General features: G+C 72.1%; 44 protein-coding genes and 1 tRNA gene (1 of these 45 running past the window's edge). 14 read left to right on the forward strand and 31 right to left on the reverse strand.

The genetic code is table 11. The annotated features are described in order from the left end of the window. Positions 1–130: 130 nt before the first annotated feature. Both ABT118_RS15260 and ABT118_RS15265 read right to left on the reverse strand, forming a co-directional pair. On the reverse strand, positions 131–1,945 hold the full coding sequence (locus tag ABT118_RS15260) for a bifunctional metallophosphatase/5'-nucleotidase (protein WP_350668615.1): 1,815 nt from the start codon (positions 1,943–1,945) through the stop codon (positions 131–133). 153 nt (positions 1,946–2,098) lie between these two features. Further along, complete coding sequence (locus tag ABT118_RS15265; RefSeq protein ID WP_350669202.1) at positions 2,099–2,707, reverse strand: response regulator transcription factor; 609 nt, start codon at positions 2,705–2,707, stop codon at positions 2,099–2,101. Positions 2,708–2,998: 291 nt separating this feature from the next. Between ABT118_RS15265 and ABT118_RS15270 the strand changes: the two genes are divergently transcribed. After that, positions 2,999–5,782: a helix-turn-helix transcriptional regulator gene (locus tag ABT118_RS15270; RefSeq protein WP_350668617.1), complete on the forward strand. Its 2,784-nt coding sequence runs from the start codon at positions 2,999–3,001 to the stop codon at positions 5,780–5,782. A gap of 67 nt (positions 5,783–5,849) precedes the next feature. Here ABT118_RS15270 and ABT118_RS15275 read toward each other — a convergent pair whose 3' ends face one another. From ABT118_RS15275 to ABT118_RS15285, 3 genes are read right to left on the reverse strand one after another with little or no spacing between them, the layout of a single operon-like run. Then, positions 5,850–6,290, reverse strand: a complete 441-nt coding sequence (locus ABT118_RS15275; RefSeq protein WP_350668619.1) for a hypothetical protein — start codon at positions 6,288–6,290, stop codon at positions 5,850–5,852. Beyond that, positions 6,277–7,896, reverse strand: coding sequence for an extracellular solute-binding protein (locus tag ABT118_RS15280; protein WP_502884555.1), 1,620 nt, complete (start codon positions 7,894–7,896; stop codon positions 6,277–6,279). Before ABT118_RS15280 ends, ABT118_RS15275 begins: the two co-directional genes overlap by 14 nt. 1 nt (position 7,897) lies before the next feature. After that, a complete protein-coding gene (locus tag ABT118_RS15285) occupies positions 7,898–8,983 on the reverse strand; it encodes a substrate-binding domain-containing protein (RefSeq protein ID WP_350668625.1) in 1,086 nt (361 codons plus the stop codon). 248 nt (positions 8,984–9,231) lie between these two features. Between ABT118_RS15285 and pyk the strand changes: the two genes are divergently transcribed. Then, positions 9,232–10,662 (forward strand): pyruvate kinase, encoded by a 1,431-nt coding sequence (gene pyk / locus ABT118_RS15290; RefSeq protein ID WP_350668629.1) that lies wholly within the window; start codon positions 9,232–9,234, stop codon positions 10,660–10,662. Positions 10,663–10,793: 131 nt separating this feature from the next. Here the strand turns inward: pyk and ABT118_RS15295 are convergent. Further along, positions 10,794–10,866 (reverse strand) — tRNA-Leu (locus tag ABT118_RS15295). 98 nt (positions 10,867–10,964) lie between these two features. Here ABT118_RS15295 and ABT118_RS15300 point away from each other — a divergent pair. Continuing rightward, positions 10,965–11,624: an ANTAR domain-containing response regulator gene (locus ABT118_RS15300; RefSeq protein WP_350668632.1), complete on the forward strand. Its 660-nt coding sequence runs from the start codon at positions 10,965–10,967 to the stop codon at positions 11,622–11,624. A 43-nt stretch (positions 11,625–11,667) separates the two neighbouring features. Here ABT118_RS15300 and ABT118_RS15305 read toward each other — a convergent pair whose 3' ends face one another. The 8 genes from ABT118_RS15305 to ABT118_RS15340 all read right to left on the reverse strand — a co-directional run bounded on the left by ABT118_RS15305 (position 11,668) and on the right by ABT118_RS15340 (position 20,163). Next, the gene (locus tag ABT118_RS15305; RefSeq protein WP_350668634.1) at positions 11,668–12,879 is read right to left on the reverse strand and encodes a L,D-transpeptidase; all 1,212 of its coding nucleotides are present in this window, start codon (positions 12,877–12,879) and stop codon (positions 11,668–11,670) included. 219 nt (positions 12,880–13,098) lie between these two features. After that, complete coding sequence (locus ABT118_RS15310) at positions 13,099–13,815, reverse strand: ABC transporter ATP-binding protein (RefSeq protein ID WP_350668636.1); 717 nt, start codon at positions 13,813–13,815, stop codon at positions 13,099–13,101. After that, positions 13,812–14,630: an ABC transporter ATP-binding protein gene (locus tag ABT118_RS15315; protein WP_350668641.1), complete on the reverse strand. Its 819-nt coding sequence runs from the start codon at positions 14,628–14,630 to the stop codon at positions 13,812–13,814. The genes ABT118_RS15310 and ABT118_RS15315 overlap by 4 nt, the downstream gene beginning before the upstream one ends. 8 nt (positions 14,631–14,638) lie before the next feature. Next, positions 14,639–16,390, reverse strand: a complete 1,752-nt coding sequence (locus ABT118_RS15320) for a branched-chain amino acid ABC transporter permease (RefSeq protein WP_350668645.1) — start codon at positions 16,388–16,390, stop codon at positions 14,639–14,641. A 5-nt stretch (positions 16,391–16,395) separates the two neighbouring features. Further along, positions 16,396–17,325: a branched-chain amino acid ABC transporter permease gene (locus ABT118_RS15325; RefSeq protein ID WP_350668647.1), complete on the reverse strand. Its 930-nt coding sequence runs from the start codon at positions 17,323–17,325 to the stop codon at positions 16,396–16,398. A 132-nt stretch (positions 17,326–17,457) separates the two neighbouring features. Then, positions 17,458–18,684, reverse strand: a complete 1,227-nt coding sequence (locus tag ABT118_RS15330; protein ID WP_350668650.1) for a branched-chain amino acid ABC transporter substrate-binding protein — start codon at positions 18,682–18,684, stop codon at positions 17,458–17,460. A 288-nt stretch (positions 18,685–18,972) separates the two neighbouring features. Beyond that, a complete protein-coding gene (locus tag ABT118_RS15335; RefSeq protein ID WP_350668651.1) occupies positions 18,973–19,638 on the reverse strand; it encodes a Tat pathway signal sequence domain protein in 666 nt (221 codons plus the stop codon). A 72-nt stretch (positions 19,639–19,710) separates the two neighbouring features. Beyond that, entirely contained in the window at positions 19,711–20,163 is a 453-nt protein-coding gene (locus ABT118_RS15340) for a PaaI family thioesterase (RefSeq protein ID WP_350668658.1), read from the reverse strand. Positions 20,164–20,378: 215 nt separating this feature from the next. On the opposite strand from ABT118_RS15340, the gene polA reads away from it, so the two are divergent. Further along, a complete protein-coding gene (gene polA, locus ABT118_RS15345; protein ID WP_350669204.1) occupies positions 20,379–23,057 on the forward strand; it encodes a DNA polymerase I in 2,679 nt (892 codons plus the stop codon). An 80-nt stretch (positions 23,058–23,137) separates the two neighbouring features. On the opposite strand, the gene hrpB is transcribed toward polA, so the two are convergent. Continuing rightward, positions 23,138–25,633: an ATP-dependent helicase HrpB gene (gene hrpB, locus ABT118_RS15350; RefSeq protein WP_350668660.1), complete on the reverse strand. Its 2,496-nt coding sequence runs from the start codon at positions 25,631–25,633 to the stop codon at positions 23,138–23,140. Between the two features lie 3 nt (positions 25,634–25,636). Further along, positions 25,637–26,509 (reverse strand): class I SAM-dependent methyltransferase, encoded by an 873-nt coding sequence (locus ABT118_RS15355; RefSeq protein WP_350668662.1) that lies wholly within the window; start codon positions 26,507–26,509, stop codon positions 25,637–25,639. A gap of 418 nt (positions 26,510–26,927) precedes the next feature. Here ABT118_RS15355 and rpsA point away from each other — a divergent pair, with 418 nt between their 5' ends. Beyond that, positions 26,928–28,412, forward strand: a complete 1,485-nt coding sequence (gene rpsA / locus ABT118_RS15360) for a 30S ribosomal protein S1 (RefSeq protein WP_350668663.1) — start codon at positions 26,928–26,930, stop codon at positions 28,410–28,412. Positions 28,413–28,582: 170 nt separating this feature from the next. Beyond that, positions 28,583–30,799, forward strand: coding sequence for an MMPL family transporter (locus ABT118_RS15365; protein WP_350668666.1), 2,217 nt, complete (start codon positions 28,583–28,585; stop codon positions 30,797–30,799). Here the strand turns inward: ABT118_RS15365 and ABT118_RS15370 are convergent. Then, on the reverse strand, positions 30,789–30,941 hold the full coding sequence (locus ABT118_RS15370; protein WP_350668669.1) for a hypothetical protein: 153 nt from the start codon (positions 30,939–30,941) through the stop codon (positions 30,789–30,791). The two genes, ABT118_RS15365 and ABT118_RS15370, sit on opposite strands and share 11 nt — an antisense overlap. Positions 30,942–31,027: 86 nt before the next feature. Continuing rightward, positions 31,028–31,453: a MarR family winged helix-turn-helix transcriptional regulator gene (locus ABT118_RS15375; protein WP_350668672.1), complete on the reverse strand. Its 426-nt coding sequence runs from the start codon at positions 31,451–31,453 to the stop codon at positions 31,028–31,030. Between the two features lie 62 nt (positions 31,454–31,515). Here ABT118_RS15375 and ABT118_RS15380 point away from each other — a divergent pair, with 62 nt between their 5' ends. Beyond that, on the forward strand, positions 31,516–32,160 hold the full coding sequence (locus ABT118_RS15380; protein WP_350668674.1) for an MBL fold metallo-hydrolase: 645 nt from the start codon (positions 31,516–31,518) through the stop codon (positions 32,158–32,160). A 4-nt stretch (positions 32,161–32,164) separates the two neighbouring features. Then, positions 32,165–32,758: a dephospho-CoA kinase gene (gene coaE, locus ABT118_RS15385; protein ID WP_350668677.1), complete on the forward strand. Its 594-nt coding sequence runs from the start codon at positions 32,165–32,167 to the stop codon at positions 32,756–32,758. 7 nt (positions 32,759–32,765) lie between these two features. Here coaE and ABT118_RS15390 read toward each other — a convergent pair whose 3' ends face one another. The 4 genes from ABT118_RS15390 to soxR all read right to left on the reverse strand — a co-directional run bounded on the left by ABT118_RS15390 (position 32,766) and on the right by soxR (position 36,992). Beyond that, positions 32,766–33,152, reverse strand: coding sequence for a DUF5955 family protein (locus ABT118_RS15390; protein WP_350668679.1), 387 nt, complete (start codon positions 33,150–33,152; stop codon positions 32,766–32,768). A gap of 14 nt (positions 33,153–33,166) precedes the next feature. Beyond that, positions 33,167–35,467 (reverse strand): AbeC-like domain-containing protein, encoded by a 2,301-nt coding sequence (locus tag ABT118_RS15395; RefSeq protein ID WP_350668681.1) that lies wholly within the window; start codon positions 35,465–35,467, stop codon positions 33,167–33,169. 73 nt (positions 35,468–35,540) lie between these two features. Then, entirely contained in the window at positions 35,541–36,395 is an 855-nt protein-coding gene (locus ABT118_RS15400) for an SAM-dependent methyltransferase (RefSeq protein ID WP_350668683.1), read from the reverse strand. A 108-nt stretch (positions 36,396–36,503) separates the two neighbouring features. Beyond that, a complete protein-coding gene (soxR, locus tag ABT118_RS15405; protein ID WP_350668688.1) occupies positions 36,504–36,992 on the reverse strand; it encodes a redox-sensitive transcriptional activator SoxR in 489 nt (162 codons plus the stop codon). Between the two features lie 58 nt (positions 36,993–37,050). Here soxR and ABT118_RS15410 point away from each other — a divergent pair, with 58 nt between their 5' ends. Beyond that, complete coding sequence (locus ABT118_RS15410; RefSeq protein WP_350668691.1) at positions 37,051–37,755, forward strand: thiamine pyrophosphate-binding protein; 705 nt, start codon at positions 37,051–37,053, stop codon at positions 37,753–37,755. Positions 37,756–37,773: 18 nt separating this feature from the next. Then, positions 37,774–38,670 carry a transketolase family protein gene (locus tag ABT118_RS15415; protein WP_350668695.1) on the forward strand — a complete coding sequence of 299 codons (897 nt, stop codon included), beginning with the start codon at positions 37,774–37,776 and terminating at the stop codon, positions 38,668–38,670. Positions 38,671–38,726: 56 nt separating this feature from the next. Here ABT118_RS15415 and ABT118_RS15420 read toward each other — a convergent pair whose 3' ends face one another. From ABT118_RS15420 to glgX, 7 genes are all read right to left on the reverse strand, one after another. Beyond that, positions 38,727–39,161, reverse strand: coding sequence for a hypothetical protein (locus tag ABT118_RS15420; RefSeq protein WP_350668699.1), 435 nt, complete (start codon positions 39,159–39,161; stop codon positions 38,727–38,729). Beyond that, positions 39,158–42,892 carry a DUF6531 domain-containing protein gene (locus tag ABT118_RS15425; protein WP_350668702.1) on the reverse strand — a complete coding sequence of 1,245 codons (3,735 nt, stop codon included), beginning with the start codon at positions 42,890–42,892 and terminating at the stop codon, positions 39,158–39,160. Before ABT118_RS15425 ends, ABT118_RS15420 begins: the two co-directional genes overlap by 4 nt. Further along, positions 42,889–43,614 carry a WXG100-like domain-containing protein gene (locus tag ABT118_RS15430; RefSeq protein ID WP_350668709.1) on the reverse strand — a complete coding sequence of 242 codons (726 nt, stop codon included), beginning with the start codon at positions 43,612–43,614 and terminating at the stop codon, positions 42,889–42,891. The genes ABT118_RS15425 and ABT118_RS15430 overlap by 4 nt, the downstream gene beginning before the upstream one ends. A gap of 112 nt (positions 43,615–43,726) precedes the next feature. Continuing rightward, complete coding sequence (locus ABT118_RS15435) at positions 43,727–44,275, reverse strand: DUF6939 family protein (protein ID WP_350668712.1); 549 nt, start codon at positions 44,273–44,275, stop codon at positions 43,727–43,729. 102 nt (positions 44,276–44,377) lie between these two features. Next, positions 44,378–46,117 carry a malto-oligosyltrehalose trehalohydrolase gene (treZ, locus tag ABT118_RS15440; protein ID WP_502884556.1) on the reverse strand — a complete coding sequence of 580 codons (1,740 nt, stop codon included), beginning with the start codon at positions 46,115–46,117 and terminating at the stop codon, positions 44,378–44,380. Beyond that, complete coding sequence (gene treY / locus ABT118_RS15445; protein WP_350668720.1) at positions 46,117–48,525, reverse strand: malto-oligosyltrehalose synthase; 2,409 nt, start codon at positions 48,523–48,525, stop codon at positions 46,117–46,119. Before treY ends, treZ begins: the two co-directional genes overlap by 1 nt. Before the next feature lie 94 nt (positions 48,526–48,619). Next, complete coding sequence (gene glgX / locus ABT118_RS15450; RefSeq protein ID WP_350668725.1) at positions 48,620–50,737, reverse strand: glycogen debranching protein GlgX; 2,118 nt, start codon at positions 50,735–50,737, stop codon at positions 48,620–48,622. Between the two features lie 387 nt (positions 50,738–51,124). Here glgX and ABT118_RS15455 point away from each other — a divergent pair, with 387 nt between their 5' ends. The 3 genes from ABT118_RS15455 to ABT118_RS15465 all read left to right on the forward strand — a co-directional run bounded on the left by ABT118_RS15455 (position 51,125) and on the right by ABT118_RS15465 (position 54,590). Then, complete coding sequence (locus ABT118_RS15455) at positions 51,125–52,372, forward strand: DUF5919 domain-containing protein (RefSeq protein WP_502884557.1); 1,248 nt, start codon at positions 51,125–51,127, stop codon at positions 52,370–52,372. 179 nt (positions 52,373–52,551) lie between these two features. Beyond that, positions 52,552–53,784: a Dyp-type peroxidase gene (locus ABT118_RS15460; protein ID WP_350668729.1), complete on the forward strand. Its 1,233-nt coding sequence runs from the start codon at positions 52,552–52,554 to the stop codon at positions 53,782–53,784. Positions 53,785–53,888: 104 nt separating this feature from the next. Then, positions 53,889–54,590 carry an exonuclease domain-containing protein gene (locus tag ABT118_RS15465; RefSeq protein ID WP_350668734.1) on the forward strand — a complete coding sequence of 234 codons (702 nt, stop codon included), beginning with the start codon at positions 53,889–53,891 and terminating at the stop codon, positions 54,588–54,590. 27 nt (positions 54,591–54,617) lie between these two features. On the opposite strand, the gene ABT118_RS15470 is transcribed toward ABT118_RS15465, so the two are convergent. Both ABT118_RS15470 and ABT118_RS15475 read right to left on the reverse strand, forming a co-directional pair. Further along, the gene (locus ABT118_RS15470; RefSeq protein ID WP_350668737.1) at positions 54,618–55,541 is read right to left on the reverse strand and encodes a polysaccharide deacetylase family protein; all 924 of its coding nucleotides are present in this window, start codon (positions 55,539–55,541) and stop codon (positions 54,618–54,620) included. Between the two features lie 106 nt (positions 55,542–55,647). Next, complete coding sequence (locus tag ABT118_RS15475; protein WP_350668740.1) at positions 55,648–56,529, reverse strand: phosphotransferase; 882 nt, start codon at positions 56,527–56,529, stop codon at positions 55,648–55,650. 336 nt (positions 56,530–56,865) lie between these two features. On the opposite strand from ABT118_RS15475, the gene ABT118_RS15480 reads away from it, so the two are divergent. Beyond that, positions 56,866–57,390, forward strand: partial view of an MMPL family transporter gene (locus tag ABT118_RS15480; RefSeq protein WP_350668742.1) — the 5' portion only. 1,635 nt of this gene lie beyond the right edge of the window; the window shows 525 of its 2,160 coding nt (coding positions 1–525); its start codon is at positions 56,866–56,868; the stop codon falls past the right edge of the window.

Consider the following 57,390-nt stretch of genomic DNA (forward strand, 5'->3'; position numbering starts at 1 on the left):
CGCCCCGGGGGGGGGGGGGGGGGGGGGGGGCGCGGCCGGGGGGGGGGGGGGCGCCCCCCCGGGGGGGGGGGGGGGGGCCGGGGGGGGGGGGGGGCCCCGGGGGCCCCCCCCCGCCCCGCTGCGGTAGTCGCTAGAACAGCGGGACCCCGGCCCGGACCAGCCGCCAGGTGACGCCGCCGAAGTCGGCCGGGTCGATGACGCCCTTGGCCTTCACCCAGCTGATCATCGTGTTCCGGATCTCCTCCGAGTTGGACCACGCCACCGTGGCCTTGGCCACGTGCGGGAAGTTGCCGCCGCCGTTGGCCCGGTAGTTGTTCACCGCCAGCACGAACTGCGCGGCCGGGTCGACCGGTGCGCCCTGGTGGGTGAGGCCGGTGATCCGGGAGCCGACCGGCTGGGTCAGGTCGATGTCGTAGGAGACGCCGTAGACCGAGTCGAAGTTGTAGTCCGGGGTGTTCGCCTGGTTGGTCAGGGTGGCCGGGTCGACCGGGGCGCCCACCGCCAGCTGGGCGAAGTACTTCGCCGAGTACTCCAGGTAGTCCTTGATCTGGGCACCCGTCAGGATCCGGGCCTCCAGGGTGTTCTCGTAGATGTACAGCCCGGCGGCGTCGCGCAGCTTCACGGTGCCGGCCGGGATCACCGCGGTGCGGTTGAACGGCGCGGCCTGCGCCAGCACCGGCAGCGCGGCGTACGGGGTGCCCACGAGCGCGGCCTTGACCGTGTCGGCCTGCACCCGGCCGATCAGGTCGATGATCGGGACGTCCTTGAACGGGGCCTCGGCGATCGAGAGCTCGGTCTTGCAGGTGCCGATCACCTGGTTGACGTAGGCGACGGTCTTCTTGTGCTGCTTGTCGATCAGGCGGACGATCCCGGCGTCCTCGGGGACGGTGTTGGAGTTGAGCACCCGCGAGGTCACCCCGGTCACGGTCCACTCGCCACGGGCGTACTCGGCCTCGAAGTCGAAGCAGGTCAGGCGCTGGCCCCAGGCGAACGGCTCGGAGAGCACCACGGTCTTCCCGGTCTCCCGGTTCACCACCAGGCGCTGCGGGATCTCCTTGTGGGCGTGGCCGACCAGGATCGCGTCGATCCCGGGCACCGCGGCCGCCAGCTCGCCGGAGACGTTCTCGCCCCAGGGCAGCTGGTCGCCCCAGGAGCTGGGCTCGTCCACGCCGGAGTGGCAGGCCACCACGACCACGTCGGCACCGGCGGCGCGCAGCCGGGGCACGTACTTCTTCGCCTGCTCGACGATGCCGGGGAAGACCAGCTGGCCGGCCACGTTGGCCTTGTCCCAGATCGCGATGCCCGGGTTGGTCAGGCCGAGGATGCCGACCTTGAGCGGGCGGCCGCTGCCGAGGTGCATCTCCTTGATGACGTACGGCGGGAAGGCGGGGCGCTCGTTCTTCGCGTCCAGCGCGTTGGCGCCGAGCAACGGGAAGTCCAGCTGGCGCTCGAAGGCGCGCAGCAGCGGGATGCCGTAGTTGAACTCGTGGTTGCCGAGCGCGGCGGCGTCGTAGTCCAGCGCGTTCATCACCGCGGCCATCGGGTGCACCGGGCCGCGCTTGCCGGTGATCGGCTCCACCCGGGCGTAGTAGTAGGCCAGTTGGGTGCCCTGGATGGTGTCGCCCGCGTCGATCAGCAGGGTCCGGTTGCAGCCCTTCTCGGCCCGGACCTGCTTGACCAGGGTGGCGATCTTGGCCAGGCCGACGTCGTTGTGCGCCTTGTCGTCGTACTCGGCGTCGGTGAAGTAGTCCCAGTTGAGCACCCGGCCGTGCAGGTCGGTGGTGCCCATCACGGTGAACGTCTGCTTCTTCGGGGCCTTGCCGCGCTGCTCGGCGGGAGCGGCGGCGGCCGGGGCGGCCGTCACCAGCGGCAGCCCGCCGACCAGGGCGGCACCGGCGGCGGTGACCGCCGAACGGGCGACGAAGTCACGACGGTTCAGGGGCATGGACGACTCCAACGTGGGGCGGACGGTCCGTCAGCAGGGGTGGTGACGCGCGTAGAAGTCTGCCCGCAAAACCCCTCCGCGAACAGACCCCGGCACGTTTCCAGCAGGTGAGAACCAGAAGACCCGCACATGACGCCCGCCCCCGCGGGACGCCTAGATGTAGCCCTCCCGCAGGGCGTGCGCCACCGCGTGGGCCCGGTTGCGCAGGTTCAGACGGCTCGTCAGGCCGTGCAGCACGTTCTTCACGGTGCGCTCCGAGTACGAGAGCTTCCCCGCGATCTCCCCGGTGTCCCAGCCCTCGGCCACCAGCCGCAGGATGTCCGACTCCCGCTCCGAGATCCCCGGCGGGGTGAAGCCCGGCAGCCCCTGCACACTGCGCTGCAGCCGCCCCATCTGGGTGATCAGCCGCCCGAGCAGGTCACCCGGGAGGTCGCCCTCGCCGCGCGCGGCGGCCAGCACCGCCTGCTCCAGCCGCTCCGCGGTCGCCTCCCGCCGCCGCAGGATCGCCGACACCCCGCACTCGACCGCCTCCAGCAGGTCGGCCTCGCGGATCTGGTCCACCACCAGCACCACCCGGTGCTCGTCCAGGTGCACCAGCCGCCGCAGCGTCCCGGTCACCGCCCGGTCCACCGTCTCGGCCACCAGCACCGTCACCGACCCCGGGCCCGCCTCGCCGTCCTCGGTGATCTCCAGGCCCGCGCACCGGCGGAGCTGGCTCACTGCCCCGGCGTGCGAGATCGGGTCGGTGGCGTGGATGAGCACCCGGACCACGGCCGGTGCGCGGCCTGCGGCCGGAGCCCGGAGCCCTTCGGCGACGTGCTGGACGGTCACGATGTTCCCCCTGGTGTCGATGCCCTGACAAGCGGGTGAAACGGTCCCACCGGTGCCCCACCCCCGGCCCCATGCTCACGGCGGGCCGACGCGGCCTACCATCGTGGTTCACCACGAGATCGCCCCGTGAGAGCAAGGTCACAGCGATGCGCCGGGGTCCGGGCGACCGTTTCGCCCGGCCGGCGCGTGGAACAGACGAGGGCGATCGGGAGGCGAACACAGATGATCAGCAGTGCCGCGTCGGCAGGCTCCGGCCAGGGCGGGCCGACGCCCCGACTGGTGGAACGACGGACCGTGCTGGAGCACGCGGCCGAACTGGCGGACCGCGCCCAGCAGGGCCAGGGCGGCCTGCTCCTGCTCACCGGACCCACCGGCGTCGGCCGCAGCGCCCTGCTGGACGCCCTGGCCGGCTCCCCGGCCGCCCGGCTGATGACCGTCCTGCGCGCCAACTGCGCCGCCGACGAGGCCGACCACCCCTATGCCGCCGCCCACCAGCTCACCGGCGCCGGACGGGAGTTCGGCCCGGGCCCGGACGGCGTCGCCTCCTGGGACCTGCTCCGCGAACACGCCGTCCGCCGGCCGCTGCTGCTGCTCGTCGACGACGTCCAGTACGCCGACGCCCCCTCCGCCCGCTGGCTCGGCCAGCTGGTCCGACGGCTCGACCGGCTGCCCGTCCTGCTGGTGGTGACGGAACGTCGGCAGCCCGGCCGGACCGCCCGTACGCCGGGCTTCGGCCAGGACCTCCCCGCCGCCGTCGTCCACCCGTACCGGATCGCCCCGCTCACCCGGGGCGGCGTCGCCGAACTCATCGAGTCCCGGCTCGGCGGCCCCGCCCCCGACGACCTGGTCGACGACTGCCACCGCGCCACCGGCGGCACCCCGCTGCTGCTGCACGCCCTGCTCGCGGCCCTGCTCCCGGATCTCGGCGGCACCGGCCACCCGCTGGGGGACAACCCCGGCGGCGCCTTCCAGGACGCCGTCGGCCACTGGCTGCGCACCGCCGGCGAACCCGTCGCCACTGCCGCCCGCGTCCTGGCCCAACTGGCCGACCACCCCACCGGCGGCATCGACCTCCCCACCCTGGCCGGCGACAGCACCGGGCGGGTCGCCGAGTGGCTGCGCGGACTCCGCGCCCTCGGCATGGTCCAGGACGGCAGCACCGGCCGGCTCGACGACTACGCCCACCCCTGGCTGCGCACCGCCGTCCTGGCCGGCTGGAGCCAGGAGCGGCGGGCCGAGGTGCACCGCGACCTCGCCACCCTGCTCTACGGCCGGGGCGAGTCCGAGGAACTCGTCGCCGACCACCTGCTGCGCACCGAGGTCTGCGGCACCGAATGGGCCGCCGACGTCCTGATCGGCGCCGCCAGGGCCGCCCAGCGGGCCGGGCGGACCAAGCGCGCCGTCCGACTCCTCCGCCGTGCCCTGCGCGAACCGCTCACCCGCCACCGCCGGGGCACCGTCCTGGTCGAACTCGGCTGCCAGGAAGTCACCCTGGGCCCGCCCGAGTCCGTCACCGGCACCCGGCACCTGGCCGAGGCGGTCCGGCTGCACCAGTCCGACGAGACGGTCTTCGAGGCCGCCAACGCGCTCGGCTCGGTGCTGGCGGGCCGGGGCGAGACCGCCGCCGCGCTGGAGGTGATGGAGGACCTGGCCGAACGGTTCGCCGACCGGCCCGAACTGGCCCGCGCCGTCCACGCCGCCGCCGCCCTGATCGCCTCGCACGACGGCGACAGCTGGCTCCAGGTGGTCGAGGGGCTCCGCCGGATCGAGGCCCGCACCCCCGGCGGGCTCGCCCCGGCCGCGTTCGGCATGCTGACCGAGTACGACGCCACCAACGGACGGCTCTCCGCCGCCGAAGTGGCGGTACGGATCGACCAGTTGACCACCCTGAGCCCGGACAACTTCTCCCGCAGCTTCGTCAACGCCTCGGTCGCCACGCTGGCCCAGTGGGCCGACCTGCTCCCGCTGGCCGACCGGCTGGTGGCCGGCGGCCTGGCCGCCCACCGGGGCACCCCGCTGCACCCCGCCTACCAGTGCCTGCTCAGCGTCCGGGCCGAGAGCCGGATCATGCGCGGCCAGTACGCCCTGCTGCTGGCCGAGTTGAACAGCAGCGAGGACCACCGGGGCGTCCTCGCCCTGAACAACTCGCACCTCACCTCCCAGGCCGTGATCGCCCTGCTGGAGACCGGCCGGGGCCCCGAGGCCCGCCGGCTCGCCGCCGCCGCGGTGGCGGAGACTCCGATCGGCAGCGAGGGCTCCTGGGAGTGGAACGAACTGCTCTACGCCCGGGGCCTGCTCATGCTGGCCACCGGCCACTTCGCCGAGGCCCTGGCCGACCTGCTGGAGTGCGGCCGCCGGCAGACCGAACGCAAGGTCACCAGCCCGATCGTCACCCCCTGGCGCTCGGCCGCCGCCGACTGCCGGCTCCGCCTCGGCCAGTTCGGTGCCGCCGCCGAACTCGCCACCGAGGAACTCCGGTTGGCCCGGATCTGGAACACCCCGCGCACCATCGGCCGGGCCCTGCACGTGCTCGGCGCCGCCACCGGCGGCCGCCAGGGCCTGAGCGCCGCGGTCGAGGCGGTCGAGCTGCTGCGCGCCGACGGCCTCGAAGTCGAACTGATCCCCGCCCTGCACACCCTCGGCCGACTGCTGCTCGGCAGCGGCCGCCGGGCCGCCGCCCGGGAGACCCTGCGCGAATCGGTCGCCCACGCCGAACGGATCGGCGCCGTGCGGCTGGTGGCCCTCGGCACCGACCTGCTCCGGGAGTCCGGCGCCCGCCCGGTCAAGCAGCCGCAGACCGGCGCCCAGGCCCTCACCGCCAGCGAACAGCGGGTCTGCCGGCTCGCGGCCGAAGGCCACTCCAACCCCGAGATCGCCGAGCTGCTGCACCTGGCCCTGCGCACCGTGGAGACCCATCTGACGAACAGCTTCCGCAAGTTGGGGATCCGTCGGCGCGCCGAGATCGCCGCCCGGATGGCGGAGCAGCCCGACTCCGGATCAGCCTGAGACCCGGGCGGCCCGAGACCCGAGCAGCCCAAGGCCCGAGCGGCCCGAGGCCCGGACAGCCCTGGTGTCAGAGCAGCCCCGACACCCGGTCCAGCTCGGCCTTCAGCGCCGCCGTCGGGTCCACCCCGCCGGGGGAGAGCGTCTCCCAGCAGCGCGCCCGGACGTAACTGTCCAGCGCCATCGGCAGCTCCCAGTCGACGATCCGCTCCACCCGAGCCGGATCGGCCGCCCCGAGCGCCGCCAGCAGTGGCCCCGTCCCCACCGAGGACGGCAGCCCGATCGCGGCCATCCGCTCCGCCAGCGCGGCCAACTCCGGCCCGGGCCCTGACGGTTCGCGCTTCCGGCCCGGCACCAGCAGTGCGCCGGCGCCGTACAGCCCCGCCACCACGGCCGGCCACCAGGCCCCGGTCAGCCCGGCGAAGTACAGGCCGAGACCACCGGCACCCGCCGCGCAACCGACCAGGTTGCGCGGCGACTCCAGGTACTCCAACGCCCTACTGATAGCCACGGATCTCCTCGAACGCCCCGTCCAGGGAGCTCGTACCGTCGAACAGCTTCCCGCCGGTCAGCTCCGCGATGCCCGACAGCTGCGCCTTGGCCGCGTCCCCGAACTGGATCGGGAACACCGGCACCGCCCGCTGCCGCTCCGGCAGTGCACCGAACCAGCTGCGGAACTCCCCTTCCTTCAACCCCTCGTTGCTCTCCCCATCCGTCATCAGCACGATCGAGGTGAACCGGTCGTCACCGGCGGCCGCCTGCTGACGGGCCACCAGCTCGTAGGCCTCCCGCAGGCTGCTGTACACCGCCGTCCCGCCGTCCGCCTGGAGCGCCCGGACGTCGGCCTCGATCCGCGCCAGCTCCGTCGCCGGCGAGGTCTCCGGCACCGCGTACGTCCGCTCCGACTTCACCTTGGAGGCGAACTCCACCAGCGTCACCTCCTCCCGCTCCCGGAACCGCCGTACCCCGCGCGGGTCCTGCTGGCCGGTCAGCCGCGCCATCGCCGTCTTCAACGCCTCCAGCCGGGGCCCCTTCATCGAGCCCGAGGTGTCCAGCACGTACACCGTCCGCGACGGCCGCCGCAGATCGTTCTGGTACGAGGACAGCAGGCCGTCCGCCACCGCCCGGGTGCCCGGGAAGGGCAGCTCCCGGCGCCGGTCGGTCGGCACCCCGGCCGCCGGGGCGACGTTCGGCGTCACCGGGCGGCGCAGGGTGGTCTCGGAGATCCGCTGCTGCGCCCCGGCCGTGGTCAGGTACTTGGCCAGCCGCTGGAACGAGTCCTGCGCGGGCTGCCCGGCCGAGGCCAGCAGGGAGAACGGGTAGTCCGCCGAGATCACCCCGTCCTGCGGCCGGATCACGGTCAGCCGGTCGTCGGCGGGCAGGGTCCGGTTCATCGAGAGCAGCACCGACTCGTAGTTCACCAGCGCCCCGACCCGGCTCTGGCCGGGCCGCTGGTACGCCTCCGCCAGCCAGCCGGAGGAGCCCGAGGTGAGCTTCTGGCCCTCGAAGAAGCGCTTGAGCTGCGGCGCCGCCTTGGTCACGTCCGCGTCCGTGAGTGCGGCGCCCGCGCCGGAGAAGGCCGAGGCCAGCGCGACCAGGGCGGAGAAGCCGGAGTTGGAGCGGGACGGGTCGGCCATCCCGTACGACAGCCTCCCGGCCGCCGCGGCGTCGCCGAGCTGACCCCAGGTCACCTGCGAGCCGTCGCCCCAGCCCATCTCGTTCAGCATCACCGAGCGCACCCCGACCGCGACCGGCGTGGTCATCACGGGCGTCTCGGAGAGCAGCTTGCCCTGGGCGGCGGGGTCCAGCCGCAGGTAGTGGTTGGACGGGAACCAGACCGCGTCGTACTTGCCGTCCGCCTGGCCGGAGGCGACGGTGTCGGCCCCGTCCAGCGAACCGGTCCAGGTGAACTGGACGGTGACCCCGGTGGCCTTCTTGGCCTCCGCCAGCACCGGTGCCATGTCCTGGAGTTCACTGCCGGCCAGCACGCGCAGCACGCCGTCCTTGGGCGGGTCCGGCTGCGGTGCCGGTGACGGCTCGGAGGTGCAGGCCGTCGCCGCCAGGGCCAGCACGAGCAGGGCCGGGGCCAGTCGTCGAAGCACGCTCGTCGTCCTCATCTCACTTGCCCTTCGCCGCATCGACCAGCTTGCCCAGCATCGCGACCGAGGCCACCGGTGCCTGTTTGATTCCGGCGGCGGAGAGCTCCGTCGCGAACGTCGGGTCCGAGTGCCCTGCCAGCGCCTTGCCGAACGCGGCCGGGTCCGCCTGCGGGCGGAAGCCGTGCTTGGCCTCCAGCTCCCGCAGCCGCGGGTCGTCCTTGAGCAGGTCGGCCACCTGCCGCCCGTTCGCCGTCAAGCCGACCGCGGTGTGGTCACTCGAAACGGTGGTGTCCGGGTAGAGCACGACCAGGTCGCCCGTCGAAACCCCGTGCGCCACCAGCGAGGCCACCTGGGACTCGTACACCAGCACCAGCGGGTTGCCGACCCCGGACAGGAAGTCCTTGAACGGCCCGTCGGAGCTGGTCTTCTGGTCGCCCTGCTTGTCCGTCAGCTTCTTCAGCAGCGGGCCGACCTTGGCCAGCGCGGCGTCGTCCGCCACCACCCGCTCGCCGTTCTCCAGGTACGAGACGGCGGCCAGGTGCAGCGCGCCCGAGGAGGAGGTGGTCGGGTCGGTCGTGGTCAGATAGATGTCGCCGGCCAACTCGCCCGTGGCGGCCGCTCCTTGGAGCGAGGTCCACTTGGTGTCGGTGCGGACCTTGTCCAGGTAGGGCTGCATCTGCAGCTTCCAGGGGACCGGTCCCGTGCCCTTGGTCGCCAGGTTCGCGTTGGCGAGCGCATCGGCCGCGTTCTTGTGCGCGATCACCACCAGCGGCGAGTAGAACGGAGTCACCGCCTCGGCGGTGATCCCCTTGTTCTTCTTGATGTCCTCGGCCGGCCCCCGGCTGGCCGGGAAGGCCAGGTCGAGGCCGTCCAGGTTCGCGGTGGGCATGGTCCAGGAGCCGGTGGTCTGCTGTTTGACCTCGAAGCCCTTGGCCTTGAACTCCTCGATCACCTCGGGGTCGTTGAAGAACTCGGCCTTCTCCGACCCGATCAGTACCCTGACCTGCGCGGTCGTCACACCGGGCGGATCGATCGACCGGATGACCGCATAGCCCACCCCACAGAGCAGCAGTACGGCCACCAGCACGCTGATGACTCTTCTCATCGCCAACCCTTCCCCCATGAGCGGCATTTCAGGACCTTGAGGGTCCCGCCCGGCCCGGAGCGGCGTGCGAAGTGCGGATGAACCAGGGGTGAACAGGCCTTCACGGAACCGCATCAGAACCCCAACACGCCCTCACAGCAGGCGAAGTCACGTTGTGTCATTTCGTTCACCTAATCGTTTGACAACTGCCATGGTGCAGTCGGCGGGAACGTCGATGTTACGTACCGGTAATGCCTAGGCTCGGTGCCATGCGCCGAGCAAAAATCGTCTGTACCCTCGGGCCTGCCGCCGACTCGTACGACCAGATCAAGGCACTGGTCGACGCCGGCATGGACGTCGCCCGCTTCAATCTCAGTCACGGCTCCCAGCTCGAACACGAGGAGCGCTACCGCCGGGTCCGCAAGGCCTCCGACGAGACCGGCCGCAGCGTCGGCGTGCTCGTCGACCTCCAAGGCCCGAAGATCCGACTCGACACCTTCGCCGAGGGGCCCGTACTCCTTGAACGCGGCGACGAGTTCACCATCTCGGTCGAGGACGGGGTGGTCGGTGACCGGGACATCTGCGGCACCACCTACCGCGGCCTCGCCAACGACGTCTCCCGGGGCGAACGCATCCTGGTCGACGACGGCAGGGTCTGCCTGGAGGTCACCCACGTCGACGGCCCCCGGGTGCACTGCATCGTGATCGAGGGCGGGCTGATCTCCGACCACAAGGGCCTCAACCTCCCCGGCGTCGCCGTCTCGGTGCCCGCGCTCAGCGACAAGGACGTCGCCGATCTGCGCTGGGCCCTGCGGACCGGTGCCGACGTGATCGCCCTCTCCTTCGTCCGCACCGGCAAGGACATCGAGGAGGTCCACCGGATCATGGCGGAGGAGGGCCGCTTCCTCCCGGTCATCGCCAAGATCGAGAAGCCGCAGGCGGTCGACAACCTGGAGTCCATCGTCGACGCCTTCGACGGCATCATGGTCGCCCGCGGCGACCTGGGCGTCGAAATGCCGCTGGAGCAGGTGCCGTTGGTGCAGAAGCGGGCCGTCAAGCTGGCCAAGCGGAACGCCAAGCCGGTGATCGTCGCCACCCAGATGCTGGACTCGATGATCAACGCCTCCCGCCCCACCCGGGCCGAGGCCTCCGACGTCGCCAACGCCGTCCTCGACGGCACCGACGCGGTGATGCTCTCCGGTGAGACCTCGGTCGGCAAGTACCCGGTCGAGACCGTCAAGACCATGGCCCGGATCATCACCGCCGCCGAGGACGACGTCCTCGCGGCCGGCCTCCCGCCGCTGACCGAGCGGAACAAGCCCCGCACCCAGGGCGGCGCGGTGGCCCGGGCGGCCGCCGAGATCGGCGACTTCCTCAACGCCAAGTACCTGATCGCCTTCACCCAGTCCGGCGACACCGCGCGCCGCCTGTCCCGCTACCGCTCGCCCATCCCGGTGCTCGCCTTCACCTACGAGCCCGCCGTCCGCAGCCAGCTCGCCCTCACCTGGGGCGCCGAGACCTTCCTCGGCCCGTTCGCCCCCACCACCGACGAGATGGTGGCCCAGGTCGACGCCCAGCTGCTCTCCCTCGGCCGCTGCCAGAAGGGCGACATCGTCGTCATCACGGCCGGCTCGCCCCCCGGCCTGGCCGGCTCCACCAACCTGGTCCGGGTCCACCACGTCGGCGAACTCGACAACTGACCCGGCACGGAAACGGTGCGGCACCCCGGCGGGGTGCCGCACCGTCAACAACTGCTTCAGTCCGATGAACCGGAAGGACCCGGGGGAGTGAGGACACCCTGGGAGTGATCAACCTTCGATACGAAGGAAAGTGCCCCGGGTGGGATTCGAACCCACGCTGGATGGTGTTTGAGACCACTGCCTCTACCGCTGGGCTACCGGGGCGCCCGGAGAATCAAAGGCGAGCCCCGACCCTGTGCGACCAAACATACCGTGTCTAGGTAGGCTCGTGCATGCAGCACCCCGCCGGAACGAGGAGCCCCGTGAGCACCGCCGACGAGCAGGCCCAGCCGCTTGACACCGACTTGCCCCAGATCACCCGAATTGTCATTGCCGAGGACGAGACCCTGATCCGTCTCGACCTGAAGGAGATGCTCGAGGAGGAGGGGTACACCGTCGTGGGCGAGGCCGGCGACGGCGAGACGGCGGTGAGGCTGGTCGAGGAGCTCAGGCCCGACCTGGCCATCCTCGACGTGAAGATGCCGATCCTGGACGGCCTCTCGGCCGCCGAGCGGATCCACGAGGCGCACCTGGCACCGGTCCTGATGCTGACCGCGTTCTCGCAGCGCGAGCTGGTGGACCGGGCCCGGGACGCCGGCGCGATGGCGTACATCGTGAAGCCGTTCAGCAAGAGCGACCTGGTGCCCGCGATCGAGATGGCCGTCTCCCGGTACACCGAGATGCGGACGCTGGAGGAGGAGATCGCCGACCTCACCCAGCGGCTGGAGACCCGGAAGCTGGTCGACCGCGCGAAGAGCGTGCTGCAGACCAAGTTCGGGCTGACCGAGCCCGCCGCCTTCCGCTGGATCCAGAAGACCTCGATGGACCGCCGGATGACCATGGCCGCCGTCGCGGAGGCCGTGATCGAGGAGGGCGTCGCCCAGGACCAGAAGAAGGCCGAGCCCGCCACCGACGGGGCCTGAGCCCGGTCCGTGGGACGGCCCCGGCCGTCCCACGGACTGTCGGCTACCAGGAGCCCCAGGGGAGGTTCCAGCCGCTCAGGCCGTTGTCCGGCGGGACCACGTCGCCCTTGGAGTTGACCACCCGGACCACGTCGCCGACGATCGTCGAGGCGTAGAACCGGCCGGCCCGGGAGCTGTCGCTGCCGCCCTGGACGTCCTGGACGCCGATGCAGCCGTGGCTGCCGTTGGCCGAACCGATCGAGCTGCTCCAGTAGTTGCCGTGCACATAGGTGCCGGAGTCGGTGAGCCGGATCGCGTGCGGCACCACCAGGTCGTACTCGTCGCCGGAGCCCGCGGCGGTCACGCCGTTCGAGGTCATCCGGGTCGTTCCCTCCATCGCCTCGACCACCATGGCGCCGCCCCAGGTGTCGAAGCCGGGCTTGCCGCCGGTGATCGGGACGGTGTCGGTGGTCTGCCCGTCCCGTTCCACCGTCATCCGGTGCGTGTCCAGGTCCACGGTGGATATCTGGGCGCGGCCGATGGTGAACGGCTCGTCCTTGTCCGGGCCGCCGTAGACGCCGGGTGCGGTCTCGACGCTCTTCAGGCGGCGGTGGACGGTCACCGTGGTGCCCGGGGTCCAGTACTTCTCCGGCCGGAAGTCCAGCCGGGTGTCGCCGAACCAGTGGCCCTTGACCACCGTGCCGTCCGACGCCTCGACGGTGATGCCCTTGAGCACCGCGTCCTTGTCCTTGACCGCCTGGTCGAAGCCGACCGAGACGATCATGCCGACGCCGTAGGTCCGGCCGTCGTCGACGTTGGTGCGGGTGCCCGCGCCCTTCGTCGGGGTGAGGGTGCTGAAGCTGCTCCCGGCCGTCGTGGTCACGCCCGCGGCGTCGGTGGCCAGGGCGCTGACCGTGTAGGCCGAGGAGACCTCCAGCCGGCCGGCCGCCGGGGCCCAGCCGAGGCCGTCGGCGGTGACCGCGCCCGGTACCTCCCGGCCGTCCGGCCCGGTCACGTTGACGGCGGTCAGCTTCCCGCCGGCCACCGAGACCTTCAGGGCACCGGCCGGCTTGACGTCCTTGGCGCCGTCGGCCGGCTCGATCGAGACCACGGCTGCCGACACGGTCGGCCTGGCCGGGGTGGCCGGGGTCGCACTCTGCGAGGCGGCCGCGCCGCCCGGGCCGGGCGCGGCCGTGCTCCGCCCCTCGCCGCTGCACCCCGTGGCCGTCAGCACCAGGACACCCCCGAGCGCCCCCACCGCAAGGCCCCTGCGCATCGACTTCACTCTCGCCACTCCCAGCACGTCGGTCGGTGGACCGATCCGCTCGTGATCGGCCCCTCGACTTCCTACACGCGCCGGGCCGCCGAAAGGTGGCAGCCGGACGTCACGGTTCGGTGCTGATCGGCATCCCGCCCCGATCCGCCGGTGCCTGCGAACGGGCTCGGCCCGCACCACCGAGTGGTACGGGCCGAGCGGGCGGGTGCTGACGGGCGGTCAGTCCTCGCCGAGGTAGGCCTTGCGGACCGAGTCGTTGCCGAGCAGCTCGCGGCCGGTGCCGGTGAGCACGATCCGGCCGGTCTCCATCACGTAGCCCTGGTCGGAGAGCGAGAGCGCCGCCTGGGCGTTCTGCTCGACCAGCAGGATGGTGGTGCCGGTGGCCTTGAGCTCGACGATGGTCGCCATGATCTTCTGCATCATCAGCGGGGAGAGCCCCATCGAGGGCTCGTCCAGCATCAGCAGCTTCGGCCGGGACATCAGCGCCCGCCCCATCGCGAGCATCTGCTGCTCGCCGCCGGAGAGGGTGCCGGCCGCCTGCTTCCGGCGCTCCCCGAGGATCGGGAAGAGCAGGTAGGCCCGCTCCACGTCCTCGGTGATGCCGGCCGCGTCCTTCCGGAGGAAGGCGCCGAGCAGGAGGTTCTCCTCGATCGTCATCCGGGGGAAGATGTGCCGGCCCTCGGGCGAGTGCGCCAGGCCGAGCGAGACGATCTTGTGCGCGGGCACCGAGGCGAGCGGCTGCCCGTCGAAGGTGACCGTCCCGCCGGTCGGCTTGAGCAGGCCGGAGAGGGTGCGCAGGGTGGTGGTCTTGCCGGCGCCGTTGGTGCCGATCAGGGTGGTGACCTCGCCCTGGTTCACGGTGAAGCTGATGCCCTTGACGGCCTCGATCTTGCCGTAGGCGACGCGGAGGTCCTTGACCTCAAGCAGCGCGGTCATGTGGCGTCCTCCGCCTGCTCGTCGGTGCTGGTCGCGGTCTCCAGCGGCGCACCGAGGTACGCCGTGACGACCCGCTCGTCGTTCTGGACGGTCTCCTTGTCGCCCTCGACGATCTTCTGGCCCTGGACCAGGACGGCCGTCCGGTCGCACAGGTTGAAGATGAACTTCATGTCGTGCTCGATCACCAGGATCGCGATCCCGAGGTCCCGGATCGCGAACACCAACTGCTCGGCGGCATTGGTCTCCTGGGGGTTCATCCCGGCGGTCGGCTCGTCCAGCAGCAGCAGACCGGGGTCGCTGGCCAGCGCCCGGGCGATCTCCAGCTTGCGCTGCTCGCCGTACGGGAGGTTGCGGGCCAGGTGGTCCGCCTTGGCCGCCAGACCGGTGAACTCCAGCAGCTCCATGGCCCGTTGGCGGCTGGCCGCCTCGGCCCGGTGGTAGCCGGGGCCGCGCAGGATGGCCGAGAACAGGCCCTCCTTGGTGCGGGTGTGCCGGCCGACCAGGACGTTCTCCAGCACGGTCATGTTGGCGAACAGCCGGATGTTCTGGAAGGTGCGGGCGATGCCGGCCTGGGTCACCAGGTGCGGCTTGGGCGGCAGCACGGTGCCCCGGTAGCTGACGCTGCCCTCGGTCGGGACGTACAGCCCGGTCAGGCAGTTGAAGAAGGTGGTCTTGCCGGCGCCGTTGGGGCCGATCAGGCCGACGATCTCGCCCGCGTTGACCGTGAGGTCGACGTTGTTGACGGCGGTGAGGCCGCCGAACTTCATCGTGACGCCGCGGGCTTCGAGCACGGGGGCGCTGGTGGTGGTGCTCATCTGGGTGCTCACGCCCCTGTCTTGGTGAGTGCGGTCTCGCTGGGCGGCGAGCTCTGGGCGGGGATGTCCGCCTCGTGGAACTCCAGCTTGGCGCGCCGGTTGGCGATCATGCCCTCGGGGCGGACCCGCATCAGGATGATCAGCGTGATGCCGAAGGCCAGCAGCTGGTAGTTGGAGAGGAACTCGAGCTTCTTCGGGACCAGGAACAGCAGCGTCGCGCCGACCAGCGGCCCGCTGATGGTGCCCATGCCGCCGAGGATGACGGCGGCCAGCAGGAAGGCCGAGTTCGGCGGGAGCGCCTCGGCGAAGGTGTACTGGTCGGGGGTGACGGTGTAGCTGACGTGGGCCTGGACGGTACCGGCCAGGCCGGCCAGGCAGGCGCCGAGGGCGAAGGCGAGCAGCTTCAGCCGGAAGCCGTTGATGCCCATCGCCTCGGCCGCGGTCTCGTCCTCGCGGATGGCGACCCAGGCGCGGCCGATCCGGGAGTTGCCGACCCGGGCGAAGACCAGGACGACGAACGCGGTCACGATCAGCATCAGCAGGTAGTAGTTGGAGAAGCGCCCGAGTTCGACGCCGGCCACCATGTGCTTCTGGCCGAGGTTGAAGCCGAGGATCTCCAGGTCCGGGATCCGCGGGATGCCGTTGGAGCCGTTGGTGATCTTCGGCCCGGTGGTCCCGTTCAGGTTGTTCATGGTGATGCGGAAGATCTCGCCGAAGCCCAGGGTGACGATGGCGAGGTAGTCGCCGCGCAGCCGCAGGGTGGGGGCGCCGATCAGCACACCGAAGATCATCGAGGCCGCCGCGCCGGTCAGCATGGCTGCCCAGAACGGGAACTGGACGTGGATCGGGGAGGCGGGGGAGCCGGAGACCAGCGCGGCGGCGTACGCGCCGACACCGAGGAAGGCGACGTACCCGAGGTCGAGCAGACCGGCCAGGCCGACCACGATGTTCAGGCCCAGTGCGACGGTGGCGAAGATCAGGATGTTCGCCGCGACCGAGGTGTACTGGTCGCTGCTCTGGGTGAACGGGAACCCGGCGGCGGCCGCGAAGGCGGCGCCGGTGGCGACCGGGCGGTGCTTGATCGTCAGGGCCCGGAGCCGGGGCAGCAGCCCGGACTTGGAGAGGGCGGCGACGACGAACGCGGTCAGGATCAGGTACCCGGCGAACAGCTCGCCGTACTCGGTGTCGATCCCGAAGGTGATCGCGAACAGGCCGACCGCGAAGGCCGCGACGATCAGCAGCACCTCGACCGAGGAGGGCAGCTGACGGGCCGTCGGCAGCGGCCGGTCGCTCTTGGCGAGGCGCAGGCCCCAGCTGCTGCCCTTGGGGTGGCGGTCGACCGGGAGGCCGAGCGCGCCGGCCAGGGCGGCCAGCGAGGCGAGGCCGGCGATCCAGCCGCCGGGCTCCAGGTTGGCCAGGCCGCCGAGGTCGGTGGCGATGGCGATGATGGTGAACCAGGTGACGGCCGCCCCGCCGAACGCGGCGTACAGCAGGCCGTTGTCACTGCCGCTCGGGCTGGTCCAGCGCAGGCCCGGGACGCCGTAGGAGGCGAGCGCGAGGACCAGGGTGACCAGGCCGGCGGTGAGGGTGAGCCACTGGAGGCCGCCCGGGTAGCCGGTGACGGTCAGGTCGCCGGGGAAGTCGGCGGTCCAGGTCCAGGCGAGGAAGGCGGAGGCGGCGGTGGCGAGGGCACCGACGGCGGTGAGCGCGCGGGCCGCGCCGACGGGGAGCGGGATGACCGGGGTGGTCTCGGTGGTCATGGTGATCACGCCCTGTCCGCGACGCGCTGGCCGAGCAGACCCTGTGGCCGCACCAGCAGGACGACGATGAGGAGTACGAAGGCCCAGACGTCCTTCCAGGCGGCGCCGCCGAACAGCTCCATGCCGGGGACGTGCTGGATGTAGCCGGTGGCGAGTCCTTCGGTGAGACCGAGGGCGAGGCCGCCGAGCATGGCGCCGTAGATGTTGCCGATGCCGCCGAGGACGGCGGCGGTGAACGCCTTGAGGCCGAGCAGGATGCCCATCCGGGAGTCGACCTGGCCGGTGCGCAGGCCGTAGGCGACGGCGGCGACGGCGGCGAACGCGGCACCGATGGCGAAGGCCATCACGATGATGCGGTCGGTGTCGATGCCCATCAGCTTGGCGGTGTCCGGGTCCTGGCTGGTGGCCTGCATGGCCCGGCCGGAGCGGGTCTTGGCGACGAACCAGCCGAGCACGACCATGCACAGCGGGGCCGCGACGATCAGGAAGATGTCGCTGCGCTGGATGGTGACGCCCAGCAGCTCGAACGGGTCACCGGGGATCTTCGGGAAGACCCGGGCCTTCTTGGCGTCCGGGTAGAAGGAGAAGACCAGCTGCTGCAGCACGATCGAGAGGCCGATGGCGGTGATCAGCGGGGCGAGCCGGGGGGCACCGCGCAGCGGCCGGTAGGCGAACCGCTCGGCGCCGACGGCGACCAGTGTGGAGACCAGGATGCCGGCCAGCAGCATCAGCGGGATGGCTATCCACAGGCTGGTGCCACCGGGCAGGGCTAGGAAGGCGGTGAGGGCCCCGAAGCCGCCGACCATGAAGATCTCGCCGTGGGCGAAGTTGATGAGCTGGACGATGCCGTAGACCATCGTGTAGCCGATCGCGACGAGCCCGTAGAGGGCTCCCAGGATCAGGCCGTTGGCCAGCTGCTGCGGTAGTTCGTGCACCGCTCGGCCTCCGTAGTGCGCGCGTGGTACGCGTGTGGGGGTGGATGTGGGTGCGCGGGGGCGCTCGTGGCGCCCCCGCGCGGGTTGTTCAGGAGTCGACTCCCGGTCGGCCGGTCGCCCGGCCGATCAGTGTCAGCCGGCGAAGGTGCCGGTCTTCTCCACGGCCCACTTGCCGTCCTTGACGGCGTAGACGGTGAGCTGCTTGTTGGTGGTGTCACCGAACTCGTCGAAGGAGACCTTGCCGGTCACGCCGTCGAACGAGATGGCCTGGACGGCGGCCACGACCTTGGCGCGGGCGTCCGCGGGGAGCTTGCCGTTGTTGGCGGCGACGACGGCCTTGACGCCCTGGATGATGGCCCAGGCGCTGTCGTAGGAGTAACCGCCGTAGGTCTCGTAGGCGTCCTTGTAGGCGGCGGCCTTGTAGTCCGCGATGAACTTCGCGGCGGAGGGCAGCTGCTCGACCGGGAGGCCGACCGCGGTGGCGAGGTCGCCCTGGCTCTTCGGGTTGAGCTTGATGAAGTCGCCGCTCTGGATGCCGTCGCCGCCCATCAGCGGGATGTTGACGCCACCCTCCTTGAGCTGGAGCGAGAGCGGGCCGGCGGCCGGGTACTCGCCGCCGTAGTAGATCGCCTCGGCGCCGGAGGACTTGACCTTGGTGACGATCGCGTTGAAGTCGCGGTCGTCCGGGTTCACGTGCTCCTCGCCGACGATGGTGCCGCCGAGCTTGGTGAACTCGCCCTTGAAGGTACCGGCGAGGCCGGCGCCGTAGGTCTTCTGGTCGTCGATCAGGAAGATCTTCTTCTTCTTGGCCTCGTTCACCAGGTACTGGGCCGCGAACGGGCCCTGCACGGCGTCGGTGGTGGAGGTGCGGAAGTAGGACTTGAACGCACGGGCCTTCTTGCCGCTGGCCCAGGCCTCGCCCTGGCTCAGCGCGACGCCGGTGTTGGCGGGCGAGATCTGCACCAGGTTGGCGTCGTTGAAGATCTGCTGCATCGACTGCGCGACGCTGGAGTTGAGCGGGCCGACCACGCCGATGACGCTCTTGTCGGCGACCAGGTTGGTGGCGTTCTGCTGGCCGGGGGCCGGCTTCGCGGTGTCGTCCAGCGCCTTGATCTCGAACTTGACGCCCGGGACCTCGTTCTTGGCGTTGGCCTGCTTGACGGCCAGGTCCACCGAGTTCTTGATGCCCAGGCCGAGCGCCGAGAGGTCACCGGTGAGCGGGGCGTCGACGCCGATGGTCACGGTGGTCGAACCGGCCGCGCCGTCTTCGGCCTTCTTCTCGCCGCGCGAGCCGCAGGCGGTGACGGAGAGCGCGCCGGCGACTGCGATGCTCACGACAATCAGTGAACGATTACGCACGAGGGTCCCTTTCTGAGGAAAAGCACCGGGCCGGAAGTGCCTTGGTGCTCGGTCGCGCGCTGGGGCCAGGCCCGATTGTGTGGCGCGGTGACTGGCCGTGACTCTAGAACGCATTCGGCCAGTCGGGCAGGGGTGCGGGCATGCTGTGATTCTCTTGTTATGAGGACATGCCGAAGTAATCTCACCATGTGGTCGTTCGGGCCGGATCTGACGGGGTGTGACATGAGCTTCCCGGGACGTTGCACCTGAACTGCCCCTATAAATGGCAGGTGGCAGCGATCCATCCGATTATCGGACGGACGCGTCCGCAGGGGTCCCATCGACCAGAGATGTCCGCATATCGGATTTTGGACAGGCAATGTGGAGCTGTCGGGAAAGTGCTAGCGCATATCCGTCCCCCGGGATCTGGCTGACGGTCTGGATTGCGCGGATGTTACGCAGCGTTACATCCAGATAGGGCAGACCGGCGTCCAGCGGGAGGCCGATGCAGTCCAGCACGCGGTAGTCCAGGGTCAGGGGCGCGCTCTGACCAGCCATCACCTCGTACGGGAGGGCCCGGTGCGCCGAAACCCGTAACCCGGGGTAGGGCTGGCTGAGCCCGATCACCTCCACCGGATGGGAACCGGCCACCTCGACGCTCATCAGCATGCTGAAGCCGCCGGGCTCCCCGGCCGTGACCGAGCGGTAGGTCAGCTTGGTCACCAGGGCGGGGTAAGGCGCGAGCGGAACGGGAGCGGCGGCCGGGGGCGCGGACTGGTCCAGCAGGCGGACCGTGACCAGGGTGATCCCGGCGATCGACAGCGCGGCCACCGCGAAGCGCTGACGGCCCGTCAGCCGGCGCCGCGCGGAGGGCCCGGGCGCGGGCGGCCCGGACGGGGCGGAGAAGGTGCCCTCCCCCGCCTCGATCGGCCCGAGACCCCCCGCCCCGGTGCCGTCCCGCCGCTCGCCGGACATGCCGCCGCCCCCTTGGTCCGGCCAGCTACCTGCCCGGCCGGGGCAGGGGCCAAACAAGGGGGCGGGGCGGGGTTACAGGTCGCGCAGCATGCAGGTCAGCCGGCAACTGGTGATCCGCTTGCCGGTGTCGTCGGTGATGGCGATCTCGAAGGTGGCGGCCGTCCGGCCCTTGAACACCGCGGTGGCCACCCCGGTCACCAACCCCGAAGTGGCGGACCGGTGGTGGGTCGCGTTCAGGTCCACCCCGACCGCGTACCGGCCGGGCCCCGCGTGCAGCATCGCCCCGATCGACCCCAGCGTCTCCGCCAGCGCGGCCGAGGCCCCGCCGTGCAGCAGCCCGTACGGCTGCTGGTTGCCCTCGACCGGCATGGTGCCGACCACCCGGTCCGCGCTGGCCTCCAGCACCTTGATGCCCAGCCGGTCGCCGAGGTGGCCGCCGGAGAAGGTGCCGGGGTCGACGCCCAGCTTGGCGAAGTGGTCGAGGACGTCCTGCGGGACGTTCAGGATCGGGGCCGCGTCGGTCATGGTGCTCCTGCCGTTCGAGGGTCTGGTGGTGCCGCTCCCGTGATCGTACGACCGCCGCCCGTCGGCGGCGGGGCTGTCGGCCGCGGGTTGTCCGCCACGGGCCCTAGGATCGGTCAGTGGCAGAGAAATCGGCAGGAACGGACGTTGACGTGGCTACGCAGAGTGCAGACAAGAGCGCGCCGGGTGGCGCCGGTTCGGGCAGCCGACCGCGGCTGATGCTGCTCGACGGGCATTCGATGGCCTACCGGGCCTGGTTCGCCCTGCCCGCGGAGAACTTCTCCACCGTCACCGGCCAGACCACCAACGCGATCTACGGTTTCGCCTCGATGCTCGCCAACACCGTGCGGGACGAGCAGCCGACCCACCTCGCGGTCGCCTTCGACCTCTCCCGGAAGACCTTCCGCTCCGAGGAGTTCCCCGACTACAAGGCGAACCGGGCCAAGACGCCGGACGAGTTCAAGAGCCAGATCGGCCTGATCCACGAGCTGCTCGACGCGATGCACGTCGCCCGGATGTCGGTCGAGGGCTTCGAGGCCGACGACATCATCGCCACCCTGGCCACCGCCGCCGCGGCCGAGGGCTTCGAGGTGCTGATCGTCACCGGCGACCGGGACGCGCTCCAGCTGGTCACCGAGCACGTCACGGTGCTCTACCCGACCAAGGGCGTCTCCGAGCTCACCCGCTACACCCCGGAGAAGGTCGCCGAGAAGTACGGCGTGACCCCCAGTCAGTACCCCGACCTGGCCGCCCTGCGCGGAGACCCGTCGGACAACCTCCCCGGCATCCCCGGCGTCGGCGAGAAGACCGCCGCCAAGTGGGTCAACCAGTTCGGCTCCTTCGACGAGCTGGTCTCCCGGGCCGACGAGGTCAAGGGCAAGATCGGCGAGAAGCTGCGCGAGCACCTCGACTCGGTCAAGCGCAACCGGGTGCTCACCGAGCTGGTCCGTACGGTCGAACTCCCGCTCGGCGTGCCCGAGTTGGTCCGCACCCCGTTCGACCGCGAGGCGGTCGGCCAGCTGCTGGAGTCGCTGGAGTTCCGCAACCCCAACTTCCGCGACCGGGTCTACGGCGTCGACCCCGGCGGTGTCGAGCTGGCCGAGGAGGTCGCCGCCGCGCCCGGCATCGCGGTCGAGGGCACCCTGCTCACCGAGCCCGGCGCGCTGGCCGGCTGGCTGGCCGAGCACAGCACCGGCACCATCGCGGTCGCCGCGCTCTACCAGTGGGCCCTGGGCTCCGGTGAGGTCGAGCAGATCGCGTTCGCCACCGGTGAGACGGCCGCCTGGATCGACCCGGCCGAGCTGGCCGAGCAGGACGAGCAGGCCCTCGCCGCCTGGCTCGCCGACGCCGACCGGCCCAAGGCGCTGCACATCGCCAAGCAGGTCATGCGGGCGTTCGCCGAGCGGAGCTGGCTGATCCGCGGCATCGTCGCCGACACCGCCCTGGCCGCCTACCTGGACAAGCCCGGCCGCCGCACCTTCACCCTCGACGTGCTCGCCGAGGAGTACCTGGCCCGCTCGCTCGCCCCCGCCGAGGTGGCCGAGAGCGGCCAGCTCTCCTTCGACGCCCCCGAGCACGACCCCACCGCCGGCGCCCAGGCCCTGATGGCGCAGGCCCGCGCGGTGCTCGACCTGTCCGCGTTCTTCGACACCAAGCTCGCCGAGGCCGGCGCGACCAAGCTGCTGCACGAGATGGAGCTGCCGATCGCCGAGCTGCTGGCCCGGATGGAGCGCACCGGCATCGCGGCCGACCGGGAGTGGCTCACCACCATCGAGTCGCAGTTCGCCACCGAGATCCAGCGGGTGGTCGAGGAGGCGCACGCCGCCGCCGGGCACGAGTTCAACCTGGGCTCGCCCAAGCAGCTCCAGGAGATCCTGTTCGGCGAGCTGGCCCTGCCGAAGACCAAGAAGATCAAGACCGGCTACACCACCGACGCCGACGCGCTCACCTGGCTGGCCACCCAGACCACCAACGAGCTGCCGGTCATCCTGCTCCGCCACCGCGACCAGGCCAAGCTGCGCACCACGGTCGAGGGCCTGCTCAAGACGGTCTCGCCGAAGGGCCGGATCCACACCACCTTCAACCAGATGGTCGCCGCCACCGGCCGTCTCTCCTCCCAGGACCCGAACCTGCAGAACATCCCGGTCCGCACCGAGGAGGGCCGGCAGATCCGCCGCGCCTTCGTGGTCGGCGAGGGGTACGAGGCGCTGCTCACGGCCGACTACTCGCAGATCGAGCTCCGGATCATGGCCCACCTCTCCGAGGACGCCGCCCTGATCGAGGCCTTCGAGTCCGGCGAGGACCTGCACACCACGGTCGCCTCCCAGGTCTTCGAGGTCGCCCCCGAGGCGGTCGACGCCGAGATGCGGCGCAAGATCAAGGCGATGTCCTACGGGCTCGCCTACGGCCTGTCCGCGTACGGGCTCTCGCAGCAGCTCGGCATCAAGCCGGGCGAGGCGCAGGGCCTGATGGACACCTACTTCGAGCGCTTCGGCGGCGTCCGCGACTACCTGCACCGGGTGGTCGAGGAGGCCCGCGCGATCGGGTACACCGAGACCCTGCTCGGCCGCCGCCGCTACCTGCCCGACCTGACCAGCGACAACCGGCAGCGGCGCGAGATGGCGGAGCGGATGGCGCTCAACGCGCCGATCCAGGGCTCCGCCGCGGACATCGTGAAGATCGCGATGCTCAACGTCGACCGGGCGCTGACCGAGGCCGGGCTGAAGACCCGGATGCTGCTCCAGGTGCACGACGAAATCGTGCTGGAGCTGGCCCCGGGGGAGCACGACCGGGTCGAGGCCCTGGTCCGCGAGCAGATGGCCGGCGCCTACCCGCTCCGCGCCCCGCTCGACGTCTCGGTCGGCGTCGGCCCCAACTGGGAGATCGCCGCGCACTAGGCAACTCCTGAGCTTGCACCATCAGGGGCTCGGGGAACGGCGACGCCATCCGGCGTGCGGTTCCCCGAGCCCCTGGTGGGTCAGCGGCGCGGGTTCGCTCGACGGGTCGGTGCTGCGGTGGCGGGGTCCTCGGGCCAGGGGTGGCGGGGGTAGCGGCCGCGGAGGTCGGCCCGGACGGCCTTGTAGCCCTCGCGCCAGAAGGTGGCCAGGTCGCCGGTGACGGCGGCCGGCCGCCCGGCGGGGGAGAGCAGGTGGACGGTCAGCGGCACCCGCCCGCCGGCCAGTGCGGGTGCGGCCTGCCAGCCGAACAGCTCCTGCAGCTTCACGGCGAGCACCGGCCGGTCCCCTGAGTAGTCCACCCGGATCTTCGAACCGGTCGGCACCGTGATCCGCTCCGGCGCCAGCTCCTCCAGCCGTCCGGCCTGGCCGCTCGCCCACGGCAGCAGCCGCTGCAACGCCCCGACCAGGTCGATCCGTTCAAGGTCGGCCCGGCGCCGGGCCCGGGACAGCTCCGGCTCCAGCCAGTCGCCGTCCGCCAGGGCGACCGCACCCACGTCCGGCCAGTCGCCGCCCAACTCCCGGTGCAGGAAGGCGAGTCGGGCGCGCAGCGAGAGCGCGTCCGGGGTCCACCGCAGCAGTGCGTCCACGCCTTCCCGGGCCAGCCCGTCCAGCAGCGCCGCCCGCACCAGTGACCGGTCCGGCTTGGCCAGCGGCACCGCCGCCAGCTCGATCGCGCCCAGCGAGGCGACCCGACGGGCCGTCAACTCGCGCTGCCGGACCGACCATTCGACCTCCTCGCGCTCCGCCAGCAGGGCCGCACCGGCCCTTCGGGCGGTCTCCTCGTCCAGCGCCACCGCCAGCCGCACCCGGGCCGACGGCGACCCGGCCGGCCGGTCCGCCACGGCCACCGCGATCCACTCCGTCCCGGCCAGCCGGGAGCCGGTGCCCAGCTCGGCGGCCGTCCCGGAGGCCATCAGGTAGGGGCCGTCCGTGCTCCGGGCCCGGGCCACCCGCTCGGGGTAGGCCAGCGCGACCACCAGGGCGGCGGCCCGGGCGTCCGGTATCCGGGTGTCGGGGGCGTCGGCGAGGCGGCGCAGCCGCCGGGTCTCGTCCTTCCAGCGCCGCGCGTACGGGTCCTCCGAGCCGGACCTGACCCGGCGCCAGACCTCCGCCAGGTCGTCGCCGAAGGCGCGGGGCGGCTCCTCGGAGAGCAGCGCGACCACCTCGGCCGCCCGGCGCGCGCCGACCAGCTCGGCGCCGTCCAGCAGGGCGCGCGCCAGCCGGGGGTGCAGCCCGCTGCGGACGATCCGCTGCCCGCGTGCGGTGGCCCGGCCGTCGGGCTCGACCGCGCCGAGCCCGACCAGCACCTGCCGGGCGGCGGCCATCGCCCCGCCCGGCGGCCGGTCCGGCAGGGCGAGGCCGGTCGCGTCCGGATCGCCCCAGCAGGCTGCCTGCAGCGCGAACGAGCTCAGCTCGGCCTGGGCGATCTCGGGCGTCGGGAACCGCGCCGCGAGCGCGTCCTCCGCCTCGGCCCAGCAGCGGTACACCACCCCGGGCGCCTCCCGTCCGGCCCGCCCCGCCCGCTGCCGCCCAGCGGCCAGCGAGGCCCGTACGGTGACCAGTCCGGCCAGCCCGCGGGCGTGGTCGGTGCGCGGCTCCCGGGCCAGCCCGGAGTCGACCACGACCCGGACGCCGGGGACGGTCAGCGAGGACTCCGCGACCGAGGTCGCCAGGATCACCCGCCGCCCGGTACCGGCGGCCAGCGCGGCGTCCTGCACCGCCTGCGGCGCCTGCCCGTGCAGCTGCAGCACCTGCACGGAGCCGCCCAACTGCCCGGCCACCCGGGTGATCTCACCGACCCCGGGGAGGAAGCAGAGCACGTCCCCGTCCCGCTCGGCCAGCGCCCGCCGGACCGTGCCCGCGACGTGCTCCAGCAGCAGCGGGTCGGTCCTGGTGCCCTGCGGCGGCTTCACCCCGCGCGGCGGCGGGGCCCAGACCACCTCGACCGGGTGCGAGACCCCGTGCGCCTCCACCACCGGTGCGCCGCCGAGCAGTTCGGCCCAGGCGGCGGTGTCCGAGGTGGCCGAGGCGCAGACGATCCGGAGCTCCGGCCGCAGGGTGGCCCGGACGTCCAGCAGGAAGGCCAGCGCGGTGTCGGCGTCCAGGTGGCGTTCGTGGCACTCGTCCAGCACCACCACGTCGACCCCGGTCAACTCCTGGTCCCGCTGGAGCCGTTGCAGCAGCACGCCGGTGGTGACCACCTCGACCACGGTGTCGGGCCCGGCCCGCCGCTCCCCGCGCACGGTCAGGCCGACCTGCTCGCCGACCGCGCCGCCGAGCAGCCAGGCCATCCGCCGCGCGGCGGCCCGGACCGCGAGCCGGCGCGGTTCGGCCACCAGCACCCGCCGGGCCGGCCCCGGCAGGGCGTTCACCAGCCCGGCCAGGGCGAGCGGCACCAGCGTGGTCTTCCCGGTGCCCGGCGGCGCCGCCAGCACGGCGACCCCGGCCGAGTCGAGCGCCCGCTGCAGCGCGGGCACGGCGGTACGGACCGGCAGTTCGAGCCCGACGGAGCGCACGCGTCAGCCCCGCTCCGCCACGAAGATCGCGGTCCCGGGGAAGTGCTGCCCGCGCAGCGGGCTCCAGCCGCCCCACTCCTGCTCCAGCTCCTCCGGCCACTCCGGCTCGACCAGGTCCAGCAGCCGGAAGCCCGCTCCGACCAGCTCGCGCACCCGGTCCCCGAGGGTCCGGTGGTGCTCGACGTAGGTGGCCCGCCCCTCGGCGTCCTGCTCGACGTACGGGGTGCGGTCGAAGTAGGAGGAGGTGGCGGTCAGCCCCTCCTCGCCCGGCTCGTCCGGGAAGGCCCAGCGGATCGGGTGGGTGACCGAGAAGACCCAGCGGGCGCCCGGGCGGAGCACCCGGTGCACCTCGCGCATCAGCGCGGCGGTGTCCGCACTGAACGGCACCGCCCCGTACGCCGAGCAGGCCAGGTCGAACGAGCCGTCCGCGAACGGCAGCACCGACGCGTCCGCCTGGACCACCGCGATCGGCTCGACGCCCCGGCCGAGGTCGATCCGGCGGGAGTGCTGGAGCTGGCGGTAGGAGATGTCCAGCGCGACCGGCCGGGCGCCCTGGGCGGCCAGCCAGCGCGAGCACTGGGCGGCGCCGGAGCCGATCTCCAGCACCTGCAGACCCTTCAGCGACCCGGCCGGGCCGAGCAGCCCGGCCTCGGTCTCGTCCAGGCCCTCGGGGCACCAGGTGAAGCGGTCGTCGCCGAGGAACTCGCCGTGCTCGTCCTGGTACTCGTCGGCGTTCCGGTCCCACCAGAGCCGGCTGGCCCGGCTGGACTCACCGGCCTCGGCGTCCCGCCGCAGGGCGTCGTCCAGTTCCTCCTCCGGGAGGTCGGCGGGAGCAAGATCGTCCGGGTCGAAGGCGGGGGTGGTGGCCAAGGTCATAGAGCCCGTCGCGTAGGGTATGGACTGCGGAAGCGCTGCTGTCGCGAAACCGGAGCCGCAAGGTACCGGATCGTGACGGTGGCATCCGGGGAGAGGCCCCTGCGGTTGCCGTCGTGAGATGCGCAATCGGAGGATATGGCCTGATCCATCCCGGCCTCCACCGTCTCGTCGCTCTTGACGTTGACCGTGCCCGGCTGTCCCCGTATGCTACAAGTTGCGCTGCGGGCCTGCGCGCCTCGGACGGAGCAGGTCGCGCTCGCATCTGTCGAAGACCCCACGGTCGCAAGACGGCGGACACCTCTTGGGTAACCAAAATGGTGGGCCGTTTTCTTGGCTGTCCGGCTTTCGGTGGGAGCGATACGGGCCCTCCGCGTGGCATTACCTACGACTTCTTGTCCGTACCGGAGCCCTTTTCCTAATGACGACCGACACCTCTGTCAGCACCACCCCGCAGGTCGCGATCAATGACATCGGCGACGCGGAAGCGTTCCTCGCCGCGATCGACGAGACCATCAAGTACTTCAACGATGGCGACATCGTCGAGGGCATCATCGTGAAGGTCGACCGTGACGAGGTTCTCCTCGACATCGGTTACAAGACCGAGGGTGTCATTCCCTCCCGCGAGCTCTCGATCAAGCACGACGTTGACCCGCACGAGGTCGTCAAGGTCGGCGACGAGATCGAGGCCCTGGTTCTCCAGAAGGAGGACAAGGAGGGTCGTCTGATCCTGTCCAAGAAGCGGGCTCAGTACGAGCGCGCCTGGGGCACGATCGAGAAGATCAAGGAAGAGGACGGGATCGTCACCGGTACCGTCATCGAGGTCGTCAAGGGTGGTCTCATCCTCGACATCGGCCTCCGTGGCTTCCTGCCGGCCTCGCTCGTCGAGATGCGCCGCGTCCGCGACCTCCAGCCCTACGTGGGCAAGGAGCTCGAGGCCAAGATCATCGAGCTGGACAAGAACCGCAACAACGTGGTCCTGTCCCGCCGTGCCTGGCTCGAGCAGACCCAGAGCGAGGTCCGCCAGACCTTCCTCACCACCCTCCAGAAGGGTCAGGTGCGCTCCGGCGTCGTCTCCTCGATCGTCAACTTCGGTGCCTTCGTGGACCTGGGTGGCGTCGACGGTCTCGTGCACGTCTCCGAGCTGTCCTGGAAGCACATCGACCACCCGTCCGAGGTTGTCGAGGTCGGCCAGGAGGTCACCGTCGAGGTTCTCGACGTTGACATGGACCGCGAGCGCGTCTCCCTGTCGCTGAAGGCGACCCAGGAGGACCCGTGGCAGCAGTTCGCCCGGACGCACCAGATCGGTCAGGTCGTCCCCGGTAAGGTCACCAAGCTCGTTCCGTTCGGTGCGTTCGTGCGCGTCGACGAGGGCATCGAGGGCCTGGTCCACATCTCCGAGCTGGCCGAGCGCCACGTGGAGATCCCGGAGCAGGTCGTCCAGGTCGGCGACGAGATCTTCGTCAAGGTCATCGACATCGACCTCGAGCGTCGCCGGATCAGCCTGTCGCTGAAGCAGGCGAACGAGGCCCTCGGTGGCGACGCCGCCGCGGCCGAGTTCGACCCGACCCTGTACGGCATGGCTGCCTCGTACGACGACGCGGGCAACTACATCTACCCCGAGGGCTTCGACCCCGAGGCCAACGACTGGCTCGAGGGCTTCGAGAAGCAGCGGGAGGAGTGGGAGCGCCAGTACGCCGAGGCGCAGACCCGCTTCGAGGCCCACCAGGCCCAGGTCATCAAGAGCCGTGAGGCCGATGCCGAGGCCGCTGCCGAGAGTGGCGAGGCCGTTGTCGCCGCTGCCGGTGGCTCGTACTCCTCCAGCAGCGACGAGGGCTCCGGCGCTCTCGCTTCGGACGAGGCGCTCGCCGCCCTGCGCGAGAAGCTGGCCGGTGGCCAGAGCTGATCTCATCCTCATCACTGAGGGTTAGTCACTGACGAACCCCCCGTCCCGGTTCCCGGGACGGGGGGTTCGTTCGTGTCCGCCCGTGTGAGATGGAACTCCGGCCGGAGGTATAGGGCATTGGTGTGTTTACACCTAGCTTTGAGGGGAACTGCCCGAAAGGTTACGCACCTATGCGCACCACCCTCACTGCGGCATCGCCCACCTCCCCCCAGCCCGCCGGACCTCAGGTCGGCGGACGGCTCGCGGCCCTCGGCCGGTTCTGCCACCGCCACCGGCGCTGGGTGCTCGGCCTCTGGGTCGGGGTGCTGCTGCTCGGGGTGCTGATCGGTGGCAAGGTGTTCGAGGGGAGCGTCTCCAACACCGCGGCCGGCGGCTCCGAGTCGGCCCGCGGCACCGCCGTGGTGGCCGCCGCCGATCCCGCCCGGGGCACGGTGACCGCCGTCGTGGACGGCGCCGCGGTGACCGATCCGGCCGTCAGGTCCGCCGTCACCTCCGCCACCGCCGGGATCGCCGCGCTGCCCGGGGTGGCCTCGGTCTCCGACACGTACGGCAGCAACGGCGCGCTGACCTCGACCGACGGCAACGCGAGCCTGGTCTCGGTGCGGATGGCCGACGGCAGCACCGACGCCCAGCTGAAGGCCGTCACCTCCGGGCTGTCCTCGATCCAGGCCCCCGGTGCGCACGTCACCGTCGGCGGGGACCTGGTGGTCGAGCAGGAGGTCAAGGACCAGACCGAGCGGGACACCCGTTTCGGTGAGATCGTCACGCTCCCGTTGACGCTGCTGGTGATGGTGCTGGTCTTCGGCGGTTTCGCCGCCGCGAGCCTTCCGGTGATCGGCGCGGTCGCCTCGGTGGGCGGGGCCCTGCTGGCGATGTTCGGATTCAGCCAACTGATGGACATCGACACCAGCGTGCTGCCGATCGCCACCGTGCTCGGGCTCGGACTCTCGATCGACTACGCGCTGCTGATGGTCAACCGCTTCCGCGAGGAGCGCGGGCACGGGGCCGGGATCGCCGCCGCCGTCGAGCGGACCGCCGCCACGGCGGGCCGGACGGTCGCCTTCTCCGGCCTGACCGTCGCGGTCGCCCTCGCCGGACTCTTCGTCTTCACCAGCCCGGTCTTCCGGGCGGTCGCGGTGGCGGGCGTGAGCGTGGTGGTGATCGCCGTCGCGGCGGCGCTCACCCTGATTCCCGCGCTGCTCGGCTTCGTCGGACACCGGGTCAGGACCCCCACCGCGCCGGTGTCGGACGACGGCTTCTTCGCCCGGACGGTCCGTCGGGTCCAGCGCCGCGCGATTCCGGTGGTGCTGATCTGCGTCGCCCTGCTGATGGCCGCGGGCGCGCCCTTCCTCGGCTCGGACTGGCGCAGCTCGGGCGCCTCGGTGCTGCCGAGCTCCTCGGCCGGCCGTCAGGTCGCCGAGACGATCGACCAGCGCTTCCCGCAGCTGGCCGCCGCACCGGTCACCGTCGTGGTCGAGGCCGGGGAGGCCGAGGCCCGACAGTACGCCGACCAGGTGGTCTCCAAGCTGCCCGGCGTCACCGGCGTCCGGGCCGTCACCCCGGTCTCGCCCGGGCTGAGCACCGTCGAGGTGCTGGTCGCCGGGGACCCGCAGGGCAGCGGGGCCAAGCAGGTGGTGGACGAGCTCCGCGAGCAGCGGGGCGGGCTGACCACGCACGTGACCGGTGACGCCGCCTCGGTGGTCGACTTCCAGCACGAGATCGCCACCCGGGGCCCGTGGGCGCTGGCGCTGGTCGCGGTCGGGACGCTGGTGCTGCTCTTCCTGATGACCGGTTCGGTGGTGATGCCGGTCAAGGCGCTGCTGATGAACCTGCTCTCGCTGGGCGCCTCGCTCGGCGCGCTCACCCTGGTGTTCCAGCACGGGTACTTCAGCGGGCTGCTCGGCTTCACGCCGACCGGCGGGCTGGAGACCTTCATACCCGTGCTGGTGTTCGCCTTCGCGTTCGGCCTCTCGATGGACTACGAGGTCTTCCTGCTGGCCCGGATCAAGGAACTGCGGGACGAGGGGTACAGCTGTTCCCGCTCGGTGGAGCTCGGGCTGCAGCGGAGCGGACGGATCATCACCTCGGCCGGGCTGCTGATGGTGATCGTCTTCGCCGGGTTCGCGGCGGGGCAGATGCTGATGGTCAAGGAGATGGGCATCGCGCTGGCGGTGGCCGTCGCGGTGGACGCGACCCTGGTGCGCTGCCTGCTGGTGCCGGCCGCCATGACGCTGTTCGGCGAGTTCAACTGGTGGGCGCCCGGGCCGCTGCGGCGGCTGCACCGGCGGATCGGGCTGACCGAGCACGTCGCGCTGCCGCCGATCCCGGCCGCGGTCGTCCCGGCGCAGCGGGCCGAGGACCGGGAGCCGGTCGCCGTCAGCGGCTGAGGCAGCTGTTGCCGAAGTCGCCGTTGAGCGCGGCCAGGCCGCCGAGCGCGTCGCAGGCCGAGGCCTGACCGGCGGTGGCCAGCAGCAGGCTGCCGACGGCGGCCAGCAGCAGGACGGCGAACTTGGTCTTGGTGAGCTTCATGGCGGGTTCCCTTCGGGACGGTACGGAGCGACCTGCTCAACGCGCCCGCCCGCCGGAGGGAATGGCCCCGTCATCCGTACGGCGGATCAGGCGAGCCGGCGGAGCAGGGCGATGCCGTCCCGCAGTCGCTGCTGCTCGGCCGGGGTGAGGCGGGCCGCGATCGCGGCGGCCATCTCCCGCTCCCGGCGGGTGCGCTGGGCGTGCAGGGCGGCGGTGCCGTCGGCGGTGGCGGCGTTCAGCACCTTGCGGCCGTCGGTGGCGTGGCGCTGCTGCTCGACCAGCCCGGCCTCGGTGAGCAGGGCCACGGTGCGGGCCATCGACTGGTGCCGGACGCGCTGGCGCTCGGCGAGCTCGGCGGTGGTGTGCGGACCCTCCCGGACCAGCCACCCGAGCACGGCGGCCTGGTTCTGCGGCAGCTCGTCGTCGACCCGCAGGCGGCGGACCAGGGTGCCGATGGCGGTGCGGAGCTCGGCGGCGAGATCCAGCGGGTCGGGCGGGCCAGGAGTGCTCATGGGGGCAGTCTATCGGGATTTCGTACAGCAGAACTGTACAGTTCTGCTGTACAGTTTCGACCATGCGACTCACCAAGTTCGGGCATGCCTGTGTACGCGTCGAGACCGACCGGGCCACGGTGGTGATCGACCCCGGGGCGTTCACCGAGGAGGACGCGCTGCGCGGTGCGGACGCCGTCCTGATCACCCATGAGCACTTCGACCACTTCGTGGAGGACCGGCTGCGGGCGGCGGTGGCGGCCGACCCGGGGCTGCGGATCTGGGCCAACCGCTCGGTGGCCGGGCAACTGGCGGGGCTCGGCGGCCGGGTGCAGGTGGTGGGGGAGGGCGACGCCTTCGAGGTGAACGGCCTCGGCGTGAGCGTGCACGGCGAGTGGCACGCCGTGATCCACCCCGACATCCCCCGGGTCACCAACATCGGCTTCCTGCTGGACGGCCGGCTGTTCCACCCCGGTGACGCGCTGACCCTGCCGCCGCAGCCGGTGGAGACGCTGTTGCTGCCGATCGCCGCCCCCTGGTCCAAGGTCTCCGAACTGGTCGAGTACGTCCGGGAGGTGGCGCCCCGGCGGGCGGTCGCGGTGCACGAGGCGGTGCTCAGCCAGGCCGGTCTGGCCATTCACGGGCGGCTGATCGGCGGCAACGTGGAGGCCGAGATCGTGCAGCCCGTGCCCGGTGAGCAGCTCGATCTCGGCGGGGCGGTAGCCTGACGCCATGCTGAGGATCGGACTGACGGGCGGGATCGGCGCGGGCAAGAGCGAGGTCTCGCGCCAACTGGCGGCGCTGGGCGCGGTGATCGTGGACTCCGACCTGATCGCCCGTGAGGTGGTGGCCCCCGGGACGGCCGGACTGCGCGCCGTGGCGGCCGAGTTCGGGCCTTCGGTACTGCAGCCGGACGGTTCGCTGGACCGGCCCGCGCTCGGTGCGCTGGTCTTCGCGGACCCGGAGCGGCTGGCGGCGCTGAACGCGATCGTGCACCCGCTGGTCCGGGCCAGGTCCGCCGAGCTTGAGGCGGCCGCCGGGGAGCGGGACGTGGTGGTGCACGACGTCCCGCTGCTGGCGGAGAACGGGCTCGCGCCGCTCTACGACCAGGTGATCGTGGTGGACGCGAGCGACCAGGTCCGGATCGACCGGCTGGTCCGCCTGCGCGGTATGACCGAGGCCGAGGCCAGATCCCGGATGGCCGCCCAGGCCGACCGGGAGACCAGGCTGGCGATCGCCGACCTGGTGATCGACAACAGCGGCTCGCTGGCCGAACTCGCGCCCCGGGTCCAGGACGTCTGGGAGAAGCTGCAGAAGCGGGCGTAGGCCTGCCCTAGTTGCCGAGCATGCCCCGGACGGCGGTGGTCAGTTCGGCCACCGCGACGGCCAGCGGCGCTACCGGGGCGGCGATCGCGGTCAGCCGGTCCAGGGCCCGGCGCAGCACGCCGGGCTCGGGGCTCTCCTCGGCCAACTCCTCGCGCAAGCGTCGTACTTCGAGCTGCGGGGTGTCGCCGTCCGGCAGCGCCGCCCGGTGCTCGGCCAGCAACCGCTCGACGGTGCCGAGCAGTTCGACCGCCAGGGCCTGGTGGTCGACGGCCAGCTGCTGGAAGCCGACCGGGCCGCTGACCGCGCGGGCGTGCTGGCCGATCGCCTGGTTGCCGACCTGGCTGTGGCCGCCGAACTGCTGGACGCCGTGGTTGGCCACGGGTTCGTTCGTCATCGACTGCTCCTCCGTTACGACGTCTTGCTCGGTGCCGGGGCGGGAACGGGCGGGCCGCTCTGCGGCGGCACGGTGGGTGCGCTGTTCGCGGTGGAGTACTGGCCGACCGCCTGGTTGGCGACCACGCTGATGCCGCCCTGCTGGATGACACCGTGGTTGAGGATGGACTGCTGCTGCTTGCGCAGGTCCGCGGTGTCCACGCCGTGTGCCTCCAGGAACTCCCGGATCGCGGCCAGGGTGTGCTCGGTGAGGGTGGCGAACGCCCGCTCGGAGTCGACCCGTTGGAAGTAGTTCTGGTAGTTCCCGTCACTGGCGTGCTCGCGGATGCTCAGCTGGGCGCCGTAGTCGAAGGTCGGGTCCTCCTCGATCGCCACCAGCTCGCGCAGCTGCCGCTTCCGGCGCCGGCTGCCGAAGGTCAGGTAGTCCAGCGCGGCCCGGGGCGCCCCGAACAGCGCCCGGCCGGTTTGCTCCAGCGCGGCGAGCCGCAGCACGCCGCGCCGACCGGTGCTGAGGGTGGCCGGCAGCTGGTCGATCGCGTGGTACCTCGCGTGCACCGGTGCCAGGATGCGCAGTTCGGCCTGGATGTGCAGGGTCTTCCCGTTGGTGGACATGTGCAGGAACATGCTCGGCACCACGTCGTCGCCCCAGAGCGGCAGATGGGCGCCCAGGTAGTGCCGCACCACCCCGTCCGGGTGCAGCGCGATCCGCCGGACCTGGTCCGGGGTCAGCTCCACGGCGGGGGAGAGGCGGTCCTCGGCGAGGATGTCGCCGTCCCCCGCCAGGGCGGCGCCGTTGGCGAACACGCGGTCCTTCAGGACCAGGTCGGAGAGGTCCGCCTGGGGGCTCTCCGGCCGGTCGGCCGAGTGCCGGGCCGAGGTGTCGCGCAGCCGTCGGCGGACCTCGGTCAGGACGTCCCAGACGTCGAACTCGGTCACCGGGCCCGGGCTGTGGCCCAGGGCGACCGGCGGCAGCAGCGGGACGGCGAGCTTCCAGTCCTTGTAGGAGCCGGCGAAGCCGATGAACGGGTTGAAGCCGCTGTAGACGGTGAGATTGCCCTGCTGCGCCTGCGCGACGGTGCGGAGCCGGTCCGGCACCCAGTTCGGGCCGACCGGCGAGACCGGGGCGTCCGGGCGGAACACCTCCCGGCGGAGCTGTCCGCGCAGCCGGGCGTCGACCTCCAGCGAGTGACGGGCCGTCAGCAGGTAGGCGGTCACCAGGACGAGCAGGGTGAGGACGGAGGCCGGGACGGCGTACAGGTAGGAGCCGAGCAGCCAGGCCACGACCCCGGGTGGCGACAGCAGGGACAGCACCACGGCGAGGGCGAACCACTTGACGGCCAGCAGCGTCGTGATGCCGATCAGCCGCCCGGGCACACCCGGCGCGGTGGCCTGGCTGCGGCCGCGGGCGACCTGGTCGCCCCGGGCGTCCCGGGCGGCTGCGGTGAGCATCCGCAGGCCCAGCCAGGCGGGCAGCAGCCAGAGCGGTGCCGCCAGCAGCAGCACCCCGAGCACCGCTGCCAGCGCCAGGTCCCGCTTCTGCCGCAGGACCCGGGCGGCCAGGCTGTGCCGGGCCACCGGGACCAGGTCGAGACCGGGTGAGGAGGCGACGGCGCCGAACTCGTCGGCGACCAACTGCTCGACCACCAGCCGGGCGAAGGCCGGATCGGTGTAGGCGGCCGCGCTGAGGTACCGGGTCACGTCGCCCGGCACGCTGCCCAGCGGGGTGGAGTTCGGGCGCTGGTACTCGGCCATGGCGGTGCTCCGTTCACGCTTGCGGGCGGCCCGCCCGGTGGTCGGCGGGGTGCCCGGCGCGGGGGCGGCCAGGGAGTACAGGACGGCGGTGAGGAGGAGCCCGGTGAACATGCCGAAGGTCAGGCCGACGGTGGTCTGTCGCACGAACTCCTGGTCGGGGCTGAGGTACAGGCCGTGCAGCCGGTCGCCCTGCCACAGGATGACCCAGATCGGCAGCGCCGACAGCAGGCCCGCCACCGCTCCGGTGCCGAGGCAGCCGATCAGCAGAGCGGGCCGGCCCCGGTTCAGCGGCACCAGCCGGGGGGTCAGCAACAGCAGGGCGCCCAGGAAGGTGACGGTGCCGGCGAGTTGGCTGAAGGACCAGACCAGGTCGGCCCGGTCCCCCGTGACCCACCAGTTCGCCGCCAGGAGCTGGCGCCACAGCCAGTCCAGGGTCTGGTTCTTCAGCGCGCGCCGGTCCAGTAACCAGGTCTGGACCCACGGACTGCCCAGCACGATCAGTGCCAGACAGACCGCGAACAGTCGGCGTCGAGCCGACTTCGTTACGGCGAGGCCCAGTTCCATCGCACCCCCCAGCGCTTCCGGTGCCGAGCACCCTACGCCTCGGGGGAAGCCCTGTCAGGGATATGACGGACTGTCAGGCCTTGCGCCCCACTGCGGCCCAGATCGCGACCTCGGAGTCGCTGCTCTGCGGCTCCTGGTCCGGGTGCCAGTGGGGGGCGGTGACCACGCCGGGCTCCAGCAGCTCCAGGCCGTCGAAGAAGCCGGTGACCTGGGCCTTGCTGCGGAAGGTCAGTTGGGCGGTGGCGGCCTTGTAGACGGCGGGGCCCTTGGCCGCCTGGTCCGGGTCGGTGAAGTCGGCGGTGGCGTGCGAGAGGGCGAGGAAGCTGCCCGAGGGCAGCGCGTCCAGCAGGCGGCGGACGATCGCCTTCGGGTCGTCGCTCTCGTCGATGAAGTGCAGCACCGCGAAGAGCAGCAGGGCGACCGGCTGGCCGAAGTCGATCACCTTGCGGACCTCGGGGTTGTCCAGGATGGCCGCCGGGTCGCGCAGGTCGGCCTGGACCACGGTGGCGTTGCCGACCCCGGCGCCGGCGAGCAGCGCACGGCTGTGCACCAGCACGATCGGGTCGTTGTCGAGGTACGCCACCCGGGCGTCGGGGTGCACCTGCTGGGCGATCTCGTGGGTGTTGCCGGCGGTGGGGATGCCGGTGCCGATGTCCAGGAACTGGCGGATGCCGTGCTCGGCGGCCAGGTGGCGGACGGCGCGCTGGAGGAAGGAGCGGTTGGCGAGGGCACTGATCCGGACCAGCGGGCTGAGCGAGATGATCTTCTCGGCGGCCTCCCGGTCGGCCGGGAAGTTGTCCTTGCCGCCCAGGTAGTAGTCGTACATCCGGGCCGGGTGCGGTATCTCCGGGCGCAGGTCGGTCGGCGGACGGAGTTCGTCCTGGTCGCTCGACATCCAGTCCAGCGAGACGTCCTGATGCTCGGTCATGTCTGTTCTCCCCCGTGGCTGTTCGCATCGGCCGGGTGCCGAGATGTGTCGACAGGATGCGTCGACGAGATCCGTCGACGAGAAGTGTCGAGAGGCAGCATAGATGGATCAGGGGCCGTCGGTGGGCCGCTCCGGCCCGGTGGCCGGATCGCGGGTGAGGAGATAGCGGGCGCCGGGCCCGGCGGCGGCGGCGCGGTCGCCCGCGTTGTAGAGGGCGCAGCGGGAGAGCGACAGGCAGCCGCAGCCGATGCAGCCGGTGAGCTTCTGCTTGAGTCGCTCCAGCTCGGCGATCTGTTGGTCGATCCTGGCCTGCCAGGACTCGGCCACCGTGCTCCACTCCTGGCTGCTCGGCGCGCGGTCGCCGGGGAGGCGGTCGAGGGCGGTGCGGGCCTCGTCCAGCGAGAGGCCGACCCGCTGGGCGGCCCGGATGAAGGCGACCCGGCGCAGGGTGGCGCGCGGGTACCTGCGCTGGCCGCCGGTGGTTCGCTCGGCGTCGATCAGCCCGAGCTTCTCGTAGTAGCGCAGTGCGGAGGTGGCCATGCCGCTGCGCTCGGCGAGCTGACCGATGGTGAGCAGGTCGTGCCGGGAGAGTGTCACGGTGCGGAACGATACCGGGCTTGACTTGAAGTCGGCTTCAAGTTGCACGATCTCTCCCATGACCACCGCAGCGATCACACCGCAGCAGTACGCGTTCGGCGACCTGGCCGGGCTGATGGCCCGGATGACCGGGGACGAGAAGCACGGCCCCGCCGCCACCTCCACCCTGGACACGATCTGGGTGCTCTACGACCGGGTGCTCCGGGTCGGCCCGGAGACCGCGGCCGCGCCGGACCGGGACCGCTTCCTGCTCTCCAAGGGCCACGGCCCGATGGCCTACTACGCCGTGCTGGCCGCCAAGGGCTTCCTCGACCCGGAGGTGCTGGCGAGCTTCGGCGGGTACGACTCGCCGCTCGGCCACCACCCGGACCGGCTGCTGGTGCCCGGGGCGGAGATCGGATCGGGTTCGCTCGGCCACGGCCTGCCGCTGGCGGTCGGCACCGCGCTCGGCCTGCAGGCCCAGGGCCTGACCGACCCGGCGGTCTGGGTGCTGATCGGCGACGCGGAGTTCGACGAGGGCAGCAACCACGAGGCGGTCGCCTTCGCCGGGGCGTACGGGCTGGACCGGCTGCACACCGTGGTGATCGACAACTCCTCGGCCAGCCTCGGCTGGTCGGGCGGGATCGCGGCCAGGTTCGAGGGCGCGGGCTGGTCGGCCGCCACCGTGGACGGGCGGGACCACCAGGCACTGTACGAGGCGTTCACCATGCCGCACGAGGGCCGGCCGCACGTCGTGGTCGCCCGGGTCGAGCCGAAGAACTGAGTGGGGGAGCAACACACCATGGACACCATGCGCGAGCGATTCGCCGCCGTCACCACCGAACTGCTGGACCGGGACCCGAGGTTGGCGGTGGTACTGGCCGACATCGGCGCCGACGGCTTCCGGGCCGCCCGGGACCGCCACCCCGACCGGGTGGTCAACGTCGGGATCCGCGAACAGCTGCTGATCGGCGTGGCGGGCGGCCTGGCGCTGACCGGCATCCGGCCGATCGCCCACACCTTCGCCAGCTTCCTGGTGGAACGCCCGTTCGAGCAGGTCAAGTTGGACCTCGGCCACCAGGGTGTCGGCGCGGTCCTGGTCAGCGCGGCCGGCTCGTACGACTGGCCGGCCGGGGGCCGGACCCACATGGCTCCTGGGGACGTGGCCCTGCTGGACACCCTGCCCGGCTGGACCGTCCACGTCCCCGGACACCCGGACGAGGCCGAGCGGCTGCTGCGGCACGCGGCGGCGGACGGCGACGAGAAGGTCTACCTCCGGCTGTCGGCGCACCAGAACGCCACCGCCCAGCCGGTCGCCCCCGGGCGCTTCCTGACGCTGCGCCAGGGGCGGCGGGGGGTGGTGCTGGCGGTCGGCCCGATGCTGGACGCCGTGCTGGCGGCCACCGAGGGGCTGGACGTGACGGTGCTGTACGCGGCCACCGTGCGGCCGTTCGACCGGGCCGGCCTGCGAGCCGCCGTCGGCGACGACCCGGCCAACGTGGTCCTGGTCGAGCCCTACCTCGCCGGCACCTCGGCCGGCGAGGTCAACCAGGCCCTCGAAGCCGTCCCGCACCGGGTGCTCGGCCTGGGCGTCCCCAAGGAGGAGCACCGCCACTACGGCTCCATCGCCGAGCACCTGGCCGCCTACGGGCTGGACGAGGCGGGGCTGCGGGAGCGGATCACCTCGTACCTGTGGTGAGACCGGTGCCGGGTCCGGCGCTCGGTGAAGCGCCGGCCCAGCCCGGTGACGGTCCGTCAGGCCAGTCCTCGGAAGCCGGCGAGTGAGTGCAGGAGATCGCTTCGCGCAGGATCCGACTCCGGGAGCGCGCCGAGCTCCGCATCGGCGAAACCGTTCGCGGCGGCCAGCAGCGCAGGGACGAAGTCCCGGACCGGTACCTTCTCGATCACCTGCTTGCCGTCGGCGATCGTGACCTCGCCCTTCTTCACGGTGAAGCGCACCTGGAACGACGAGTCGACCGCACAGAACTGCACGCTGCCCCGGCCGGCCGAGAGCAGGTGCCGGACCTGGTCGAGGAGTAGGGCGACGGACAGGAAGATCATCATGCCCTGGTCGGGCTGCCGGCCGGCCGAGCTCGTGCTGCCGCCGGATCCGGAGATCTCCATGTCTCCCAGGTCGAACCCGCTGGGCGACCCCTGGTCGGGCCTGATGGAGAACCTGTACTCGATCACGGTTGGTAGCTCCTGCCGACCGGGAAGAACGTGATCACCCGGTTGCCGTCGTCCGCATCGACCACGAGTCGGTAGCGGGCCCGCATGCCGTTCACAACCATCCTCCGTTCGAATACCTGCATCGTCTTGCTGGGGTCGGAGATGCGCTGCCCCTTCTTCATGATCGCTTCGGCGGCGCTCTGGACCTGGGCACGGGTGGTACCAGGTGGCATCAGGTCGCCGTGTCCCCCAGGGGCGGTCCCTGAGATGTGGCGTTCGTCGATGTGCTGCCATCCGTGCCTTTGGTTGCCGTCCTCGATTCTCGGCTGGGTGCGGTGGGGTGACAGACCCAGGGGGTCCGTCCAGGTGAGCGGGTTGTGGACGTAGGTGTCCGGATTGGGAGCAGGTGCCAATCCCAGCGGGTCGGGGCTGGTGTAGCGCGCCGTCTCGGCATCGTAGTAGCGGTGGACGTTGTAGTGGAGGTGGCTCTCCGTGTCGAAGTACTGACCGGGAAAGCGCAGCGGGGTGTAGGTGGTGCTGGCGGTCGGCCAGGTGGTCTGTCCCCAGAGCGTGGTGGTGGCGCGCCATGCGACGCTGTTCGTCGTCGGGTCCACGAGCTCGGTCGGGGTGCCGACGAGGTCGGTGACGATCGCGAAGAACCGGCGGTCGACCTGCTCCTGTCCGTCTTCGCCGGTGCTGATGCTCTCGCTCTGGGTCAGTGGGTGGAACCCCCGGTAGTCCCAGGTGATGGTGTGCGGGCCGGGAAGGTACGGTGCGCGGGTGATCTGCTCGGCCAGGTTGGTGCCGTCCCAGCTGAACTCGGTCTGTTCGACGACGGTGCTGCCGTCGGGACCGAGCCGCTGCTTTGCGATCCGTCGGCCCAGTGGGTCGTACAGGTAGTGCCACCGGGTCCCGTCGGGCGTACTGAGGTCGGTGAGCCGGTCCTCGGCGTTCCATCGGTAGTGCCAGGTGTCCGGCTTGCGGGAGAGCCGGGTGACTTGGCGGAGGGTGATGCGCCCAGCTGCGTCGTACTCGTAGCGGACCCGGCCCGCGGTGAGGAGTTGGCCGTCGGCGTAGGTACGGGTGCCGGTCGCCGTACGGCCGGCACCGGCGGCCGGCCAGTCGGCAGTAGTGAGGTTGCCGGCCCCGTCGTAGGCGTAGGTTTCGGTCCAGCCGGCGGCGCTGACAGCGGTGACTCGTCCGACGGGGTCGAGCTCGAAGGTCCGTGGGCCGGCCAACAGGTCTTCGATGCCGACCAGGTGGCCGTCGGAGCGGTAGGAGTATGTGCGCCGCTGGATGACCGCCTGGGCGCCACGAAGCTCCTGGCCGGTAAGGCGGTACTGGCCGTCCCAGGAACTGGCCAGGGTCAGGTGCTCGTTGATGGACCGTTCGTACTCCTGGCCGAGTGCGTCGTAGGCGAAGCGGAGCCGCCCGTCTCCGCTGGTCAGGGAGGTAGGTCGCCCGGTGGCGTCGTAGGACCAGTTGCTGACATGGCCGGTGGGGGTGACCCGGCTCGTGCAGCGGCCGAGGGCATCGCGGATGTAGCGGAGCTGTCGTCCGTTGACAGTCTCGGTCAGGACGTTCCCCATGACGTCGACGGTGCGGACAAGGGCGGCATCGGGACTGGTGGCGAGGACCAGGTTCCCGGCCGGGTCGTAGCCGTACGTCGTGACCCGTCCGTCGGCGTCCACTGCGGTCGTGCGCCCGAGCAGGTCGTAGCTGTGCCGGGTCTCCTGCTCAAGTGCGTTGGTGTGCGCGACGAGCTGACCGGCGGCGTCGAGGCGGTAACTGATGCTGCGTTGCTGGAAGTCGAGCTCCCGGACCAGGCGTCCGCTTGCGTCGTACTCGTAGTTCCAGGTCTGCCCCAGGGCGTTCGTCACCGCCACGAGTTGCATGTTGGTGTCGTGGGTGAAGGTGAAGTGGCTGCCGTCGGGAGCTGTTCGGCCGGACAGCGTTTCGAAGTGTGAGTACTCGAAGGAGGTGACCTGGCCCAACTCGTCGGTGTGCGCAAGGACGTTGCCTTCGCCGTCGTAGCTCCAGGACTCCGTGGCGCCGTCGGCAGCGGTGCGGGTGGCAGGGTGGCCCTCGGTGGTCCAGGTCATCCGGCTCACTGCCCCGAACGGGTCGATGGCGGCGACCAGACGGCCGAACCCGTCGTGCTCGTACCTGGTGGTGGCACCGGTCGGATCGGTGATCTCGATCGGAAGGCCGGCGGGGCCGTGACGGAGCGCTGTGGTGTGCCCGAGGCCGTCGGTGACCGAGGCGAGGTGGCCCAGTTCGTCGTACGTGAAGTGGGTGGTGGTGCCGGCCGGGCCGGTGACCGAGGTGCGCAGCCCGTTTTCGTTGTAGCTCTGGTGCCAGGTGGCGCCGCCCGGCTCGGTGATCTGCGTCGGCAGGCTGAGGGTGCCGAGGTAGCTGGCGTGGGCCTGCTCGCCGTCCGGCCGGGTGACCGTGATCAGGTCGCCCGCGCCGTCGTACTCGTAGTGGGTGGTGCGGCCGAGGGGGTCGGTCTCGGCGAGGAGGCGGTCGTACTCGTCGCGCTCGTAGTGGGTGGCGTTTCCCAGTGGATCGGTCTGGGTGGTGACCTGGGCGTGTTCGTTGATGTGGTAACTGGTGGTGTGGCCGAGGGCGTTGGTCTCGGTGTGGAGTTTGAGGCCGGTGGCGGGGTCGGGGTCGCCGTAGCTGAAGTGGAAGCGGAGGGTGCCGTCGGCGCCGCCCTCGTCGGTGACCCGGTCGTGGGCGTCGTAGGTGTACAGGTACTGGGAGTTGTTGCGGTCGGTCCAGGAGGTGAGGCGGCCGGTGGCGTCGTTGGTGAAGCGCATCGGCTTGCCGGAGGAGTTGTAGACCGAGGTGAGGTGGCCGTCGGTGTAGCCGTAGCGCATCAGCAGGGCATCGCCGCCGCTGACGTCGGCGCCGGCCAGGCGGAGGGCGGTGATGCGCTCGGCGTCGACGGTGACCAGGAGTCGGTAGCCACCGGAGTGGGTGATGGACTCCGGGGCGCCGTTCTCGTTGTAGGCGAGTTCGTAGTGGCGGCCGTGCCGGTCGCGCACCGCGGTGAGCAGGGCTTCGTCGCCGTCGCTGGTGGGGGTGAACTCCCTGACCAGGCCGGTGGAGCGGTCGGTGACGGTGAAGAGGCCGTCGGCCAGGTCGAGTTCGTGGCGGGAGCCGGCCGAGGCATGCACCGGGTCGCCGGGTTCGGGGTGCGGATACGCCTGGGTGATCCGGTCGGGGCGGATGTGCACGACGCCCGCTTCGTCCAGCTCAAGGCGTTCGTCGAAGGGGCAGAGCCACTTGGTGCCCATCCAGCGGCCGGTGACCAGTCCCGATTCGTAGGTCCGGGTGAACTCCAGTGGCAGGGAGCCGGGGAGGAGGGCGTCGACCTGGTCGATGAACATCCGACCGGTGGCGATGTCGACCGGTTCGCCGGGGCACTTGCGGGTGTCCAGCGGGCGGCCCTCGGTGCGCGGGCTCTTGACCTGGTCGCGGCCCCGGCCCTTGGGGTGGGAGTTGCCCGGGCGGCCCCGGCCGCCGGGGGAGTGGGGGTGGGGCACACCCTTGTGGTCGCCGCCCAAGAGCTTCTGCAGGTCCCTGGCGTGCTTGGTGTCGGCGTCGCGGGTGTTCTTGGCGACCTTCTTCAGGTTGTCGCCGGCCTTGCGGTAGAAGTTCTTCAGGGCCTTGCCGGCGTCCTCCGCCAGGGTTTTGCCGAGCTTCTCGGCGCCGTGCTCCAGGGCTTTGACGATCTGGTTGCTCATTCGAAGCTCACCCCCGCGATCTTGGACTGGAAGGCCTGCGCGTGGCCGACCACGGTCTCGGCGTGGTTGTGCATGGTGAGCGCGTGCGCCTCCAGCGCATCCGGGTTGACCATGAACCCGCTGCCGCCGGCCGTGCCGCTGTCCACCCCGAGTGCGTTCGCAGCGGCCTCGAAGACCAGGCCGCTCACCGCCGCCGCCACGGTGTCGATCAGCGGCCCGATGGCGGCCTCGACGACCTGGGCGATGATGTACTGCTCCAACTGCTGTTCCAGGTAGTTGATCAGGCGCTTCGCGGTCTCCTCGATCAGGATCACCGCCGCCTCCGCGAGCCCGAAGGTGGCCACGGCCGCCGCCTGGTCGGCGATGAACGCCGCTGCCAGCACGACGAGTTCGGCGATCGTCTCGACCTTCATCGCCACGATCACGTCCGCCGCCACGTCCAGCGCGCTCGCCACCACGTGGCAGGCCTGCACCAGGTCGTTCAGGTGGCTGTCCGACAGGGCGGCCCACTTGGTCAGCAGTGCCTCGTACGAGGCGCCCTGGTACGAATCGGCGAGCTGGTTGATCGTCGCGGTGGAGTCCTGGTGCGCCCCCTCCACGTTGTCCGCGAACTCCCGCACGTGGGATGCGAATTCACGGACCTTGTCCTCGTTCACCGTCGGCCAGTTGATCCCGATGAACGAGAGGAATGTGACCACCTCGTCGGGCAGCTCGATAGCCATGCGAAACCTCCCCCGTCGAACGCATGCGCGCCCGAAGTTAGCCCGCAACTGCGGTGGGGGAGCCGAATATTGCCCGAACTTGACTCAGTGCTGCGACGGACCGGCCGACCGGTCAGATCTCCTCCGGCCACCGGCCTTCGAGGTGCAGCTGAATGAGCGCGGCGTGGGAGAGCGGACTGCTGGGGTCGGTCACGTCACCGTTGGTGGTGTAGTCGAGCAGGACCACGTCCGGCCTGCCGCGCAGGCGTTCGACCAGATCGGCCGCCCGGTGCTCCAGCATCCAGCGGTAGGTCGGCAGGTAGATGCGCCGCCTGGCGGTCTCGTACGACAGCAGCTGCTCACCGTGCGGGCCGGCCCGGTGGCCCCGGACGGGGCCGTACCGGCGGACCGTCCGCTTCAGGCCCTTCATCGTGGTGATGTCGAGCTTCCCCAGGTCGATGTCGGCGTGCTCGAAGACCTTGAAGGCCTGCCAGACGCCCTCCACGGACTGGCTGGTGAGGCCGTCCGCGTACGGGACCGGCAGGCCGCCGTGCGGGTAGAAGGGGCTCAGCCGCACCCACGGGTCCGCCGCCCTGGAGGTCACGTCAATGATCTCCGCGCCGGGGAACGCGGCAGCGAGCGAAGCCGGACTGCGGCGGCGGCCGGCCAGGCGGATCGACATCGGACAGCTCCCTCTCGACGGCACGCGACGGCACACGCCGGCACGCCACGGCATGCGACGGCACGGAGGGCCAAGTCTGCCTGCAGCCACCGACAGCACTGCTCAGACCAGGAACAGCGCCGTCGAGTCGGGGCCGAGCAGCAGGCCGTCGGGGGCCGGGTCGGCCGGGCCGAAGGTGGCGAGGAGGGTGGTGCAGGTGACGGGGAGGAGCTGCTCGGCGGGCCCGAGGTTGACGGCGAGGCGGTAGCGGCCGCGGTGGACCAGCAGCCAGCGGGCGGCCTCGTCGTGGTCGACCCGGACCTGGGCCAGGTCGGGGTCGGTGAGGGCGGGGTGGGCGCGCCGGAGCTGGATCAGGCGGCGGTACCAGGCGAGGAGTTCGGCGTGCGGCGGAGCGGCGGGCTCGGTCCAGTCGAGGGTGGAGGTCAGCACGGTGGCCGGGGCCTGCGGGTCGGGGATGGCGTCGGCGGACCAGCCGTGGGCGGTGAACTCGCGGCGGCGGCCGCGCCGGACGGCCTCGGCCAGGGCGGGATCGGGGTGGCTGGTGAAGTACTGCCAGGGGGTGCCCGCGCCCCACTCCTCGCCCATGAACAGCATCGGGGTGAAGGGCGAGGTCAGCACCAGCGCGGCCGCAGCGGCCAGTCGGCCGGGGGACAGGGTCGCGGCGAGCCGGTCGCCGAGGGCGCGGTTGCCGATCTGGTCGTGGGTCTGGGAGTAGCCGAGCAGCCGGTGGCCGAACGCCGCCGGGAACGGGCGGCCGTGGCTGCGGCCCCGGAACGAGGACCAGCTGCCGTCGTGGAAGAAGCCCCCGGTCAGGGTCTTGGCCAGCCCGGCCAGCGGGGCCCGGGCGAAGTCGGCGTAGTAGCCCTGGGACTCGCCGGTCAGGGCGGCGTGCAGGGCGTGGTGGAAGTCGTCGCTCCACTGCGCGGTCAGCCCGAGGCCGCCGGCCTGGCGCGGGTTGGTGGTGCGCGGGTCGTTCAGGTCCGATTCGGCCACCAGGAACAGCGGTCGGCCGGTGGCGGCGGCCAAGTGGTCGACCGCGGTGGAGAGTTCCTCCAGGAAGTGGACCGCCCGGTCGTCGGCCAGGGCGTGCACCGCGTCCAGCCGGAGGCCGTCGATCCGGTAGTCGCGGAGCCAGCCGAGCGCGCTGCCGATCAGATAGGACCGGACCTCGTCGGAGCCGGCCGCGTCCAGGTTCACCGCCGAGCCCCACGGGGTCTGGTGCCGGTCGGTGAAGTACGGGCCGTACGCGGGCAGGTAGTTGCCGGACGGGCCGAGGTGGTTGTGCACCACGTCCAGGATCACGCCGAGCCCCTTGCGGTGCGCCGCGTCGACGAACCGCTTCAGGCCCTCGGGCCCGCCGTACGGCTCGTGCACGGCCCAGAGCGAGACCCCGTCGTATCCCCAGCCGTGCCGCCCGGGGAAGGGGCAGACCGGGAGCAACTCCACGAAGTCCACCCCGAGTTCGACCAGGTGGTCGAGCCGCTCGGCGGCCGCCTCGAAGGTGCCGCCCGGGGTGAAGGTGCCGATGTGCAGCTCGTACACCACCGCGCCGGGCAGCGGACGGCCCTGCCACGGGGTGTCGGACCAGTGGAAGGCGGCGTGGTCCACCGGCCGGCTCAGGCCGTCCGGGCCGTACGGCTGGCGCGGGGAGCGCGGGTCGGGCAGCGGCGGGCCGCCGTCCAGCCGGAAGCCGTAGTCGCCGCTCGGGGCGGTGGCGCTCCACCAGCCGTCGTGGCCCGGCCGCCGTGCCATCGGGTGGACCGAGCCGTCGACCTCGACCTCGACCCGGGACGCCTCGGGGGCCCAGACCTGGTACTCCGTCACGCCGTCGCCTCCATGCATCAGGACCTCACCAGCAGCGCGACCGGATGGTCCGTCAGCAGTTCGCCCACCGGCACCCCGGCGCCGTCGAGGCGGCGCTCCGTCAGCAGGTCCGTCCAGGAGCCGGGCGGCAGGTCGAGCACGGTGTCGCGCCAGCCGCCGCCCTGCTCCAGCCCGTACGGCAGCCGGGTGGCCACGCTGACCGTCCGCCCGCCGCGGGCGAAGGCGAGCAGGTGGGCGGCGGCCGGGCCGGTGGCGCCGAGCGGCCGGTACGGGCCCAGCTCGCCGGAGCGGCGCAGCCGCAGGGCGGTCGCGGTGAGGTGCAGCTTCTCCCTGGCCAGGTCGCCGGGGCGGTCGGTGGGGGAGTCGGTCAGCCGGACGGCCAGCGAGCCGAGATCGACCGGGGCCCGGTTGTCCGGGTCGACCAGGGTGTAGAGCGGCTCCTCGCTGCCCTGGAACAGGTCGGGCACGCCCGGCATGGTGAGGTGCAGCAGCGCGGCCGCCAGCGAGTTGCTCCGGGCGTGCGGGGCGATCGCCCGGACGAAGCCGTCGATCCGGGGGCACAGGCCCGGGTTGGCGAGGGCGGCGCGGGCGTACTCGGCCAGCTCGCGTTCGTAGCGCTCGTCGGGGGTGGTCCAGGAGGTGGCGCGCTTGGCCTCGCGGACCGACTTGAGCAGTATCCCGACCAGCCGGTCCGGCTCGACCGGCCAGGCGGCGATCAGGGTCTGCCAGAGCAGCCAGGCGGTCGGCCGGTCCAGGCCCGGACCGGCGGCGGTGGTCCAGGCGGCGCACTCGGCGGCCCAGCGCTCGGGAAGCTCGGCCAGCACGGTCAGCCGGGCCCGGGCGTCGGCGCTGCGCTTGGTGTCGTGGGTGGAGAGCGCCGTCATGGTGTGCGGCCAGTGCTCGGCCAGGTAGCCGCACCAGTCGTGGAACTCGGCCGGGCGCTGGCCGGGGTGGGCGGGGTAGCCGCCGACCTCGTTCAGGCTGAGCAGGGCGTTGAAGCGGTAGAACGCGGTGTCCTCGACGCCCTTGGCCGCCACCGCCGAGGCGGTCTGGCCGAGCCGGGCGCAGAACTCGTCCTTGGCCGGGCTCCGGCCGAGCCGGCCGAGCCCGAGGTCACGGACCAGGGCGGCGGTGTCGGCGAGTTCGGGGGGTACGGCGGCCAGCGCGGCGGTGAGGTCGGCGACCGCCTCGGCCGGGGCGGGCTCGCCGGGGACCACGTACGGGCGGTAGACCGGATAGGCCGTCAGCAGCTCGGCCAGCACGGTTCGGATGGCCGGGGCCGGATGGTCGGCGAGGGCGGGCTCGGCGGCGCAGATCCGCTCCACCAGCCGGACCAGCCGGCCCACCTCGGCGGCCAGCTCGCCGTCGGGCGCGGTCAGTTCGGCCCGGCCCCGGCGGCCCTCCTCGGCGGAGTCGGCGGGTGCGCCGCAGTCCCGCTGGTAGGCGTGCACCAGCCGCTCGGCCCCGGCGTGGTCGGTGAGCACCCCGTCGATCCGGCGCAGCGCGTCGTACCCGGTGGTGCCCGCGCAGGGCCAGTCGGCGGGGAGCCGCTCCGGGCCGGTGAGGATCTTCTCCACCACGGTGTACGCCCCGCCGGTGGCCGCGGCCAGCCTGCGCAGGTAGCCGCGCGGATCGGCCAGGCCGTCCGGGTGGTCGATCCGGAAGCCGTCCAGCACACCGTCGGCGTGCAGCCGCAGCAAGGTGCGGTGGGTCGCCTCGAACACCTCGGGCACCTCGACCCGGACCGCGATCAGCTGGTTCACGGTGAAGAAGCGGCGGTAGTTCAGCTCGCCGTCGGCCAGCCGCCACCAGGCGAGCCGGTACCACTGACGGCGCACCAGCTCGGCCATCGGCAGACCGGCGGTGCCGGGCCGGAGCGGGAAGGCGTGCTCGTGGTAGCGGAGGGTGTCGCCCTCCACGGTCAGCTGGTCGAGCACGGCGCCGAGCCGGTCGCCGAGCAGCGGCAGCAGCAGCCGGCCCCGCCCGGGGGCGTCGGCCGGGCCGGTCTGCGCCGTCCAGTCGATGTCGAACCAGTGCGCGTACGGGGAGTCGGGGCCCTGGCCGAGCACGCTCCAGAGCGGCTGGTTGAGCTGCTCGGGGACGGGCAGGGCCATGTGGTTGGGGACCACGTCGGCGATCAGGCGCAGCTGGTGGCGGTGCGCCTCGGCGGCCAGCTCGCGCAGCGCGCCCTCGCCGCCGAGCTGCTCGCTGACCCGGCCGTGGTCGACCGTGTCGTAGCCGTGGGTGGAGCCGGGGGCGGCCTCCAGCAGCGGTGACAGGTGCAGGTGCGAGACGCCCAGGGCGGCCAGGTAGGGGACGGCGTGCCGGGCGTCGTGCAGGGTGAAGGCGGGCTGGAGCTGGAGCCGGTAGCTGGACGTGGGCGGACCGACGGCGCCCGCCGCCGGGCGTGGCTGCTCGGAGGTCATGCCGGGATGACTACCCGGTGGGCGGGCGGGCCAATGCGGTGTTGGTGCGAACGGCGTAATAGGGACGGTCCGGAGCCCGGGCCGGAACCCCGGGTCAGGCGGGCCGCTGAAGGACCATCAGGGAGCGGTCGGTGAGCCAGAGTGTGTCACCCGCCTTGACCCGGGTGCCCGACCCCGGGGCGGGCAGCACGGCGAGGGTGGTGTCCACCACCGTCTGCCACTCCTGGCCGTGGTCGGCCGGGACGGTGAACTCCAGCGGCTCGGAGTGGGCGTTGAAGAGCAGCAGGAAGGAGTCGTCGACGATCTTGCCGCCGCGCCGGTCCGGCTCGGAGATCGCGTTGCCGTTCAGGAAGACGGTGAGGGACTTGGCGTAGCTGGTGGACCAGTCCTGCTTGGTCATCTCCTCGCCGCCCGGGGTGAACCAGTTGATGTCGGTGAGGTCGTCGTGGGTGCCGGAGACCGGGCGGCCGTGGAAGAACCGGCGGCGGCGGAAGACGGGGTGGTCCCGGCGGAGCCAGATCATGCCCTGGGTGAACTCCAGCAGCTCGGCCTCGGGGGTGCCGGTGTCGGGCCAGTGCACCCAGGAGAGCTCGTTGTCCTGGCAGTAGGCGTTGTTGTTGCCGTCCTGGGTGCGGCCGAGCTCGTCGCCGTGGGACAGCATCGGCACGCCCTGGGAGAGCAGCAGGGTGGCGATGAAGTTCCGCTGCTGACGGGCTCTCAGCGCGAGCACGCCGGGGTCGTCGGTGGCGCCCTCGGCGCCGCAGTTCCACGAGCGGTTGAAGCTCTCGCCGTCGCGGCTGTCCTCGCCGTTGGCCTGGTTGTGCTTCTCGTTGAAGGAGACCAGGTCGCGCAGGGTGAAGCCGTCGTGGCAGGTGACGAAGTTGATCGAGGCGATCGGGCGGCGGCCGTCGTCCTGGTAGAGGTCGGAGGAGCCGGTGAGCCGGGAGCCGAACTCGGCCAGGGTGGCGGCCTCGCCCCGCCAGAGGTCGCGGACGGTGTCCCGGTACATGCCGTTCCACTCCGTCCAGAGCGGGGGGAAGTTGCCGACCTGGTAGCCGCCCTCGCCCAAGTCCCAGGGCTCGGCGATCAGTTTGGCCTGGGAGACCACCGGGTCCTGCTGGCACAGGTCGAAGAACGAGGAGAGCCGGTCCACCTCGTGGAACTGCCGGGCCAGGGTGGCTGCCAGGTCGAAGCGGAAGCCGTCCACGTGCATCTCGGTGACCCAGTAGCGCAGCGAATCCATGATCATCTGGAGTACGTGCGGGCTGCGCATCAGCAGGCTGTTGCCGGTGCCGGTGGTGTCCTCGTAGAACCGCTGGTCCTTGGCGAGGCGGTAGTAGGAGGCGTTGTCCAGGCCGCGGAAGGAGAGCGTCGGGCCGAGGTGGTTGCCCTCGGCGGTGTGGTTGTAGACCACGTCGAGGATGACCTCGATGCCGGCCGCGTGCAGCGCCTTGACCATCGACTTGAACTCCTGCACCTGCTGCCCCCGGTCCCCGCCGGAGGAGTAGGAGGAGTGCGGGGCGAAGAAGCCGATGGTGTTGTAGCCCCAGTAGTTGGACAGCCCGAGGTCGCGCAGCCGGTGGTCCCGGACGAACTGGTGCACCGGCATCAGCTCGATCGCGGTCACCCCGAGCTTGGCCAGGTGCTCGATCACGGCGGGGTGGCCCAGGCCCGCGTAGGTGCCGCGGATCTCGTCCGGGATGCCGGGGTGCAGCTTGGTCAGGCCCTTCACATGGGCCTCGTAGAGCACGGTGCGGTGGTAGTCGGTGCGCGGCGGGCGGTCGTTGCCCCAGTCGAAGTACGGGTTGATCACCACGGAGTGCATGGTGTGCGGCGCCGAATCCAGGTCGTTGCGCCGCTCGGGCGCGCCGAAGTGGTAGCCGTACACCGACTCGTCCCAGTCGATGTGGCCGCTCATCGCCTTGGCGTACGGGTCGAGCAGCAGCTTGGCGCTGTTGTGCCGCTGGCCCAGCCCGGGGTTGTGCGGGCCGTGCACCCGGAATCCGTACTGCTGCCCGGGCTGGATGCCGGGCAGGTAGGCGTGCCGGACGAAGGCGTCCGTCTCCCGGAGCTCGACCGAGGTCTCGGAGCCGTCCTCGCCCAGCAGGCAGAGCTCGATCCGATCGGCGCTCTCGGAGAACACCGCAAAGTTGGTGCCGGCCCCGTCGTAGGTGGCACCGAGAGGGTACGGCTGCCCTGGCCAGACCTGCATATCGCCTCAACTTCCATGGTGCCAACCGGAATTGGCGCTGTGCAGGAATCTGCCCGGCTGGCTGCCGGACCATGTACGGACCCCGCGTACCGTGATGCACGGCACACCGAATCCTGCCCAACCAGGTGCCGCCAGGGCGAGCAATCGGCCGCTACTTCGCCCGAACGAGTGTCCGCCTACTGGCTAATCCCACTTCTCCGAACGGATGGTTGTGCGGACAAGGGGCTGCGCCCCCGCCGACCCGGGCAGTACCCTTGATCGTCCGGCACGCGCTCCGGACACCGTGCGGACGCAGGCTGTGCCCTGGTCGCCATGGTTGAGACAGGGTCAGCGGACGGTCCGTCATCTCGCCGGTCCGCCGGGGGTGGGCCGAGAGTGAGGTAGCGCATGGTGGTCCCCGCAGACGGCCGGGACGGCTCGGAGAGCCCCGGACGGAGCGAGGCACCGACGGTGGTGATGCGCGGCAGGCCGCCGAAGCGCCCGGGCGTGCCGGCCCAGGGCGGCCCGGTCGAGGTCGCGCCGCTGGCCTGGTCCGCCGACCAGTGGGGGCTGGCCGACCGCCGGGTCCGGCTGGCCGGCCGGGCCTACGTCTGGCTCAACCTGGTCGAGCAGCGGCTGCGCGCCCTGGTGGACGAGGTGCTCCGGCCGGTCTACGCGCCCGCGCACGGCGAGGACTGGGTGACCGCCGCCGCGGGCCCGGCCGGCGAGGAGTGGGTGCACCGGGCCGGCGCCGTCCGCGAGGTCAGCCGCCGCAAGGGCTACCTGCTCGACCCGGCCGACGACGACCCGCTGGTCTTCCTCACCCTGCCGCAGCTGCGCGAGCTGATGGTGCAGCACTGGCCGTGCTTCGAGCCCTATCTGATCGACCGTCGGGAGATCGAGCTCGCGCTGGACGAGCTGGAGGTCGCCCGGCACGTGGTCTCCCGCAACCGCAGCCTGTCCGGGACGGTGCTGGCGCAGACCGAGCGGGCCGCCGCCCGGCTGCTCACCCTGCTGGACGGCGGCTCCGGCGGGGTGCCCGCCGACGTGGTCGAGGACCTGGTCGGCGGTCGGTTCGCGGACGTGGTCTCGGTCCACGCCGACCGGGTCAGGCTGCAGCGCGACCTCCCGGTGGAGGACCTGCTGGAGGGGGCCAGGAAGCTGGACGCGCTCGGCGTCGGGCTGGGCATGCTCTGCCAGAACTACACCGGCAAGCGCCTGGTGCGGCTGGCCTCGGAGGGCTGCCGGGTCCGGCTGCTCTTCCTCAACCCGACCAGCAGCGCGGTGCGCCGGCGCGAGCGCGAGCTCGGGCTCGGGCGCGGTGAGCTGGCCCGCTCGATCGAGATGAACATCATGCACGTCCGCCGGGTCCGGGCCCGGCTGCGGGACCAGGCCGGGTTCGAGATCCGGGTCTTCGACGAGATGCCGCGCTTCACCGCCTACCTGGTGGAGGGGGCCAGGCCGCCGGGGCGGCGCCGCTCGGGGGACCTGGGGGTGGTGCAGCCGTACCTGCGCCGGGCGCGCGGGATCGAATCCCCGGCGCTGGTGCTGCGGGGTGGCGCCGGTCAGGAGCCGGGCGGCCAGGAGCCCGGGCTGCTGGAGGTCTACCGGGAGGAGTTCGAAGGGGTCTGGGGGGACTCCCGGGCGGTGTCCTGAGCTGCGGGTCGACAGCCGTACCGGAACGGGGGGCGGCTGACCGAGTGTCGGCGGGCCGCGCCCGGCGGGCCGGGCGGCTGGCCGGGTGTCAGGATGCTGAGCACCGGTGGCCGGTGCCGGGTGCACCGATGACGCGAGCCGCCGGGTCCGCACCAACCCGAGCCCAGGGAGTCCGCCTGATGACCGATCAGACCTGCCCGGCCGGATTCGGCCGCCGCAGTTTCGTCAAGGCCACCACCCTCGCCGCCGGCGCCGTCGCGCTCGGCGGCGGGCCGACTCCCGCCGCCGCGCAGGTGCGCCGACCGCGCGCGGTGCTCCCGTTCCACGGCACCCACCAGGCCGGGATCATCACCCCCGCGCAGGGCTTCGCCAGCTTCACCTCCTTCGCCGTCACCGTGCCCGACCGGGCCGGACTGGAGCAGCTGCTGCGCGACCTGACGGCCCGGATCCGCTTCCTCACCGCAGGCGGCCCCGCCCCCGCCACCGAGCCCGGCGCCCCGCCCGCGGACAGTGGCACGCTGGGCCCGGTGGTCCCCGCCGACAGCCTCACCGTCACGGTCGGCGTCGGCGCCACCCTGTTCGACAGCCGCTACGGCCTGGCCCGGGTGCAGCCCGCCCGGCTGAACCAGATGCGGCTGTTCCGCGGCGACCGGCCGCGCGCCGGGGCGCTGCACGGCGACCTCTCGCTCCAGCTCTGCGCGGACAGCCAGGACGTCATCATGTACGCGCTGCGCGACCTCGCCCGCCGCACCCGGGGCCGGCTGCAGCCGCTCTGGCGCACCGACGGCCACCTCAACCCGGCCCGGCCGGACGGCGCCCAGCGCAACGTGATGGGCTTCAAGGACGGCATCGTCAACCCCGACCCGGCCTCGGCCCGCGAGCTGGACCGGCTGGTCTGGGTGGTGCCCGGCGGCGGCGAGCCCGCCTGGGCCGAGGGCGGCAGCTACCAGGTGCTGCGCACCGTCCGGGTGCTCTGCGAGGCCTGGCAGGAGGTCCCGCTGGAGCGGCAGGAGCGGATGATCGGCCGCCGCCGCGACTCCGGCGCCCCGCTGGACGGGACGAAGGAGACCGACCTGCCGGACTACACCAAGGACCCGGCCGGGGCCGTCACCCCGCTCGACTCGCACATCCGGCTGGCCAACCCGCGCACCCCCGAGACCGACGACTCCCGGATCCTGCGCCGGGGCTACACCTACGACCGGGGCCTGGCCGAGGACGGCCGGATCGACACCGGGCTGGCCTTCTGCTGCTACCAGCAGGACGTGGTGCGGCAGTTCGAGGCGGTGCAGCGGCGGCTGGAGAACGAGCCGCTGGCCGACTTCCTGGTCTGCACCGGCGGCGGCTACTTCTTCGCCCTGCCGGGCGTCGTGGACGCGAACGACTGGCTCGGCCGGGGAATGCTGGCCGGGTGAGCCGGCCGGTCCGACGACTGCTGGCCGGTACCCGGAGGTTCCTGCTGTCACTGGTGCGCGCGATGATGGGGACTTCGCGACGGACCGACGGAAGGACATCTCGGATGAGCTGGTGGAAGGAGCCTCTGGTCGGCTTCGACCTGGAGACCACGGGCACCGACCCGGCGAGCTCCCGGATCGTCACCGCGGCACTGGTGGACACCTTCGGGCCCCGGCCCGAGCGGGTGCTGAACTGGCTGCTGGACCCGGGCGTCCCGGTGCCCGCCGAGGCGACGGCGATCCACGGCATCAGCGACGAGCAGGCCCGCCGGGACGGCCGCCCGGCCGCGATGGCGGTGGAGGAGATAGCCAACGCGCTCTGCGAGCGCCTGCTGGCGGGCCGTCCGGTGGTGGCCTTCAACGCCCCGTTCGACCTCTCCCTGCTGGACGCCGAGCTGGCCAGGCATGGCCGGCCCTCGCTGGCCGACCGCCTCGGCGGCGCGGTGGCCCCGGTGATCGACGCCCTGGTGATCGACCGCGCGGTCGACAAGTACCGCCGCGGCTCCCGCACCCTGCAGCACGTCTGCACGGTCTACGGTGTCGAGCTGACGGACGCCCACGAGGCGGGCAGCGACGCGCTGGCCGCCGTCCGGGTCGCGGTCGCGCTCGGCGAGCGCTACCCCGCCGAGGTCGGCGGGCTGACGCTCGACCAGCTGCACACCCGTCAGATCGGCTGGTACCGCAGCTGGGCCGAGGACCTGCAGTCCTGGCTCCGGCGCGAGAAGGACCCGGCCGCCGAGGTCGACTCCACCTGGCCGCTGCGCTGATCCACCGGGCCGCTGCGCCGGGGCCGGTCAGACGGCCGGGAAGTCGAAGGCGTACCCCTGGGCGATGAGCCAGGGGAGGAGCCGGCCCAGGGCGGCGACGGTCTGGCTGCGGTCGCCGCCGGCGTCGTGCAGCAGGACCACCCCGCCCGGGCGCAGCTCGCGCTGGACGGTGGCGACGATCGCGGGGGTGCCGGGGCGGGCCCAGTCACGGGGGTCGACCGACCAGCCGAGCGGGCGCAGGCCGTGCTGCGCGGCGATCAGCTGGTTGTCGGCGGTGAACGCACCGCCCGGCGCCCGGAACCAGGCGACCTCGGTGCCCGCGCCGCCCGCTCCGACGATCATCTCCTCGGCGGCGGTGATCTCGTACTCCTGCTGCTGGCGCGGGAGCGCGGCGAAGGGCTGCGGGTGGTTCACGCTGTGGTCGCAGAGCCGGTGCCCCTCGGCCCTGATCCGCTTGACGGCGGCCGGGTGGGCGGTCGCGTTCCGGCCGGTCACGCAGAAGGTGGCCCGGGCCCCGTACCGGGCGAGCAGGTCGAGCACCGCACCGGTGGCGGCGCCTGGGCCGTCGTCGAAGGTCAGCGCCACGGTCCGGCCGCCGGAGGCGGTGCTGCGCACCACCGAGCTCGAAGTCCCGGGCGCCGGTGGCGGCTTGGGCGTGGCCGGGGCGGTGGGTGGCGGCTTGGGGGTGTCGCTGCTCGGCCTGCCGGTCGGCGGCGCGGGCGGGGGCGGCGCGCTGCTGCTGGACGGGCTGGTGGCCGGTCGGGGCGGCAGGGAGGGCGACGGTGTCGGCGACCCGGGCGGACTGGAGGCGGGCGAGGGGGAGACCGGATGGCCGACCGGTGCGGCCGAACTCGGTTCGGGGTGCGGTGCGTTGGTGCAGGAGAGCAGCAGCGCGGCGGCGAGCAGGGCGGTGAGGCCGTACCGGGTGCGGCGGTCGGGGCGGATCCGCATGGCGACGACTCCTGACGTCGTACCGGCCGCCCGGGCAGGGCGTCCGCCCGAGTGGACGTCAGGAGCGTATGCGCCGGTTCCGAAGGCGTGTACGAACGGGCGCGGGTCAGAACGGGTACCAGCGCACCGACGTGGCCCCGTCCCGGAGCGAGCCGACCCGGCGGGTGAACTCGGCCAGCGCGGCGGGATTCCCGGGCACCTGCTGGGCGACCCAGGAGGCGCTCGCGGTCTCCCGGGCACCGCGCAGCACCGCGAAGCCGGGCCAGTCCCGGACGTCCCACCCGTACGCCGCGGTGAAGGCCAGGTACTCCGCGCCGGGGACGCCGTACCGGTCGTGGCTGAGTGCGAGCACCACCAGGTCGTGTTCGCGCAGGTCGCCGGAGATGGTCTCCAGGTCGAGCAGGACGGGGCCGTCGGGGCCGACCCGGACATTGCGCGGGAGGGCGTCGCCGTGGATCACCCCGGGGGCCAACTCCGGTACCAGCTCCGCGATCGCTGCCAGCTGATCGGCGCTGCGGGCGCGCAGGAAGGCGACGTCGGCCGGGTCGACGTGCCCCTCCGCGCCGGCCAGCCAGCGGTCGACGGGGGCGAGCAGCTCGCGCGGGGGGAGGGCGAACGGCGGGGCCGGCAGTGCGTGCAGGGCGCGCAGCAGCGGGGCCAGGTCGGCGGCGACGGCGGGGCGGACGGCGGGGGCCAGCCGGTGCCAGAAGCTGACGGGGTGTCCGTCCACCAGCACCGGCTCGGGCAGGTACGGCCGGACCACCGGGATGCCCTGCCCGGCCAGCCAGCCGGAGACGGCCAGTTCGCGCCCGGCCCGGTCGGCCACCGCCGGGCCGCGGCCGACCTTGGCCACCACGGCCGGGTCGCCGAGGTCGAAGGCGGCGTTCTCGCCGAGGGCCAGCAGCTCCGCCCCGGCCGGCCCCGGGAGCCCGGCGGCCGCACAGGCCCGGGTGAGCAGGGAGCGGGCGGCGGCGTCGAAGGTGCTCATACCGGCATCATCGCGCAGGCCGGCCGGGGTCGGCCGGGGGCCGGATCTCCTCCTTGAGGGCAGCGGCACTCCACCCTGAGGGGGAGGCGTCTCCGTCTGGAGCAGGAGGAACGCGGGCTCGGCACCGGGTCAAGATGGGGTGGGGTCGTTTCGCGGCCCCGGGGGGTGCACCGACCGGAGCCCGCCTGCCCGGTCGCGGGGCGGCTCACGTAGGATGCTCACACTTACTTACCTGCCGACCGGCTAGGAGCCTCCGGGCCCGGCCGTTCACAGCCGTCGCCCAGTGTCCCGTCCCCCAAGGGCTGCGGTGAACCATGCCCAGGAGGCACAGCGAGCATGTTCCACCGGATCGGACAATTCGTCGTCAAGCGCGCCTGGTGGGTGATCCTCGCCTGGATCGTCGCCGCCGTCGCCATCGTCGCGACCGCGCCCAAGCTGACCGCACAGAGCGACGCGAGCGACTTCCTGCCGCGGCACTACGAGTCCATCCGGGCCTCGGTGGTGCAGCAGAACGCGTTCCCCGCCAACTTCACCCCGTCGGCCATGGTGCTCTTCGAGCGTACCGACGGCGCCCCGCTCGACGAAGCGGACAAGGCCACCATGGCCAAGGTCGTCCAGGGCCTGACGGACAAGAAGGTCAAGTTCGTCGAGCAGGTGACCCCGGTCACCCCGCAGGGCACCTCGAAGGACGGCAAGTACGCCCTCTCCATGGTCGGCATGGAGAAGGACGCGGCCTACAAGCCCGAGGCCGCCGACTCCGCCAAGGAGCTGCGCGAGACGGCCAAGCAGCTGGCCGAGGGCAGCGCCCTCAAGGTCCAGCTCGGCGGCCAGGCCGCGCAGAACCTGGACCAGAAGGACTCC

It is taken from the genome of Kitasatospora sp. NPDC002040, from assembly GCF_040296785.1.
In the GTDB taxonomy this organism is placed as follows: Bacteria; Actinomycetota; Actinomycetes; order Streptomycetales; family Streptomycetaceae; genus Kitasatospora.

Coding starts and splice junctions, on each gene's coding strand:
- ABT118_RS15260 (WP_350668615.1), bottom strand. CDS start 1,945: ATGCCCCTGAACCGTCGTGACTTCGTCGCCCGTTCGGCGGTCACCGCC.
- ABT118_RS15270 (WP_350668617.1), top strand. CDS start 2,999: ATGATCAGCAGTGCCGCGTCGGCAGGCTCCGGCCAGGGCGGGCCGACG.
- ABT118_RS15280 (WP_502884555.1), bottom strand. CDS start 7,896: ATGAGGACGACGAGCGTGCTTCGACGACTGGCCCCGGCCCTGCTCGTG.
- ABT118_RS15285 (WP_350668625.1), bottom strand. CDS start 8,983: ATGAGAAGAGTCATCAGCGTGCTGGTGGCCGTACTGCTGCTCTGTGGG.
- pyk (WP_350668629.1), top strand. CDS start 9,232: ATGCGCCGAGCAAAAATCGTCTGTACCCTCGGGCCTGCCGCCGACTCG.
- ABT118_RS15305 (WP_350668634.1), bottom strand. CDS start 12,879: ATGCGCAGGGGCCTTGCGGTGGGGGCGCTCGGGGGTGTCCTGGTGCTG.
- ABT118_RS15310 (WP_350668636.1), bottom strand. CDS start 13,815: ATGACCGCGCTGCTTGAGGTCAAGGACCTCCGCGTCGCCTACGGCAAG.
- ABT118_RS15315 (WP_350668641.1), bottom strand. CDS start 14,630: ATGAGCACCACCACCAGCGCCCCCGTGCTCGAAGCCCGCGGCGTCACG.
- ABT118_RS15320 (WP_350668645.1), bottom strand. CDS start 16,390: ATGACCACCGAGACCACCCCGGTCATCCCGCTCCCCGTCGGCGCGGCC.
- ABT118_RS15335 (WP_350668651.1), bottom strand. CDS start 19,638: ATGTCCGGCGAGCGGCGGGACGGCACCGGGGCGGGGGGTCTCGGGCCG.
- ABT118_RS15340 (WP_350668658.1), bottom strand. CDS start 20,163: ATGACCGACGCGGCCCCGATCCTGAACGTCCCGCAGGACGTCCTCGAC.
- polA (WP_350669204.1), top strand. CDS start 20,379: ATGCTGCTCGACGGGCATTCGATGGCCTACCGGGCCTGGTTCGCCCTG.
- ABT118_RS15355 (WP_350668662.1), bottom strand. CDS start 26,509: ATGACCTTGGCCACCACCCCCGCCTTCGACCCGGACGATCTTGCTCCC.
- rpsA (WP_350668663.1), top strand. CDS start 26,928: ATGACGACCGACACCTCTGTCAGCACCACCCCGCAGGTCGCGATCAAT.
- ABT118_RS15365 (WP_350668666.1), top strand. CDS start 28,583: ATGCGCACCACCCTCACTGCGGCATCGCCCACCTCCCCCCAGCCCGCC.
- ABT118_RS15370 (WP_350668669.1), bottom strand. CDS start 30,941: ATGAAGCTCACCAAGACCAAGTTCGCCGTCCTGCTGCTGGCCGCCGTC.
- ABT118_RS15375 (WP_350668672.1), bottom strand. CDS start 31,453: ATGAGCACTCCTGGCCCGCCCGACCCGCTGGATCTCGCCGCCGAGCTC.
- ABT118_RS15380 (WP_350668674.1), top strand. CDS start 31,516: ATGCGACTCACCAAGTTCGGGCATGCCTGTGTACGCGTCGAGACCGAC.
- coaE (WP_350668677.1), top strand. CDS start 32,165: ATGCTGAGGATCGGACTGACGGGCGGGATCGGCGCGGGCAAGAGCGAG.
- ABT118_RS15390 (WP_350668679.1), bottom strand. CDS start 33,152: ATGACGAACGAACCCGTGGCCAACCACGGCGTCCAGCAGTTCGGCGGC.
- ABT118_RS15395 (WP_350668681.1), bottom strand. CDS start 35,467: ATGGAACTGGGCCTCGCCGTAACGAAGTCGGCTCGACGCCGACTGTTC.
- ABT118_RS15400 (WP_350668683.1), bottom strand. CDS start 36,395: ATGACCGAGCATCAGGACGTCTCGCTGGACTGGATGTCGAGCGACCAG.
- ABT118_RS15410 (WP_350668691.1), top strand. CDS start 37,051: ATGACCACCGCAGCGATCACACCGCAGCAGTACGCGTTCGGCGACCTG.
- ABT118_RS15415 (WP_350668695.1), top strand. CDS start 37,774: ATGGACACCATGCGCGAGCGATTCGCCGCCGTCACCACCGAACTGCTG.
- ABT118_RS15425 (WP_350668702.1), bottom strand. CDS start 42,892: ATGAGCAACCAGATCGTCAAAGCCCTGGAGCACGGCGCCGAGAAGCTC.
- ABT118_RS15430 (WP_350668709.1), bottom strand. CDS start 43,614: ATGGCTATCGAGCTGCCCGACGAGGTGGTCACATTCCTCTCGTTCATC.
- ABT118_RS15435 (WP_350668712.1), bottom strand. CDS start 44,275: ATGTCGATCCGCCTGGCCGGCCGCCGCCGCAGTCCGGCTTCGCTCGCT.
- treZ (WP_502884556.1), bottom strand. CDS start 46,117: ATGCATGGAGGCGACGGCGTGACGGAGTACCAGGTCTGGGCCCCCGAG.
- treY (WP_350668720.1), bottom strand. CDS start 48,525: ATGACCTCCGAGCAGCCACGCCCGGCGGCGGGCGCCGTCGGTCCGCCC.
- glgX (WP_350668725.1), bottom strand. CDS start 50,737: ATGCAGGTCTGGCCAGGGCAGCCGTACCCTCTCGGTGCCACCTACGAC.
- ABT118_RS15455 (WP_502884557.1), top strand. CDS start 51,125: ATGGTGGTCCCCGCAGACGGCCGGGACGGCTCGGAGAGCCCCGGACGG.
- ABT118_RS15460 (WP_350668729.1), top strand. CDS start 52,552: ATGACCGATCAGACCTGCCCGGCCGGATTCGGCCGCCGCAGTTTCGTC.
- ABT118_RS15465 (WP_350668734.1), top strand. CDS start 53,889: ATGAGCTGGTGGAAGGAGCCTCTGGTCGGCTTCGACCTGGAGACCACG.
- ABT118_RS15470 (WP_350668737.1), bottom strand. CDS start 55,541: ATGCGGATCCGCCCCGACCGCCGCACCCGGTACGGCCTCACCGCCCTG.
- ABT118_RS15475 (WP_350668740.1), bottom strand. CDS start 56,529: ATGAGCACCTTCGACGCCGCCGCCCGCTCCCTGCTCACCCGGGCCTGT.